The 57,671-nt window shown below is 55.8% G+C and carries 51 protein-coding genes (1 of these 51 only partly in view); 22 read left to right on the top strand and 29 right to left on the bottom strand.

The features are described 5' to 3' along the window. The 3 genes from Y5S_RS13560 to serA all read right to left on the bottom strand — a co-directional run. Positions 1-366, bottom strand: partial view of a YcfL family protein gene (locus tag Y5S_RS13560; RefSeq protein WP_035233684.1) — the 5' portion only. Its footprint begins 33 nt before the window's first position; 366 of the gene's 399 nt are visible here — the first part of the coding sequence; it begins with the start codon at positions 364-366; the stop codon falls past the left edge of the window. Next, complete coding sequence (locus tag Y5S_RS13555) at positions 363-1,850, bottom strand: COG3014 family protein (protein ID WP_035233682.1); 1,488 nt, start codon at positions 1,848-1,850, stop codon at positions 363-365. Before Y5S_RS13555 ends, Y5S_RS13560 begins: the two co-directional genes overlap by 4 nt. A gap of 188 nt (positions 1,851-2,038) precedes the next feature. Beyond that, positions 2,039-3,268: a phosphoglycerate dehydrogenase gene (gene serA / locus Y5S_RS13550; RefSeq protein ID WP_035233681.1), complete on the bottom strand. Its 1,230-nt coding sequence runs from the start codon at positions 3,266-3,268 to the stop codon at positions 2,039-2,041. A gap of 143 nt (positions 3,269-3,411) precedes the next feature. Between serA and Y5S_RS13545 the strand changes: the two genes are divergently transcribed. From Y5S_RS13545 to Y5S_RS13525, 5 genes are all read left to right on the top strand, one after another. Further along, positions 3,412-4,806, top strand: a complete 1,395-nt coding sequence (locus Y5S_RS13545) for an FAD-binding oxidoreductase (RefSeq protein WP_035233680.1) — start codon at positions 3,412-3,414, stop codon at positions 4,804-4,806. Beyond that, entirely contained in the window at positions 4,799-5,500 is a 702-nt protein-coding gene (locus tag Y5S_RS13540; RefSeq protein ID WP_052041612.1) for a fumarylacetoacetate hydrolase family protein, read from the top strand. The genes Y5S_RS13545 and Y5S_RS13540 overlap by 8 nt, the downstream gene beginning before the upstream one ends. A 103-nt stretch (positions 5,501-5,603) precedes the next feature. Continuing rightward, a complete protein-coding gene (locus Y5S_RS13535) occupies positions 5,604-6,206 on the top strand; it encodes a hypothetical protein (protein ID WP_035233679.1) in 603 nt (200 codons plus the stop codon). A gap of 124 nt (positions 6,207-6,330) precedes the next feature. Next, the gene (locus tag Y5S_RS13530; protein ID WP_156107777.1) at positions 6,331-6,933 is read left to right on the top strand and encodes a DUF3592 domain-containing protein; all 603 of its coding nucleotides are present in this window, start codon (positions 6,331-6,333) and stop codon (positions 6,931-6,933) included. A 44-nt stretch (positions 6,934-6,977) separates the two neighbouring features. After that, on the top strand, positions 6,978-7,904 hold the full coding sequence (locus Y5S_RS13525) for a hypothetical protein (protein WP_035233676.1): 927 nt from the start codon (positions 6,978-6,980) through the stop codon (positions 7,902-7,904). 2 nt (positions 7,905-7,906) lie between these two features. Here the strand turns inward: Y5S_RS13525 and Y5S_RS13520 are convergent, their stop codons facing one another. The 9 genes from Y5S_RS13520 to arfB form a co-directional block, all read right to left on the bottom strand. Further along, entirely contained in the window at positions 7,907-9,214 is a 1,308-nt protein-coding gene (locus Y5S_RS13520) for an ankyrin repeat domain-containing protein (protein ID WP_035233675.1), read from the bottom strand. Positions 9,215-9,352: 138 nt separating this feature from the next. Then, on the bottom strand, positions 9,353-10,726 hold the full coding sequence (locus Y5S_RS13515) for a hypothetical protein (protein ID WP_035233674.1): 1,374 nt from the start codon (positions 10,724-10,726) through the stop codon (positions 9,353-9,355). After that, positions 10,650-11,264: an START domain-containing protein gene (locus Y5S_RS13510; protein WP_035233671.1), complete on the bottom strand. Its 615-nt coding sequence runs from the start codon at positions 11,262-11,264 to the stop codon at positions 10,650-10,652. Before Y5S_RS13510 ends, Y5S_RS13515 begins: the two co-directional genes overlap by 77 nt. Then, positions 11,248-11,931: a lysophospholipid acyltransferase family protein gene (locus Y5S_RS13505; RefSeq protein ID WP_035233669.1), complete on the bottom strand. Its 684-nt coding sequence runs from the start codon at positions 11,929-11,931 to the stop codon at positions 11,248-11,250. Before Y5S_RS13505 ends, Y5S_RS13510 begins: the two co-directional genes overlap by 17 nt. A 108-nt stretch (positions 11,932-12,039) precedes the next feature. Further along, a complete protein-coding gene (locus tag Y5S_RS13500; protein WP_052041611.1) occupies positions 12,040-13,416 on the bottom strand; it encodes a PepSY-associated TM helix domain-containing protein in 1,377 nt (458 codons plus the stop codon). Between the two features lie 23 nt (positions 13,417-13,439). Next, positions 13,440-15,539 carry a TonB-dependent receptor family protein gene (locus tag Y5S_RS13495; RefSeq protein ID WP_052041610.1) on the bottom strand — a complete coding sequence of 700 codons (2,100 nt, stop codon included), beginning with the start codon at positions 15,537-15,539 and terminating at the stop codon, positions 13,440-13,442. A 159-nt stretch (positions 15,540-15,698) separates the two neighbouring features. Continuing rightward, the gene (locus Y5S_RS13490; RefSeq protein ID WP_035233668.1) at positions 15,699-16,163 is read right to left on the bottom strand and encodes a bacteriohemerythrin; all 465 of its coding nucleotides are present in this window, start codon (positions 16,161-16,163) and stop codon (positions 15,699-15,701) included. A 144-nt stretch (positions 16,164-16,307) separates the two neighbouring features. Next, positions 16,308-17,270 carry an NAD(P)-dependent alcohol dehydrogenase gene (locus tag Y5S_RS13485; protein WP_035233666.1) on the bottom strand — a complete coding sequence of 321 codons (963 nt, stop codon included), beginning with the start codon at positions 17,268-17,270 and terminating at the stop codon, positions 16,308-16,310. 301 nt (positions 17,271-17,571) lie between these two features. Further along, the gene (arfB, locus tag Y5S_RS13480; protein ID WP_035233709.1) at positions 17,572-17,988 is read right to left on the bottom strand and encodes an alternative ribosome rescue aminoacyl-tRNA hydrolase ArfB; all 417 of its coding nucleotides are present in this window, start codon (positions 17,986-17,988) and stop codon (positions 17,572-17,574) included. Between the two features lie 44 nt (positions 17,989-18,032). On the opposite strand from arfB, the gene Y5S_RS13475 reads away from it, so the two are divergent. From Y5S_RS13475 to Y5S_RS13465, 3 genes are all read left to right on the top strand, one after another. Further along, on the top strand, positions 18,033-19,721 hold the full coding sequence (locus Y5S_RS13475) for an Hsp70 family protein (protein ID WP_035233664.1): 1,689 nt from the start codon (positions 18,033-18,035) through the stop codon (positions 19,719-19,721). 71 nt (positions 19,722-19,792) lie between these two features. Then, positions 19,793-20,938 carry an RDD family protein gene (locus Y5S_RS13470; RefSeq protein ID WP_156107775.1) on the top strand — a complete coding sequence of 382 codons (1,146 nt, stop codon included), beginning with the start codon at positions 19,793-19,795 and terminating at the stop codon, positions 20,936-20,938. Further along, positions 20,938-22,068, top strand: coding sequence for an RDD family protein (locus Y5S_RS13465; protein WP_035233661.1), 1,131 nt, complete (start codon positions 20,938-20,940; stop codon positions 22,066-22,068). Before Y5S_RS13470 ends, Y5S_RS13465 begins: the two co-directional genes overlap by 1 nt. A 53-nt stretch (positions 22,069-22,121) precedes the next feature. On the opposite strand, the gene Y5S_RS13460 is transcribed toward Y5S_RS13465, so the two are convergent. The 9 genes from Y5S_RS13460 to Y5S_RS13420 form a co-directional block, all read right to left on the bottom strand. Then, complete coding sequence (locus tag Y5S_RS13460; protein WP_035233660.1) at positions 22,122-23,471, bottom strand: SPFH domain-containing protein; 1,350 nt, start codon at positions 23,469-23,471, stop codon at positions 22,122-22,124. 132 nt (positions 23,472-23,603) lie between these two features. Next, positions 23,604-23,864: a hypothetical protein gene (locus Y5S_RS13455; protein WP_156107773.1), complete on the bottom strand. Its 261-nt coding sequence runs from the start codon at positions 23,862-23,864 to the stop codon at positions 23,604-23,606. Between the two features lie 8 nt (positions 23,865-23,872). Next, positions 23,873-25,129: a DUF445 domain-containing protein gene (locus Y5S_RS13450; protein WP_035233658.1), complete on the bottom strand. Its 1,257-nt coding sequence runs from the start codon at positions 25,127-25,129 to the stop codon at positions 23,873-23,875. A gap of 3 nt (positions 25,130-25,132) precedes the next feature. After that, positions 25,133-25,795, bottom strand: coding sequence for an Abi-alpha family protein (locus tag Y5S_RS13445; RefSeq protein WP_035233657.1), 663 nt, complete (start codon positions 25,793-25,795; stop codon positions 25,133-25,135). A 122-nt stretch (positions 25,796-25,917) separates the two neighbouring features. Further along, positions 25,918-27,789: an MFS transporter gene (locus Y5S_RS13440; protein ID WP_035233655.1), complete on the bottom strand. Its 1,872-nt coding sequence runs from the start codon at positions 27,787-27,789 to the stop codon at positions 25,918-25,920. A 188-nt stretch (positions 27,790-27,977) separates the two neighbouring features. Then, a complete protein-coding gene (locus Y5S_RS13435) occupies positions 27,978-28,577 on the bottom strand; it encodes a TetR/AcrR family transcriptional regulator (RefSeq protein ID WP_035233654.1) in 600 nt (199 codons plus the stop codon). Between the two features lie 198 nt (positions 28,578-28,775). After that, on the bottom strand, positions 28,776-29,480 hold the full coding sequence (locus Y5S_RS13430; RefSeq protein WP_035233653.1) for a PspA/IM30 family protein: 705 nt from the start codon (positions 29,478-29,480) through the stop codon (positions 28,776-28,778). Between the two features lie 81 nt (positions 29,481-29,561). Next, positions 29,562-29,834, bottom strand: a complete 273-nt coding sequence (locus tag Y5S_RS13425; protein WP_035233652.1) for a YiaA/YiaB family inner membrane protein — start codon at positions 29,832-29,834, stop codon at positions 29,562-29,564. Positions 29,835-29,926: 92 nt separating this feature from the next. Further along, entirely contained in the window at positions 29,927-30,556 is a 630-nt protein-coding gene (locus tag Y5S_RS13420) for an acyltransferase (RefSeq protein ID WP_035233651.1), read from the bottom strand. Between the two features lie 232 nt (positions 30,557-30,788). Between Y5S_RS13420 and Y5S_RS13415 the strand changes: the two genes are divergently transcribed. Next, on the top strand, positions 30,789-31,514 hold the full coding sequence (locus Y5S_RS13415; protein WP_035233650.1) for a DUF4197 domain-containing protein: 726 nt from the start codon (positions 30,789-30,791) through the stop codon (positions 31,512-31,514). A gap of 85 nt (positions 31,515-31,599) precedes the next feature. Here the strand turns inward: Y5S_RS13415 and Y5S_RS13410 are convergent, their stop codons facing one another. The 3 genes from Y5S_RS13410 to Y5S_RS13400 all read right to left on the bottom strand — a co-directional run bounded on the left by Y5S_RS13410 (position 31,600) and on the right by Y5S_RS13400 (position 33,911). Beyond that, the gene (locus tag Y5S_RS13410) at positions 31,600-32,331 is read right to left on the bottom strand and encodes a glutamine amidotransferase (protein ID WP_035233649.1); all 732 of its coding nucleotides are present in this window, start codon (positions 32,329-32,331) and stop codon (positions 31,600-31,602) included. A gap of 343 nt (positions 32,332-32,674) precedes the next feature. Beyond that, positions 32,675-33,238 carry a DNA-3-methyladenine glycosylase I gene (locus tag Y5S_RS13405; protein ID WP_035233648.1) on the bottom strand — a complete coding sequence of 188 codons (564 nt, stop codon included), beginning with the start codon at positions 33,236-33,238 and terminating at the stop codon, positions 32,675-32,677. Continuing rightward, positions 33,210-33,911: a helix-turn-helix transcriptional regulator gene (locus tag Y5S_RS13400; protein WP_197055150.1), complete on the bottom strand. Its 702-nt coding sequence runs from the start codon at positions 33,909-33,911 to the stop codon at positions 33,210-33,212. Before Y5S_RS13400 ends, Y5S_RS13405 begins: the two co-directional genes overlap by 29 nt. A 218-nt stretch (positions 33,912-34,129) precedes the next feature. Here Y5S_RS13400 and glyQ point away from each other — a divergent pair, with 218 nt between their 5' ends. The 5 genes from glyQ to Y5S_RS13375 all read left to right on the top strand — a co-directional run bounded on the left by glyQ (position 34,130) and on the right by Y5S_RS13375 (position 39,394). Beyond that, complete coding sequence (gene glyQ, locus Y5S_RS13395) at positions 34,130-35,119, top strand: glycine--tRNA ligase subunit alpha (protein ID WP_035233645.1); 990 nt, start codon at positions 34,130-34,132, stop codon at positions 35,117-35,119. Next, positions 35,119-37,191, top strand: coding sequence for a glycine--tRNA ligase subunit beta (gene glyS, locus Y5S_RS13390; RefSeq protein ID WP_035233643.1), 2,073 nt, complete (start codon positions 35,119-35,121; stop codon positions 37,189-37,191). Before glyQ ends, glyS begins: the two co-directional genes overlap by 1 nt. 254 nt (positions 37,192-37,445) lie before the next feature. After that, positions 37,446-37,988 (top strand): D-glycero-beta-D-manno-heptose 1,7-bisphosphate 7-phosphatase, encoded by a 543-nt coding sequence (gene gmhB, locus Y5S_RS13385; RefSeq protein ID WP_035233641.1) that lies wholly within the window; start codon positions 37,446-37,448, stop codon positions 37,986-37,988. A 2-nt stretch (positions 37,989-37,990) separates the two neighbouring features. Continuing rightward, a complete protein-coding gene (locus tag Y5S_RS13380) occupies positions 37,991-38,728 on the top strand; it encodes a lysophospholipid acyltransferase family protein (RefSeq protein WP_035233639.1) in 738 nt (245 codons plus the stop codon). Between the two features lie 306 nt (positions 38,729-39,034). Beyond that, on the top strand, positions 39,035-39,394 hold the full coding sequence (locus Y5S_RS13375) for an H-NS histone family protein (RefSeq protein ID WP_035233637.1): 360 nt from the start codon (positions 39,035-39,037) through the stop codon (positions 39,392-39,394). A gap of 185 nt (positions 39,395-39,579) precedes the next feature. On the opposite strand, the gene gyrB is transcribed toward Y5S_RS13375, so the two are convergent. From gyrB to dnaA, 4 genes are all read right to left on the bottom strand, one after another. Further along, positions 39,580-41,997 (bottom strand): DNA topoisomerase (ATP-hydrolyzing) subunit B, encoded by a 2,418-nt coding sequence (gene gyrB, locus Y5S_RS13370; RefSeq protein ID WP_035233636.1) that lies wholly within the window; start codon positions 41,995-41,997, stop codon positions 39,580-39,582. Positions 41,998-42,006: 9 nt separating this feature from the next. Further along, on the bottom strand, positions 42,007-43,122 hold the full coding sequence (gene recF, locus Y5S_RS13365) for a DNA replication/repair protein RecF (protein WP_035233634.1): 1,116 nt from the start codon (positions 43,120-43,122) through the stop codon (positions 42,007-42,009). Between the two features lie 519 nt (positions 43,123-43,641). Continuing rightward, positions 43,642-44,742 carry a DNA polymerase III subunit beta gene (dnaN, locus tag Y5S_RS13360; protein ID WP_035233633.1) on the bottom strand — a complete coding sequence of 367 codons (1,101 nt, stop codon included), beginning with the start codon at positions 44,740-44,742 and terminating at the stop codon, positions 43,642-43,644. A 48-nt stretch (positions 44,743-44,790) separates the two neighbouring features. Next, the gene (gene dnaA, locus Y5S_RS13355) at positions 44,791-46,206 is read right to left on the bottom strand and encodes a chromosomal replication initiator protein DnaA (RefSeq protein ID WP_035233631.1); all 1,416 of its coding nucleotides are present in this window, start codon (positions 46,204-46,206) and stop codon (positions 44,791-44,793) included. A 702-nt stretch (positions 46,207-46,908) separates the two neighbouring features. Here dnaA and rpmH point away from each other — a divergent pair. The 8 genes from rpmH (at position 46,909) to Y5S_RS13315 (ending at position 56,895) form a co-directional block, all read left to right on the top strand. Next, on the top strand, positions 46,909-47,043 hold the full coding sequence (rpmH, locus tag Y5S_RS13350) for a 50S ribosomal protein L34 (protein WP_011590025.1): 135 nt from the start codon (positions 46,909-46,911) through the stop codon (positions 47,041-47,043). A 37-nt stretch (positions 47,044-47,080) separates the two neighbouring features. Continuing rightward, positions 47,081-47,446 carry a ribonuclease P protein component gene (gene rnpA, locus Y5S_RS13345; protein WP_035233627.1) on the top strand — a complete coding sequence of 122 codons (366 nt, stop codon included), beginning with the start codon at positions 47,081-47,083 and terminating at the stop codon, positions 47,444-47,446. Positions 47,447-47,486: 40 nt separating this feature from the next. Next, a complete protein-coding gene (gene yidC / locus Y5S_RS13340) occupies positions 47,487-49,208 on the top strand; it encodes a membrane protein insertase YidC (RefSeq protein ID WP_035233625.1) in 1,722 nt (573 codons plus the stop codon). Between the two features lie 103 nt (positions 49,209-49,311). After that, positions 49,312-50,682 carry a tRNA uridine-5-carboxymethylaminomethyl(34) synthesis GTPase MnmE gene (gene mnmE / locus Y5S_RS13335; RefSeq protein ID WP_035233623.1) on the top strand — a complete coding sequence of 457 codons (1,371 nt, stop codon included), beginning with the start codon at positions 49,312-49,314 and terminating at the stop codon, positions 50,680-50,682. Positions 50,683-50,942: 260 nt separating this feature from the next. Then, positions 50,943-52,802 carry a hypothetical protein gene (locus Y5S_RS13330; RefSeq protein ID WP_035233621.1) on the top strand — a complete coding sequence of 620 codons (1,860 nt, stop codon included), beginning with the start codon at positions 50,943-50,945 and terminating at the stop codon, positions 52,800-52,802. 11 nt (positions 52,803-52,813) lie between these two features. Continuing rightward, positions 52,814-54,115 carry a hypothetical protein gene (locus Y5S_RS13325; protein WP_035233619.1) on the top strand — a complete coding sequence of 434 codons (1,302 nt, stop codon included), beginning with the start codon at positions 52,814-52,816 and terminating at the stop codon, positions 54,113-54,115. Positions 54,116-54,125: 10 nt separating this feature from the next. Continuing rightward, the gene (locus Y5S_RS13320; protein WP_156107771.1) at positions 54,126-54,827 is read left to right on the top strand and encodes a hypothetical protein; all 702 of its coding nucleotides are present in this window, start codon (positions 54,126-54,128) and stop codon (positions 54,825-54,827) included. Next, positions 54,817-56,895, top strand: coding sequence for a DUF6160 family protein (locus tag Y5S_RS13315; protein ID WP_156107769.1), 2,079 nt, complete (start codon positions 54,817-54,819; stop codon positions 56,893-56,895). The genes Y5S_RS13320 and Y5S_RS13315 overlap by 11 nt, the downstream gene beginning before the upstream one ends. A 24-nt stretch (positions 56,896-56,919) precedes the next feature. On the opposite strand, the gene Y5S_RS13310 is transcribed toward Y5S_RS13315, so the two are convergent. Beyond that, complete coding sequence (locus tag Y5S_RS13310; protein WP_035233614.1) at positions 56,920-57,657, bottom strand: transporter; 738 nt, start codon at positions 57,655-57,657, stop codon at positions 56,920-56,922. Positions 57,658-57,671: the final 14 nt, after the last annotated feature.

Genomic DNA, 57,671 nt, shown 5'->3' with positions numbered 1-57,671 from the left:
ACTGGGGTTCGGGGCGATGGCTTTTACACTGTTCATGCTGCGACCGGCCATAACCACCTGCCGCCACGGCTGGGCTTCCGGCTCCAGTTCAAAGCCATCCGCATCGAAAAACTTGATCTTGTACTGGAAGTCGAGACGGAACTTCCAGCCATTTTCCAGAGTTGCCTGCACATACAGCAGATCACCCACTTTCTTCTGTCGCAGGTCGGCGATGGAAAGCCGGGAGGCCAGCAGGCTGTTGTTCGAGTGCACCTGGGTGACCATTTCACCGTTTTCATCCACGGCCATCTGGCCCATATTGCTGGCCGAGCAAGCGGCCAGCAGCAGTGCTACCAGCAACGCCATCATCGGGCGGAAAATACTCATAAGGGTCCCTCCTGAACGGGTAACACGCGAGTAATCAAACGGCCGGGAACGGCCGCCACATGAATCACGGTGAGGCCCCGGTTCACTACCGGTACCGTCAACGTAGCATCGCCCTGTGGGGTGCTCAACAACAGGGTGTGCTCCCCCTGGGGCAGGGTAAAACGGGTTGCCTGGGCGTAGGCGGGCAGAGTCAGCCAGCTACGACGGTCTGCCTGTTCGCTGACCAGATTATAGATCTGGGTGGCAAAGGCACCGAACGCGCCGTAGTTATCGTTGGCTTCTTTCTGCAGATTATATTTGGCGGTGGCACGCAGGGTCTGCCGAACCAGCATACCCGGCATACGTTCCTTGAGATCCTTGGCAGCCAGTGCACCCACATCGGCCATCACTTCGGTTTCTGCCAACGGCTGCATGGCGGTATCCAGCACCCGCAGGCTATCCGGTCTGGGTTTGTCTTCCAGCGCATAGGTGGGAAAGGCCACCGAAAAAATGCCGTGAACCGTAGGGATCGGCAGGCTGAACTCCGCGCGGGCCTGCACAAAGCTCTGCTCATAGATAACCGCCACCATGCCGCCATCCACTGGCTTGCCCTTCATGGCATTCGAGACCCGCTCCACATCTTCTTTCAACAAGGTGGAATCGGGATGAATCTCCAGTGCTTTCTTGTAGTCCACCAGCGCATCGTTGTATTCCCGGTGTGCTTCCCAAAACAGGGCGGACAAATAGAAGGTCCAGGCATTCTGAAAACTGGACTTTACGCCTCCCGCTACCGCATCCAGCCCTTCAAAGTAGCCATCGAACTGGCTGACATCCACATTGTTTTCTTCTGCGTCTTCTGCTGCCTTGGCAATTTCCTTTTCACGCTTGTTAGCTGCCACACGTTGTTCCAGTGCCGCGGCGCGCAACTCCACCGCCGTGCCGGTGGTATCACCTGCCGCCCAATAATTCAGCGCCTGATAGGCACGGGTAAAGATCCGCTCATAGTCGGGGGCAATATAAGGGCGAGCATTGTCATTGGTGAGCATGGCGGTGCCGGTAGCCGCAAGGGAAGACACTTGAATGCGGGCGCTGTTGTCCTCGGCATCATAGGCAGCCACCGCACCGGCAAAGGCATTACGGCTGGCCTCCCGTTGCCCCTGCAACTGACTCACCCGGCCCAGCTCCTGCAAATACAGGACCCCATCAGCCCCGCCGGTAGCCGCTTCCAGCTTGCTGATTACCGGGCTGACCCGACTGGGAGCAGGGGCCAAGCCAGCAGGCTTGGGAGACGCATCAGCTTGCTCAACCGTTTCATCATTGTGCGCGGAGGATTGGCCGCCTTGAGATTCTGTCGGCACGGAGGGTGCAGTTGCCGGCACATGGGACAGTTCGGCTTTCCACTTCGCCGCCTGGCTAGGGTAGGACACAAACAGCGAGCTGCTGGCGCAGCCCGACAGCATGGCCATACAAGCCAGCGCAAGACATCCCTTTCTTATCCAGTCCATAAGACGTTGCGTGATCCCTGTTCCCATCAAGAGCCAAAGGCTTAAAAGTCAGACCGCCTGCTTTCCCGCCGGTTCAACACTGTCTTTAGGCGTCAGGCTTCCGGTATACAAACAAAAAAGCCGGAACGGACAAGGTAGTCCGGCTCCGGCTTTTTGTCGAGCGCGAAGGCGCTCACTGCACCCCGTGTCTAGAACAACACGCGGGTACGGATGGTGCCATCGATGGTGCGCAGTTTCTCCAGCGCAAGCTGGCTGTATTCCTTGTTCACATCGATCACCACATAACCAATCTCTTCATTGGTTTGCAGGTACTGGCCAGCGATGTTGATGCCATTTTCAGAGAAAATGGTGTTGATCTGGGTCATCACGCCGGGCACGTTCTTGTGAATGTGCAACAGACGATGGTTATCCGGGTGCGCGGGCAGGGCCACTTCCGGGAAGTTCACCGCACCGAGGGTGGCGCCGTTATCGGAGTAACGCGCCAGCTTCTCGGACACCTCGGTGCCGATGTTCACCTGGGCTTCCTGGGTAGAACCGCCAATGTGCGGAGTCAGGATCACGTTGTCGAACTTGCGCAGCGGGCTGACGAATTCGTCGTCGTTGCCTTTCGGCTCTTCCGGGAATACGTCAATCGCAGCACCCAGCAGATGACCATCTTCCAGTGCAGCGGCCAGCGCGTCGATGTCGACTACCTTGCCGCGGGCATAGTTGATCAGGTAACCCTTCGGCTTGATGGCGCGGATCTGCTCTTCCTTGATCATCCAGCGGGTTTCGGCGGTATCCGGCACGTGCAGGCTGACCACGTCAGACATGCCCAGCAGTTCATTCAGATCAGATACCTGTTCGGCGTTACCCAGCGGCAACTTCGGCACCACGTCGTAGAACTTCACCTTCATGCCCATGGCTTCCGCCAACACGGACACCTGGGCGCCAATGTTGCCGTAACCCACCAGACCCAGGGTCTTGCCGCGGATCTCGTAGCTGTCCTTGGCGGACTTCAGCCAGCCACCGTTATGGGCGGAAGCGTTCTTCTCGGGAATGCCACGCATCAGGTTGATGGTATGGGCAATCACCAACTCGGCCACGGAACGGGTGTTGGAGTAGGGGGCATTGAACACGGGAATCCCACGCGTCAGGGCCGCCTTCAGGTCTACCTGGTTGGTACCGATACAGAAACAACCCACGCCGATCAGCTTGTCCGCCGCTGCAAACACCTCTTCGGTGAGCTGGGTGCGGGAACGGATACCAATGAAATGGGCATCCTTGATCTTGTCGGTCAGGTCACTGCCGGTCAGTGCGGTGGGCAGCAGCTCCACGTTGGAATAACCGTGTGCCTTCAGGTTCTCCACGGCGTTTTCGTGGATGCCCTCGAGCAGGAGAACGCGGATCTTGTCCTTCTCAAGAGAAGTATCGGCCATGATTGAAGTCTCGGTAGCCTGTGAAATGGGCGCGTATGTTAACATAGCGCGCTCAAATTGAGAGCAGTCCCGCTGTCGGATTGCTCAAGTTGGCGTGAGAACGCCTCAAGATCGCGCGATTTACCCCGTTCAGGAGACCCTTGATGACCGCTTTTGCCCACGCTGCAATGGAGCAACTGACTGATTTGCTTGGCAAACGCCTGCTTACCGACCAGGAAAGCGCCGAGCGCTACGGGGTCGACTGGACCAAGGTATGGGCACCGTCCCCTTGTGCCGTGGCCCTGCCAGAAACCATTGATGAAGTGCAGCAGATCGTGGAAATCGCCAACGAACACGGTCTGCACCTGGTGCCGTCCGGGGGCCGGACCGGCCTGTCCGCCGGTGCCGTGGCGGCCAACAACGAACTGGTGGTGGCCTTTGATCGCATGAACAAGGTGCTGGATTTCAACGAATTCGACCGTGCTGTTACCGTGCAGCCAGGCGTGGTCACCCAGCAGCTGCAGGAATTCGCTGAAGAAAAAGGCCTGTTCTACCCGGTGGATTTCGCCTCCGCCGGCTCCAGCCAGATCGGTGGCAACATCGGCACCAACGCCGGCGGCATCAAGGTGATCCGCTACGGAATGACCCGCGACTGGATCACCGGCTTGAAAGTGGTCACCGGCAAAGGCGAACTGCTGGAGCTGAACAAGGGCCTGATCAAGAACGCCACCGGCTACGATTTCCGTCACCTTTTTATCGGCTCCGAAGGCACCCTGGGCTTTGTGGTGGAAGCCACCGTCAAACTCACCCGCCAGCCCAAGGACCTCACCTGCCTGGTACTCGGCGCCCCTGGCTTCCGCGAAGTCATGAAAATCCTGCACGCCTTCCAGCAGGACATCGACCTGACCGCCTTCGAGTTCTTCTCCGACAAGGCCATGGCCCACGTACTGGCCCACGGCGTGCCGAAGCCCTTCGATACCGAGTGCCCATTTTACTGCCTGCTGGAATTCGAGCAGCTCTCCGAGCAGGTGGGCGAGCAGGCCATGGCCATCTTCGAAAAATGCGTGGAAGAAGGCTGGGTGCTGGACGGCGTCATGAGCCAGTCCCTGCAGCAGCTCGATCAGCTGTGGCAGTTGCGTGAGCGCATCTCCGAATCCATCGCGCCCCACACTCCTTACAAAAACGACATCTCCGTGAGCATCGCCAAGGTGCCGGACTTTGTGGAAGACGTGGACACCGTGGTGCAGGACGCCTACCCGGATTTCGAAATCGTCTGGTTCGGCCACATCGGCGACGGCAACATGCACCTCAACATCCTCAAGCCCGCCGACCTGGCCAAGGAAGACTTCTTTGCCAAGTGCAACAACGTCTCCAAGTGGGTGTTCGAAATCGTGGAGAAGTACAACGGCTCCATCTCTGCTGAACACGGCGTGGGCATGACCAAGAAACCGTACCTGGAATACTCACGCAGCCCGGAAGAAATCGCCTGCATGAAAGCGGTCAAGCAGGTATTCGACCCCAACAATGTGATGAACCCGGGGAAACTGTTCGATGTTTGATGACGCCATCACCCTCAACAGCGGCGAAGACGATTACGTTCACCGCTGGATCGACGGCTCACCCATCGACATCCCGGTGGGCAAGGTGGTGTGCGTGGGGCGCAACTACGCCGATCACGCCCGCGAGCTGGGTAACGAGGTACCGGACTCCCCGATCCTGTTCATGAAACCGGCCACTGCGCTGGCCAGCCTGCACGAACCGGTGGTGATCCCGAAAGAGCAGGGGCCGGTGCATCATGAAGTGGAAATGGTGGTCCTGATCGGCAAGCGAATCCGCAAGGAAACCGATCTGGAAAACATCCGCTTCAGCATCGCCGCCTACGGCGTGGGCCTGGACCTGACCCTGCGGGAACTGCAAAACCAGCTGAAAGAAAAAGGCCACCCGTGGGAGCGCGCCAAGGCTTTCGATGGCGCCGCCCCGGTGTCCGGCTTCATCGATGCCCGCGGTATCTCCGTGCGCCAGAACCTGGACGTGACCCTGGAGATCAACGACGAAGTGAAACAGCATGGGCACACCGGCCTGATGCTGTTCCCCACCTTCGAACTGCTGGCCGAAATCAGCCAGACCTTCACCCTGGAACCCGGCGACGTGGTCTTCACCGGCACCCCCGCCGGCGTTGGTCCACTGAACAGCGGCGACAAGTTCACCGCGCGGCTGGGCAACATTATTCAGGTGTTTGGCTCCATCGCCTGACGGAATCACCATTAAAACAGTGCTGTGCAGAATGACGCTAACTCAGCATTTAAATTTTTCTTATAAAGATAAGCTAAAAAGAGATCATGAGCAGGGGTAGAAAATGAGGGGATTATTTATTGTCATTGTGCTGATACTGGCAGGCTGCGCGAGCAAACTTCCACCCAGCAAGGATTACAAAAAATATGATTCCCCGATCTACCCCTCGATATCCGTAACAGTCAACGATGGTTATGTGGATAGCAGCACTAGCTGTTATCAGTACGGATGTTACGACTATGTAGACGAGACGTCAGCGTTTCTCGTAAAAGAGCTGAGAGACGCAGATATGTTTAAAAGCGTCCAAGTCAATAACACCTACGAGCCTTATAAGATATACGCCAATATTCAGCGGGAAACCCGAGGATCAGAAGCAGCACACTTAAGTAAAGGGATGATAATGGCAGGGAGCCTACTTATTATCCCGGTTGTCTTTACTTACACCTACCATGCGGACTTTTCCGTATACCATGAGTCCGAGCTCCTTGAAGATTTTCATTACAGCTTGGATGCGGACGAAGTGCCAAACCTGCTCAAATCTCCTCAAGATGATAAGAAGAAAGTCATTGCCTCTATCGTGAGCCACTTTCTGGATGATCTCGAACGAACAGAAGTTTTATTATCTCAATTAGAAAACCCTGATAGCACACCTGTTAACACTGATTAACTGTTGTTGCGAATATTGTTCTGCCACGTGAAAAATGGGGCCAGATCTCTCACTTCCCAACACCTGCCTTGCATTCTGCTCATTCCATGGCATGAGAATGGCTTTTAAGCAGGCGGAGTAACGTTTGACCGCCTCCAGTTTACAAATCCGGGGGCGGGGCTTGCACCGTGCACCCTCATCTTCGTATAACTGGATTTTTGTTTACTATTCCAGACTGATAATGCCGCACACCTACCACAACTTCGACCACCAGATCGTTATCATCGCCCTGGCCTTTATTGCCATTCCGGCGATGACAGCCTGGCACCTGATCGGCCTGCCGATTCAGCAGTGGAAGCTCACCCGGCACTGGGTGGAAGTGCCCGCCATGATTGAGACGGTGAAGCTGCAGGAGCATCACAGTAGCGGCAGCATCACTTACGACAGTACGGCACGATATCGTTATCAACTCCAAGGACAGGAATATGTTGGCGATCGGGTGTCGCTGTATGGCCCCGAGGATGGCACCAGTTATCACCGGGTGATTGTACGTGAACTCGAAGGGTATCGTGACAGCCAGCAGCCGTTCCGCTGTTTTGTAAATCCGAGCGCGCCAAAAGAGGCACTGCTGTATCGCGATATTCGCTGGGGTATGTATTTAATGATGGCACTGATCGCGTTACTGTTTTCGGGCATAGGGGTCTGGATGCTGGGGAACCAGTGTCGCGCGCTTTTGCGCGCACGATAGCATCCGCAAGTTCATCGTTATCACAAGGAATGGTGAGAAACCGCATGCATTATGGAAAGGAAATTTTTCTGGTCTGCTTGATGTCGCTGTTGAGCGCGGGCTGCGACAAGACACCATCACAGGCCAGCAGCACGGCTACGACCCCGGCTGCTGAGCTCGCCAGCAATGCCCCACCGACAGCAGGGAGCTGCGTTGGCAGGCAGCAAGATCTTGCTCGCGGCAAGCACACCTACGATGTGGAAACCTGCCTTCGCGATAAAGCGCTCAGGGATAGGCCCGCTGCCGTCACTGATGCGCAGACCATGCACGACTGGACCATCCAGGACAACGCCTACTCGCAGCTGGCCCCTTTGGTCACTGCCCTGACTCGCTTCCCTGAAAAAGGCAGTCTGGAAAACTATTTACGGGAACTGGCGTTGTTACCCAACGAGCCAGGTGAATACAGCTCGCTGGATCGCGCACTGACCGCGTCGGAATACCTGGGAGAGCTTGGCAATGTGTACTGGTTTGATGCAGAGACCGGAGTGTTTCCCAACGAGCATGACTACCTGCTGAAACAGGTAGCCTTGTTGAGTGATCTGCGAGAGGTCTCCTTCACTGAAGTCGCTCCACAGGATTACAGCAGTAATGATGAACCTTATCTGCTCAAGGCACAGCTCGGCGAGACTTCCTGGCAACAACGCGCGGAGAACTATGGCGACTGGTATGACCTGTCAGCGGTATTGGCATTGTTAAACAGGATCGCTCTGGATCAAGAATCCCGCTATCGTTTCGTTACCCTGCCCACCGGAGACCAGACCGCCATCATCTGGGTAGTAGAGGATGATCTCCTGACTCAACTGACAGACGAAAAACTGGTGCGAATCAGTCCTGAAGAGGCCTCCATGCAAACGGGTAAGGCGTTCGAGAAAAAGGCGCTTAAGGGCTTGCAGGAAAGAACCCATGAAAGCGGGAGTATTCAGTCCAAGTAACGCTATCCGCGGATGCCGTGCTTGAGAAGATATTGCTGCAAGGGCACAAACCCTTTGCTGCTAGCGGTTTTGATGGCGTAGTTGTTCCAGGTGTCCAGTTCGGCTCCTGCCTCATGCAGTAATCGGACAATGTGGGCGTAGCCTTTGTCGGCGGCATATTGCAGTGCGGAGTTCAATGTCTTGATGTCTGCATCACTCGCTTTCAGGCGGGCTATCAGCGCATCGACATACCCGTTTTCACAGAGCTGGCGTATCGTGAGGGCGTCGGCATTCTGTTGCTGCTGCTTCACTTTTTGATAGAACGGTGAAATATCAAAACTGACGCGGGGAAGTGCGCCGTACACCGCCATGAACTCGCGAATAAAATCATGAAAATAACGACCGGCCCCGGACTGTTTTTTTAGCAAGGTGGTTGCTGCCCGAATATGCCCGGTTGTCAGCGCCTGACTAATGTAAGGCATCATGTTGCCTTGAAGCGTTATGGCTGGATCAGCAAGGGTGGCGATTACGTCTTCCAGGCTATGACTTTCCCTGAAATAGCGAAATTGTTCATCCGACAGTGTCAGTTTGTCTCGCGTATCAAGAACGCCACGCCAATTACCTCCACTGATCAGTTGATAGCAGGCCACGGCTTGCTTGAGGGCGGGATGTGCGGGTTTGTACTGTTCATCAAACAGCAGATAACAGCAGGACTTGATGGGCTCGTTACGCTTACGGCTCTGATAATCCATCCCTGCCCGATAGAGATGGGCATTGAAGATCACCTCAAGTGCCGCCGAACTCAACAGGCCTGACTCCACATAGTTTCTCAGCAGCGGGATAGGGAGGTTGTCCATCACATCGGAAAGTTGCTGCGGCCTCAGCCTGAACCTATTCAGCCACGCGACATCCAACTGCTCGCCCAGAAACATCGCCAATAATTCAATGAAGGTCCCCGGAGAGCCGATCAGGGCACTGTGCAATTGCTGGGGAAAATCCGTTTCGGCCAGCCTTTGCAGGTCAGCAGGATCGGACAGATTCCAGCTGTCCCGCACCTCTGCATCGTTCAACAGCACATATTCCAGGGTACTGAAACTGGAGGCGCCGTCGTGGTGACCTTCTTCGTGGACCTGCTTGATCTGCTCATCGTCATAGGCCAGCAGATGCAAATAGCGGTGACTGGGCTTGAGAAATTCTGCTACATGCCAGGCGTGAGTCGCCAGAATTCCCCGTTGGCTGGCCATCTCACCGAAGAGATCATCTTTGTGGGACGGTGTTTCACAACACAGCTCCTGATGCTCTGAAAGGTGATAGCCCGAGTATTTCCCCATGATCGACCCACTATTCTGATTCGGTTATTGATGACTGATAAAGCCTTAAGATGGCCCCACCGGCAGTTTACAACACCCACCTGGCCTCTATTGTTTGCGCTACCAAACCTGACCGGCACAGCGGTAAGTAGGTAGGGCCTACTCAAACAGAATGTCTGTCAGTGTTGGCTCATCAAAATGACGTCGGCCTTTGAACGCGATCGCATGTTCGCCGGGTTGACGCATGGCCCCCGCAGAGGGCACGCCCATGGGCCACAGATACCACCGCTCCCCTCGCTTTGACTCGGGTACAAGACCGTTGCCATTGAACAAGCTGCCCACCTGACCATCCCGCCTTGGGAGGGCTCGCAGGCTGTCTGCATCAACGAATCCATAGCTGTCGGTCGGCAATTGTTCCTCTGCTGAACCAATGCGCACCACATAGTGCGTATCCGGTGCCAGCATCAGGCTGATCCGTTGTTCATACGCATCCGCCACAGGGTGGGGGTAGAACACCGGTTTATCCCCTTCGATGGCCGCTTGCTTCAGTGTCGGCTCCACTGGATAGACTTTGTGGTAGCAGCCACAGGGGTGAATGCTGTCGTAATACAACACTCTGCCATCCGGCTTAAGAGTGACTCGCCAGATCAAGCCATCGAGCTCACCCCCGTAGCCATCCAGCCAACTGCTTTTGGGTCGTTCACTGAACCAGAACTGATAGTTGAGTTGTAGCAGGTTTTGTTCGCGGTAACGGGTCCAGCTGATCCAGGTGTAGCTCACATGCTCGCGGGTATAGACGGCTGGGTCACCGTTCTCATTGAGCTCAATCCTCCCCGGCTGGTTCCAGGGTTGCTCATCTGCCACCATCAGCACCGGTGCGTAGTTGAGCAGCAGGGCCTGACGCTGCATGGCGTTTGGCAGAGGGATTTGCAGGGGATTTTCCGACAAGGAGGAGGGAGCCACCGGAAAACCTACCGCCGTTGGCGGCACATATTGCCGTTGTGGTTTAGGTGCCGGTTGGCTGAAGCGAGCACTCATTTCCTGGTGGTAGTTGTTGATGGAGCCTGTGGCCAGCCAGGCCGTGAGAGGATAAATCCCCACCGCACGCAACCAGGTCGCATAGCTGTCCGGCACAGAGGCCTCAGGCAACTGAGTAAAATCCGTGCGCGCAGCCAGTATTGGCAGGCAGCGCTGGAGCAGGGCCATGGCAGCCGCCGGCGTCACATTACCCTCGGGTGGCAGTCGCTGGATCATCAGGGACTGATCCTGCCAGGCCTTCTCCGTGGCCAGCCTGATCCACTGCTGCTGCTGTGCCGGCGTCTCAGCCTGCTGTTGCAGATAGGCCAACCAGCGGTTGATGCCCAGATGGGGATGTTCCGGCAAGGTCTGGGCCTGGGCATCCTCAATACCCGCCTGTTTCAGTGTCTGCTGAAGGGCGAAGTAACCTTCCTCGCAGTCAGTGTTCGCCTGCGCCGCCGGTACCCACAGGAGCATCAGCAGCAGTACAGTCCTTGCGGTGTGGATCGCGTACATAACTCTCCAGTGCGGTCAGTGCCGCTTCCATCTGCCCTGGTGCCAACCGGTCAGCCAGCCATTGCGGGATACCGCCACCCGGATCCACCTGCTGCTGGTAGACCACCTGGGTGGTACTGCCATCATCATGCAGCGTCCAGCTACCTTCCGTATAGGGTACGCGCACATGGCCTGGTTGTTCAGGCCAGGCCTCGGGTTGGCCAGACATGGTCAGCACCAGCGGCTCGCCGGGGTGACGCTCGAACAGGGTGACCGCATCCCTGCCGCTTAACGGCCATGGGGCTTTGCGCGCCATATAGACCAGCGTTTGCGTTGCAGTGGGGCGATCAAGAATGGAGAGGGTTTCGATACCGGGCATCCACTGACGCACATGGCAGGGTGCTTCCAGTATCGGCAGCAACTGACTGCGGGGGATAGGGAGTGCCGTTTGCAACTCGAACCGGTCCGGACCAGGCAGGGAAGTTCGGACCACGCTCTCTGCGGCAACCAGAGATGGCAGCCACAACAACATCAAAACGGAGCTAGTGATCCAGCGCATCGGCAAACACCTGTCGCAATTGCTCGGAGGTCAGGTTCGCCGGCTGCGGTGGTAAAACCGTGACCCTGACGGTGCCCGGTTTCATCAACAAGCCATGGGCCGGCAGGATCTCTCCACTATTGTGGAGTACCACAGGAATCAGTGGCGCACCGGATTGCTGCGCCAACCATAACGCACCGGGTTTGAACGGCAGCAACTGACCATTGCTGCTGCGCTTGCCCTCTGGCGCGAGCACCACCGCATCACCCGCCGCCAGCGCCGGTAACAGCGGCGCCAGCACTTGCGGGCCAATGCCCTGTTCGCGTTTGACGAATACCGTACCGAAGGCTTTCATCAAGGGGCCCAACAGAGGATGGAACTGTAATTCGTATTTGCCGATGGCGACCATGTCATGGCGCACCAGGCGGGCGCCAATAATCGGGTCGGTGCCGCTCTGGTGATTGATCACGAAGATGGCCGGGCGTTGTTCCAGCAGGGCAACCTCACCCTCCACCTGCAGTCGAATACTCGCCAGCCACAGGCCCAGCCAGGTGACCACGCGGATGCCACTGTTGATGGCGCGACGTCGACCCAAAGGCAAACAAACCAGAAACCACAGCATGCCGACCAGCGGTGGCAAGACAAACGCCAGCGTACTGCGGATAACCGTGACCAGTTGTGAAATCATTCGGGAGAATCCTGTGCCCTGTCTGCCAGCTTCAAGACACGGTATCAGAATCTGTGTGTGGCGGCCGTGACGGGACACTTCCCGCCACGGCAAGGTGAAAAGAAACCGTTAGTTGACTTCCTGCTGTTTCGTTGTTGTCCGTTGCGGCCAGAAGGCATCCAGCAGAATGATGCCCACCAGCACCGCGGCGGATAGCGGAAACGCACAGCCAACGACCACCATCAACACCGCCACCGCGCGCCCGGAAGACCGCTCACCTTTCGGCGGCGCCCGCCGGGACTGACGCTTCCACCAGACAATGGCGCCGGTGATCACCAACGCCATGACCAGCGTCACCAGCAGCAGGTTAAGCCACCAGTTCCACCATCCCAGATCACCCTGATGGAACGGAATGGACGCCGCCATGGCCTTGCCCATGGCCGGGTAATCGGCAAATCGAATGTCCTTGAGGGGTTCACCGTTGGCCGGATTCAGGTGCAGGATACGTTCGTCCAGCGGGTTACTGATGTCGCCGGCAATGGTGGTGGCAGACACCGTCCAGACGCCGCGCTCTCCCTGTGGGAAGTGCACGCGGAATTGTTGGAAACCGTGCTCAGCGGCCTGCTTGACCACTGCACCCAGGTCCAACTGGACGGGGCCCGGCGATCCTTGCGGCAGCGACGTCTGCTCTACAGCCCAAGGCACCCGATGCAGGCCATGCTCGTTCATGCTGGCGTGATCCATGCCCGGTGCTGGCTGAGTTTCCGGAAGCTCAAAGCGGGTGCCGGGCAGCGACCCCCAGGGCTGCACCAGCTTGCCGCCCCAGATGCTGGTCCAGGCCATGCCGGAGATCAGGAAGAACAGCAGCGGCACGGCAATCAACCAACCAAGGCTCAGGTGCCAGCGCCGCCACGCGGCACGGTTGGCCAGCGCGTGGGCAGGCATGAGTGCACGCCAGCCATTTTTCGGCCAGGCCAGATACAGGCCGGTGACGATCATCAGCACCGCCAGCCCGGCGGCCATTTCGATCAGCAGCTCACCAGTGCGCCCCAGATACAGGGAGCCATGCCACTGCTTCACCATGGCGTAAACACTGTCAGCAGGATCATTGCTGCCCAGCAATTCTCCGGTATAGGGGTTCAGGTACGCCACGGTACTCGGCGCACCATGACCACCGTGGCCGCCGCCGTGACCACTCTGCAGCGAGAACCGCGCGGCCTGGCCTGGGCGTTGCGGTGGCAGATACAGTTTCACCGTGGCATGGGGAAAGGCCTCACGCACCCGCTCCAGCAGCACCGATGCGGGCAGGGGATTGACCCCGGCTTCCACCACCAACAGCTCCTTGTTCAGGGCGTTATCCAGTGGCTTGCTCAGCAGCATCAGGGCACCACTGCCCGCCAAAATGAACAGGAACGGAATTACCAGCATCCCGATCAGGAAATGCCAGCGCCACACAGCCGCATGGAAGCGGCCAGGGCGAGATGAAGAATGCGCGGTGGCGGTCATGGTAGTCCGTTCCTGATGGATGGCTAGAAGTCGAAGCGAACACCGGCGTAGAATGCGCGCGGCTCGCCGGCCTGCAGAATCGCTGCACCCGCTGCGGTGGCCGGCGCGCTCAGGTCATTACGTGCGCTCACGTTGGCCACATAGGCTTCGTCCGTCAGGTTGCGACCTTCCAGATACACTTCCCAACGATCACGATCCAGACCGGTGCGCAGGCCCACCAGTTCGTAACCCTCCACCTCATAGCTGTTGGCAAAGTCTGCGTAGCGATCATCAACAATGTCGAAGGTGGGGCCGGCATAGAAGCCGTTGGCGTGGCGGTACATCACCTCACCCTTGATAAAGAATTTGGGGGCCACCGGCAGCTGGTTGTCGCCATAGAGCGGATCATTGTCGAAGCTGAAATCGTTCCAGGTCAGGCTGACCAGCGGGGCGATACGGTGATCGCTGTTGCCAAGTGCAATGCTGGCACCGAACAGGGCTTCCACACCGGCATGGATGGTGTCATCCACATTGGTAGCCAGGCTGGTGCCCGTGGCATTGGGATCATCAAGAGAGAGAATTTCGTCTTCGATCTGCGCATAGTAAACGGTGAATTCCCAGTTCCATTCACTGGCGACGCCCAGAGCTGCAGCACCACGGGTGCCCACTTCTGCAACCTGCCCCTGCATGGCATCGAGAGTGTTGTTGTTGGCCGCCACATCGTCTTCCAGCTCATAGAGAGTCGGCGCTTCAAACAGTTTGCTGACGCTGGCGAACAGTTCGCTGCGATCCGCCACCTGATAGATCACCCCGACGCGCGGGTTGATGGACTCATAGTCGTCTTCCGGATTGCGCTCAACGCCACTGGGGACGAGCACGTTGCGCACTTCCCGGTTACCTGTCACTGCCTGAGCACCGTACACCAGAGTCCAGCGGTCGCTCAGATGCCAGCGATCCATGGCGAACACTTCCAGGTTGTTGGCCTGGTTATCGGTACGGATAGTCTGTGCTCCACGGATACCGGCGAGATGATTGTAATTTCCCCCCTTAACCCGGGTCTCGCCATAGTTGAGGCCCAACAGCAGATCGTGATTGCCGATCAGGGTGTTATAACGCACGGTGCTGCCGAAGGTGGTCTGATCATTATCAATCAACAAGCTGAAACCACCGGGGGCGACACCGCCCACAATCGGGTGGTAGAGAGACTGGTCTTCAAAGGAAAAGCCCACCACCAGACTGCTGGTATCGCTGAGGTCCCATTGGGTGCGATTGGCCACCCGCCACTTCTCCACATTCTTGAGGAAGTTGCCGCGCTCGTTGTTGCTGCCCGCCTGGTAGGGATCCTCATCAAACTGGTCCTGAGTCAGAGCGCCGGCCAGTTCCTGATCGTTGTCCACATAGGTGAGGTAAAGGCGGTTTTCAACGCTGTCGGTAATCTGCCAGCCGGTGTTGGCATAGACACTGCTGCGCTGCTGTTCCTGATGGCCACGGAAACCGTCATAGCTGCGCTGCTCCACCGTCACCAGCGCATCCAGATTGCCCGCCACGGTGCCACCGGTGACACTGTTCTGCACGGTGCCGTGGCTGCCCACACTCAGATAAGCCTGATTATCGGTAGTGCGCGCCGTGGGGCTGATAAAGTCGATGGCGCCGCCCAGGGTGCTGGCCCCATAGGTCATGGCGTTGGCGCCACGGGCAATCACCGCATAGCGGGCAGCAAGAGGGTCAATAAAGCTGTTGTGGTTGTTGCCATCGGCGGCGGTTACCGGCAAGCCGTCGATCATCAGTTTGACGCCATTGCCATCATAATTGACGGAGTCCAGATTGGAGCCACGGCTGGACAGAAAGGTCCCGTCTCCGGTGCCCCCATCGGCGGTCCACATGCCCGGCACGTAGCGCAGCATGTCACCCAAGGTCACGACGCTGCGCTCTTGCAACTCTTCCGCTTCCACCACCGTCACGCCACCCGGCGTGAGCGACTGCTCGCGCTGCAGGTCGGTTCGTGTGGTTTCCGTCGCAGTCGCCTGCTGGCCACTGACCTGAACCGGAGCCAGCTCATACGGCTCACTTTCTGCGCTGACCGCCACCAGCGGCAGCAGGGAGATTACGTAAAGAGGTAGTGATATTTGAACAAGACGCGACACGAAGAGCCCCACACAACGAATTCAGCAAGAATGAAATCAGGCAGCGGGGCATTCTATTTGACCTCAGCCGCGACAACCTGCGGCAAATTGCCGCAGTGACGCGCTTCGCCAAGTCTATCTGGCTATATGCTTATTCTAAGTTCAAGGGAGCGGTGGCTGTCATGACACCCTGAAATGCTTGCGAACATTGTCGTTCACCCATCCCCCCAACCGTTCACGGCCAATACTGTTGATGAAGTCTCTTACTTCATCTGCGTAAGCCCGATCCTCTTCGAGAATATGATGCAACAACCATTTTTCCAGCAGCTGCAGCAGGGCTTCTGCCACATCCTCTCCGTTCTCTGAACTGCGCAGCAGGGCCTCGATACGCATGGTGAACTTGCGATGAACATTGTGGTGCTCATCGGTTTCCTTGTAACCGGCACGCTCCATTAGCGCTTCTTCAAAACTGAAATGCGATTCGGTGTAGTCCACCAGGTCGTAAAGGATGCGGGCGACACCCTGATAGGCATCAGGCAATCCCACCAACTGATCCAGTGCATTGATGTAATCGACAATGCGCTTGTGCTGTTGGTCGATGACCAGTATGCCCAGCTCATATTGCGGGCCCCAAGCGATACGCATGATCCACCTCCGGGATTAATCCATGCTTCACGCTATCAACGGTTCAGAACAGCCATATAGATATAGATCAAGGTTTATCCGTTTATTCACCTTGATCGATGTCAGGGTAAAGGGGCGGGTGGATTCAGGCAGATCCGCGTCATATCAATGCGCTGACTGTGTCACCTCGATCACCACCTTGCCTCGACAACGGCCACTGCGGTTGCGTTCGTAGGCCGCCTCACTTTCAGCCAGCGGGAACACGCTATCAATGATTGGCTTCAGCACACCTTGCTCCACCATCTCCGCCAAAGTGTCCAGGTCCTGGCGATAGGATTCCACCACCACCGTGTCTGCTTTCTTGCCCAGCAACCGATAGAACGGGGTGGCCACCATGGAAGCACCCTGACCACCAGTGGAAATGAAGTGGCCGCTTTTGCCAAGCAGCGTCCGGCAGGTGAGGGGGGTTTCATAAGAGGTGACGTCAAACACGATGTCGAACTCACCCGCCGTTTTGCGGTAATCCCCCTGGGTATAATCAATCAGCGCATCGGCACCCAGCTCACGGACGAAGTCCAGATTGCGGGTGCTGCACACCCCGGTCACATGCAGTTTCATTTGTTTGGCAATCTGTACTGCCAGGGTACCCACACCGCCGGACGCACCAATGATCAGTACTGACTTTCCTGGCCGGGCACCGCCTTTGCGTAATCCCTGCAGTGCGGTGAGCGCCGCCAGGGGCAGGGAAGCCGCTTCATTGAAACTGAGGTTGGCGGGCTTTTTGGCCACCCGGTGCTGACTGATACGGGCCTGCTCCGCCAGAGAGGCAGTGCGCAGGCGCATGTCCATACCATACACCGCATCGCCAATCTCGAAGTGGCGAACATTACTGCCTTTGGCAATCACTACACCGGCCAGATCATCGCCGAAAATCGGCGGCAGACGATGGGTACCCACTGGGGTCGCCGCCATGGCCAGATGATAGTTGAGCTTCCAGTCCTTGGGATTCACTGAGGCTGCATGCACTTCCACCAGCACGTCATCCACACCCAGCCGTGCCGGGGCATCGGTTTCAGTGACAACCAGCTTGGTGTTGGGGCCCCAACCTGTGGTGGTAATCGCTTTCATGCAGTCTCTCCCTGTTTAACTTGCCCCAAGCTTAGCAAAGGGGAGAGTGAAGAAGGCGGTCCGAAAATGCCAAGCAGGTGGAGGGATTGTGTCAATGGAGTTGCAAGCGACAACACGACTCACTATGAGTGCCGACTTCAAGAGCCTGAGCCGCGCCTCGAGCTATTAACGCCGCGACCGGGCAAAAGCCGCCAGAAAACGTATCCACCACAGAGTTCACGGAGCACACAGAGTAAAGCCCTTTCTTCTCGGTGATCTCTGTGAACTCTGTGGTGAAAATGCTCTTGATCCTGGGGCTGCTTTACCCCGGATCCACCTTGCCGCGCAGGGACTTGATCTGGCCGCGTTTGGTTTTCTTGTCCATGCGGCGTTTCTTGCTACCCAGGGTAGGACGGGTGGCCTTGCGTTTTTTCTGCTCCACGGTGACGGACTGGATCAGCTGGGCCAGACGGGCGAGGGCATTTTCCTTGTTTTTTTCCTGGGTGCGGAATTGCTGTGCCTTGATGACCACCACACCATCGCTGTTGATGCGCTGGTCGCTGAGCGCCAGTAGCCGTTCCTTGTAGAGGTCGGGCAAAGAAGACGCACGAATATCGAAACGGAGATGAATGGCGGAAGAGACCTTGTTCACATTCTGTCCACCGCTGCCCTGGGCGCGAATCGCCTGAAGGTCGATCTCATTCTCGGGAATCTGTAAATTGTGGCTTATTTGCAACATAACTTTGGCAGCCTCCTTGGCCGCCAGCATAACAGGGAAGGGATATGACCATCATCGGAATCGATCTTGGCACGACCAATAGTGCCTGCGGGGTATGGACAGAAGAGGGGGTCAAGCTGATTCCCAACCGGCTCGGCGACGTCCTCACACCCTCTGTGGTCAGTCTCGACAAGAACGGCGAAGTGATTGTGGGGCGGGCAGCCCGGCAGCGATTGATTAATCACAGTGACCGCACCGTGGCCGCTTTCAAACGCCTGATGGGCACCGACCACAAGGTCAAACTTGCCAACCGCGCCTTTACTGCCACCGAGCTGTCCTCCCTGGTGCTACGTTCACTCAAGGAAGATGCCGAAACCTTTCTCGGCGAGCCAGTCACCGATGCGGTGATCAGTGTGCCGGCCTATTTCAACGACAACCAGCGCCATGCCACCAAACTGGCCGCAGAACTGGCTGGCCTGAAAGTGGAACGGCTGATCAACGAACCCACGGCGGCGGCCATTGCCTATGGCTTGCACCAGAAACAGGAGGGCATGTTCCTGATTCTGGATCTGGGCGGCGGCACTTTCGATGTGTCCCTGCTGGAGTTCTTCGACGGCATCATGGAAGTACACGCCAGTGCCGGCGACAACTTCCTCGGTGGCGAGGATTTTGTTGATGCCATGGTGGATGATGTACTGCGGCAAAACGGCCTCAAGCGTGATCAGCTCAAGCCCTTGCTGTTGCAGAACCTGTATCTGCAGATGGAAGGCGCCAAGCGCAAACTGGGCGGCGAAAATCAGCTGCTGAATCTGGATCTGGGTACCCAACAGGTAGACTTTACGGTTACTGCTGACTGGTTTGCCCGGATCAGTACCCCCCTTTTGCTGCGGGCCAAGCACCCGATAGAAAGGGCGATCCGCGATGCCGGACTGCACCCGAACAAGATTGATGACGTAGTACTGGTAGGTGGATCTACCCGGCTCGGTATTTTCCGTTCCACCATCGGAAAAATGTTCAGCCGGCTGCCTTCCTGCCATTTGGATCCGGATACCGTCGTCGCCATGGGCGCAGCGATTCAGGCAGGTCTCATGATGCGTAACGAAGCCCTGGACGACGTGGTGCTTACCGATGTGTGCCCCTATACCCTGGGCACTGGCGTCCTCAATCATGATAACCCCCGGCAGGGTGATTACTTCCTGCCGATTATTGAGCGCAACTGTGTGGTTCCCGTCAGTATCGTCAAGCAGGTTTATACGGCCCACGACAATCAGGCCGAAGTCACCGTCAAGGTCTATCAGGGCGAGCACCGGCTGGTTGAGAAGAATGTTTATCTGGGCGAGTTAACCGTGCCGGTGCCCGCTGCACCAAAAGGGCATGAAGCCATTGATATCCGCTACAGTTACGACATGAATGGACTGCTGGAAGTGGATGTAACGGTTATTTCCAACCAGAAAACCTTCAATCACCTTATTGAGCATACGCCAGGGGCATTGAGCGATGCTGACAAGAAAAAAGCGCTGGAAAAACTGGGAGCACTGAAATTTCATCCCCGTGATGGCGAAGAAAACCGCGCGTTGCTGGCCCGGGGTGAAAGACTTTATGAGAGTAGTCTTGGAGAACGCCGCGAATACATTGCGCATATTATCCAGCAGTTTGAAAAAGTGCTGGAAGGGCAGCACCCTGCTGAAATTGCCAAGGCTCGCAAACAGGTAGCCGACGCGCTAGCCCAGCTGGAAAGTGAGGACTGGTTCTGATGAGTCCCTGGGCTATTCTGCAAATTGATGCCAGCGCAGATTCAAGCACAATCAAGCGGGCCTATGCCCGCTTGCTGAAGCTCAATCGTCCAGACGATGATCCAGAAGGATTTCAGCGACTGCATCAAGCCTATAAAACCGCGCTCTCACAAGCTAGCAGACATTCAGCCCTCTCCACCGCTGACGTATCCGCCGCCGTCCCAGACAATACCGATTCCACCGCCAAACCATCACCGGAGCATCTGGTGAGCTGGCACTATGCTTTTACGGAAGAGAGTCCTTCACTGCAGGCCCCTTCATCCCAACAGCACGAGGACACACAAAGGCAGGCTGCGCTACAAGACCTGATCGAGCAGTGTAGAACACTGATCCATGAACAGAATGGCTTGTTCAATGTACAGGCATGGCATTTTCTTTCCCGCGAGCCCCTGTTGCTGGATCCCGATCTGCATGAACAACTCAGTCACCAGATCTTTACCCTTTTGGTAGAAAGCCAGGACGATAGCCTCCTGGGAGACTCCGGGTTGATCGATGTAGAAGCCGACGTTGTCCGCTACCTTAACTCACTTTTATTCTGGGATACGCAAAAATGGCAGCTCTGCCATGGCAAACCAGAGCAGGCCTGCGAGACTATCTTCAGTATCATTGAAAGCGGACCTGCCACGTCTCCATCCCGAGCCGTCCGCGGCGGCAAATCCATCATTCCTGAAAAAATCAAAAAGAAAGCAAAGAAACTGCATTACTACTATTTCAGTACACCCCGGATGCGCGGGTTCGCCGCACTACTCGATCTTTTCAGCATACTCCTGCTGGTCGATGCCATTTATCGAATCCCCTTGCTATCGAACTATTTCAGCCAACCCTTCTGGACCGACGCGAAAATTTATATTGTGCTATTCGGTTATATTGTTCTCGCTTCCCTGTTCGAGAAAAGCCGTTTACAGGCCACTCCATGGAAACTGGTCCTCGGTTTGAAAGTGATGGATCACCGTTTCGATCCTCTCAGCTGGAAAAAAGCCGGATTGCGTGCCGTTTGCATGAGCTCCATACCCCTTGTTTTTATTTTTTCTGAGCTGATGATGGGCTATGCGCCACTGATTGTGTTCGGACTTCTGTTTGCAAACGGTTTTCTCGACGGGAATTTTATTCAGGACAGGCTCACCAAAACCCATGTGGTTAATTGGCGCTTGAGTAATGAACGCCAGGAACAACGCTGATGCCCTGGAAAGAGCTGGAGATCCCTGCAACCAACGATGTTCGTGCCATCAAGCGGGCCTATGCACAAAAATTGAAACGTCACCGTCCGGATGATGATCCAGAAGGCTTTCAACAGCTGCACAGGGCTTATAAGCAAGCTTTGCAGCTGGCAGAAATGGCGGATGAGAGAACAACGTTTTCAGACCAGAGCGACATTCCATTCTCTGAAGCTGAATACGAAAACCCCGAAGAGGAAATGGATTGGAGTGACAGGCCAGAACATGATTCTGGCATTCAGCCAATGTCGGTGGAGGAAGCCGACAGCGATACTGATCTCCATCCACTCCTGGACTCACTTGTTGAAGAATGCAAACACTGCCTCAGCCGCACGCAGGGACTTAGTGATCCGGGCGCCTGGTCATTCCTGTCAACAACACCAGAACTACTGGATAGCGACTTCAATCATCAACTCGGCCAGGCCGTTTTTAACGCCATTGACGATAAAGAACGTTGTAGCGGGGTGAAGCCTCACCCTGCTGTGCTGCGCTATCTCAATCACTTGTTCAACTGGACTGGAAAACGACAGCTCTATTATCTGCAGTTTGGAGAGTCCGGTTGCGACTGGATTTTCCAGTCCCTGGATAGTGAAACAAACTCAAATGATCTCCTGCGAGGTGTGCGGGGAGGGGATCCTGTCGAGCCGACGATCCAAAGCACTTCATCATCTCCCCAGCTTGATTACGCCAGCTACGCTATGCGCTCCCTTGCCTTCCTCACCGACCTGTTTTTCCTGATCACCGCGATAGCCTTGTTGATTGTCGGCCCCTATAACCTGTTGTATCCGGATGATCCTATATCGGATTTCTGGCTACTGGTCTCCACCCCTCCAGCCTATTTGTTACTGGTATTAATCATGGAGTGCTCGCCGCTACAGGCGACACCAGGCAAGTATCTGCTGGGCATGACAGTGGTGAATCGTTTTGGCATGCGGCTGCCGCTTTGGCATAACCTGCTTCGAGTATTGGCATTCACCGCGTCAGGGCTGTTGTGGAAGGTAATCTTTGTGCTGAATGCTTTTTTGAAGGGCCGCTTGCTGCATGATCGAATCAGCAACAGCTTTGTGGTCAGAAAGCGCTCGATGAATTCATGAGTGCGTTTGCAGGAGAGAGGGCAGGGGACTGACATCAGCCCCTGCCCGACAAATTACTTCTTCACATCACGGTCGTAGCTAAGTCGCTTGGCCGCATCCAGGGTGAGCATCTGCATGAAGGCACGGGTTTCGCCATCAGAGCCGGTGGGCGTCCCGCCGTCACCACCGCCAAATACATACTGGGGCACCTTGCGGTTGGCAAAGGCCTGGGCCCAGATCTTCTGAATTTCGATCTCGGCGTCCAGCTTCTGCGCCAGGGCGTTATCTGCCTGCAATACCGCTTTCTTCTGGTAGGCTTCCGCATCTGCCAGGGTACGGCGGGTTTCCGCTTCAATCCGCGCCTTCTCCAGCTGAATCTGTGCGGTTTCTTTTTCGATCTCGGATTGTTCTTTCTGTTTCTCTGCCTGGGTGATCGCCAGCTGCTTTTCGGTTTCCGCTTCAGTGGTGCGCTGGATCTGATCTACCTTGGCTTTGGCCTGACGCTCTGCCACCTCACGCTCACCGCGGGCAATGGCCAGCAAGCGCTGCTCTTCTTCCTGCACCCGCTGCTCACGGGCAATGGCTCGGTCAGCAGACGCTTTCTGCTTGAGTTGCATACGCTCTACAAAACGCTGGTTGGGATCCATCTGGGTCACACGGGCTTCAACCACGGTGACACCATAATCGATAAAGCGCTGTGACTTACGCAACGGGATGCCGGCTTCATCGACCATCTTTCTGACAACAAACACCACCTTGCTGTCATCTCCGTAGTCCTGCTGTTCTGCGCCCATGGCCACGTTGGCCGATCCCTTGATCTCGCCCACCCGCTTTTCACTGACCTCTTCACGGCGAACGATATAGATGCCGTTGATCATCTGGTTTTCAAACTCGGTATTGAATTCCGTCCGGCCACCAGAGTAGTACTCTTCTGCGCTCATCAGCGAGGCATTGGCCTGCAGGGTTTCCTTGAAGGCGGGTATCAGCGCTGTGCGCAGCAGGTTTTCCGGAGTGCGATATTCATGGGCAAGATGCAGGAAGCTTTCCTTGTCCGTAGGAATGGTGAAACGCACCGTAGCCTGGGCGTTGGCGTCTACCTGATCCAGGAACATGATGTTTTGGGGCGGCAAGGCAGCGGACGTTTCCGAGCTTTCCACTTCCACGTAATCCAGTGTCTCACTGCCGCCCCGCACCGCCTGAACGGTCAGCGCACGTTTCCAGGAGTTCCAGCGACCGAACAGATAGAACTGATAGCCCACATCGGACACTACCTCTTCATTCCCCATCAGGGTACGCACATGATAGACGTAGCCCGGCTCGGCATAAAAAATGGATTTTTGCGCAATGATGATCAGTGTCAGGGCACCGACGACCAGTCCAGCGACCCCTTTCAACGGCAGGATTTTCTTTGCTTTTTCCAGCATTCCCTGTTCCCCAATAAAAAATAGAAAGCCCGCATTCTAATGTTTGGGGGAACGATGGGTAATAGCTAATTTCCTACACTGCGGTTCCGGGTACGGATCTGCTGCCGGAAGTCTGACACTGGGGACGTCACCTCAGTCATCACAGTCGCGACGCCCCTGTTCTTCATAGAAGCGCTGGTCTTCGGCCCAGAACTCACGCAGCTGGTCATTCATGGCAGTATGACGGTTGTAGGAGGCCATGTTCGCGCTGGCCTGATAACGATTTTCGCACTCATCCTCATCGTCATCCCAGCGTGACTGGTCATCGTAGCTCAAGGAGGAAGAGGGCTGGCCAACGGTAACCTGACAGCCCGCCAACAAGCCGAACAGGAAAACCGGTAATAGTCTGGTCATGGGATACTTCATCCCACCGGCACCGCAAAGTGCAGCATCACATGCACCTGCAACTCACCCACCAGGAAGCCAAGCACGGCCCCCACGGTAATCAGAATCCATTCGTCCTGCTGGAATGCGGGCCTTAACAGCCCCTCGAATTCATCTTCTGTCAGCTCCTGCATCTTGTTGACCAGCAGGTTCTTCAGATCCATGGCCTCTTCTGCATAGGCTTCCATGTGGCTCAGCGTTTCCGGCAGGTGCAGCATGACCTTGTCAGCCACGGAACGCTTCATCTCCTGGTACTTGGTGCTGCCCACCGCAAATACCACCAGCGGCTTCGCCAAGCCGGCTTGTTCATCCATGGTTCGCTGAACCTGCTTTTGCACCAGCCCAAACAGGCGATCAGAGAGCGGGCCCTTGAGAATGGCTTCAATGACGGCAGCGGGCGTGACAATTTCACTGGCCACCAGTTCGCCATAACGCGCCGCAACCTGTTTACGCCGTTTCAGGAACAGGCCCTGCCATTCGAACAGGCCCAGATAGCGGGTCGGGCGCTTCGGGTTGAAAATCATTTTCAACGCCAGCCAATCCGTGAACCAACCGGTGAACAGGCCAAACAGGGGGATCACCCAGACGTTATGGGTCAGCGCCCAGACTACCGCCTGCACAATACCGATAGCGAAGCCGAACCAGATGCCGGAGTTACGGATAAACTTGAACTCCACATGGCCCGCTTCCAGAAATACCCGGTTGAGCAGTTCCTTGTCGCGCACCAGGGCATTGATGACCAGATCCTTGAGATCGAAAACCCGGGTAATGTTGGTCTTGATATCCTCCATGATCAATTCGACCATGTGTGGCGCTTCGTTCTGGATGCGCTGGATAATCATGGTCTTGACCCGCTCCGGGGCAGATTCCCACAAGCCCGGCTGGTATTCCGCAGCCACCTCACGGGTAATGTCATCCACCGCACGAATCAGAGGCCCACGAATTTCTTCCGCTACCCGATGTGGGTCCAGCCGATTAAACACATCTTCCGGTTTGAGCAGACGCTCCATCATCAGATCGCAGGCGATACTTGCCATGGTGGCCGACTTGCTCGGCACAATGCCCTGCCAGCCGAAGAAAGGACGAATGCCGACAAACTTCAGTGGCTTGAACATCATCTTGATGGCCACCACCTTGGTGCCATAACCAATGGCGGCTGCCACGAAAGGCATGGACAGATAGAGCAGCCAGTTAGCCTGCATATCCGCCAGAATCAGATCCAGATCCGTAATCACTGTCTACTCCTCTTCCCCGTCAGCCACGGCCATCAGTTGTTCCCACAGCTGATTCCCCAGCGGGCTGAATCGCAGCGTTTCACGCTGCGGCTTGATCTTGGGCCAGTGCTGTTTCAACTGGACCATCGCCTTGCGAAACGAACTGTCGCCTTCCAGCAATTCATAATCCGTTCGTTTGGCTTCTTCAAATCCCGTGGCCAATACCCAGCCTTGCTGGAACAGGCGATGCAGATAGTAGGCAGTCATGTCCGTGCACTGCACCCCGGCGGCACGACCAATGTTGGAATAACGGTACAGCACCTGACCGCGCGAAAAGCGACCGCCGCTGTACAAGGACAACATCGGGAAAGCACTGCCATCCGACAGGGCAGCGAGAATACGGGCTTCATCCGCCGAGACACCGGCTAGTATCTGGCGTACCAGCATGGTCTGCGCCTGTGCCTGACTCTGATCCAGAGAAACGTCCAGTAGTTGGCCCAGGCTTTCCGGCGGCCCTGCCAGTTCCCCTGGGGTATCCAGTGCTTCGAGCCGCTCTTTCAGACTTTGCAGTACATCGTGCTCGACCTGATGCAGGCGCTCATCAGCACGTTGTACTGGCGGCAACTGCAAGAGCAGCTGCTGCAGCTTTGCCCGCAAGCCGGCAGGCGACAGAGTAGATTCCGACACACCTTATTCCTGTTGTTATTGTCGTGGGGCGAGTAAACGCCTCTTTCATTATTATCGAGTGTGCGGTGTTTTCGCCAATCTGCAAGTTACCTTGCGTATGTTTTCCGCAACCGCAGCCCCGCTCAGGGGCGCTCACGCAGGGCCAGCACCCGTTCACGCAAATCTGCCGCCTGCACCTCTCCGGGAAGAACGGCATCCCCCACATTCAGCTTGATCCGCGACCAGAAGCGCCGCGGCAACCGGGTCAGCGCCTTGCCACCCTTGTGACTGAAAAAGCTTCCCCACAGCCCGGACAGCGCCATGGGCACCACCGGTACCGGAGTATCGGCAATGATCTTTTCAATCCCGGCCTTGAACTCATCCACTTCACCATCTCCGGTGAGCTTGCCTTCCGGGAAGATACAGACCACTTCACCCTCGGCCAATTCTTCGCGAATCCGTTCAAAAGCCCGCTCATAAATCTCCGGATTGCGGCTCTTCGAGTCGATGGGAATGGTCTTTCCGGTACGGAAGATGTAGTTCAGCACCGGCATGTCGTAAATGGGTTTGAACATTACGAAGCGCACCGGTCGACGAATGGCACCCGCCAACAACAGTGCGTCCACATAGCTGACATGATTGCACACCAGTACGCAGGCGCCTTCCTCCGGGATCTTGTCCATCCCTTCATGTTTCACACGATACATGGTGTGGGTCAGCATCCACACCAGCAGCCGAATCAGGAACTCCGGCACCACCGTATAGATATAGCTTGCCACCAGAATATTCGCCAGCGCCAATGCCAGGAAGAACTGGGGTACGGTCAATTCCAGCAGACCGATCAACACGATGCCTGCCGCTGCGGACAATACCATCAGCAAGGCGTTGAGGATGTTATTGGCCGCAATGATGCGGGACAGGTGCTTGGGATTCGAGCGGTGCTGAATGAAGGCGAACAGGGGCACAATATAAAAACCACCGAACACACCTATGCCGAGCAGATCGATCAGGACCCGATAACCGCCTGCCTGCTGCAGGAAACCGGCAATATCCACCTGCTCCGTGCCCTGCAGGCCGGCGTAGGAGAAGAACAGATCAATACCGAACAGACTCAGCCCAATCGAGCCCAGTGGCACCAGGCCCAGTTCGACCCGCTTGCCAGAGAGCTTTTCACACAGGAAGGACCCCAGGCCAATGCCAATGGAAAACGTACCCAGCAGCAAGGCATAAAGCCCGTCTGTGCCAAGCAAATAATCATCCACATAGACTTTCAACTGAGTGGTATAGGCCGCGCCCAGAAACCAGAACCAGGAAATTCCCAGCACGCACATCCACACGGATTTCACTTCCCGTGCGTAGCCCACGATATGCCAGGTCTCCTTGAACAGATTCCAGTTCAGCTTCAATCCGCTATCTGCTGCCGGAGCAGACGGAATGGCACCGGCAGACAGATACCCGAGCAAGGCCAGCCCCACCACAGTGGTCGCCACCACGCCATCCCCCACACCTTCCATCTTCAACAGCACCCCGGAAATCGAGCCCAGCAAAATGGCCAGGAAAGTACCCATCTCCACCAAAGCGTTACCAGAGACCAGTTCCTTATCGTCCAGATGCTGGGGAATGATGGAATACTTTATCGGACCAAAGAAGGTGGATTGCAGCCCCATGCAGAACAGCACGCCAAGCAGGAAATATACCGCATCGAAATAGAACCCGACTGCGGCGACACTCATGATGCAGATTTCCGCAAATTTGATCTTCCGCACCAGAGTGGCCTTGTCATATTTGTCTGCCACTTGGCCGGCGAGGGCAGAAAACAGGAAGAAGGGGACAATAAACAACGCCAGCGCCACGTTATTAAGGGTGTTCACACTAAGGCCTGTCACCACCCCGGAAGCGATCAACAGGATGAGCGCCTGGCGGAAGACATTATCGTTAAAGGCACCCAGGAATTGGGTAAAGAAGAACGGCCCGAAACGACGGGACGCGACTAGTGAGAACAAGCCTTTTTTCATTTTCTCGCCTTTTTCTTCCTTGGTTTGAGAGGAAAGCTACGAGCTTCTAGCTGCGAGCTACGACGCGGATCAATGTTGTTGTCTTACTGGCAATTAATCTCCGCGCACCATTTTCAGCGCGAAACTCTTGCCCTTCAGAAAACTCAGGATCTATCCCGTGTTGAAGCTCGCAGCTAGTAGCTCGTAGCTTATTTTTCCCCCGCCCAGCTATTCAGATAGTGCTGCAACAACGAATCCAGCATCGCCTGTTCATCCACATCCCCGGCTACCACCAACTTGTCATCCGCTGCCAACACCGCAATGCCATGCACACTTCCCCAGAGCGTCCGTGCAGCAAGATGGATCTGCTCTGCAGTCTGTCGTTCCGCCAAGCTGGCCATGCAGGCTTCTACCTGGCTGAAAAGCGCGGCGGTCTTTTGCAAATACCACTCAGGAACCTGCGCTTGATTCTGCATCTGGTGAAGAAAGACCATCTTCCATAAAGCCGTCTGATCACGGGCCATGGACACATATACCCTGGCCATCCGGTCCAGCCGTTGCCGTGGGGAAACATCTTCTCGCTCCGTCATTGCCGACAGAAGCTGCTCCAGGGTATCGGCATTCGCCTGCAGGATCAGATCATCCAGATTGGCGAACACATGGTAAAGCATGCCGGCAGTGTAACCGATACGCTCTGCCACTTTGCGGACGCTGAGTTTCTCAAGCCCATTCTCACTGACCAGATCCCGTACCGCCTGAATGGCTAACGTTTGCAGTTCTTCTCGACTGTGTTGATTACGACGTGCCACCGAATTTCCCTGTTCTTTAATCTTGTCGTAGGGCGGAAATGCCTCAGGGCATCTCCGCCAAGGTCCGAAGCGAGTTGCGAGTAACGAGTTTCGAAAAGCGAAAAGCTCCGTTCAGCAAGCTGAATCTCCCCCAACCGTTTTCCTGCGAGGTTCTGCCTTTCGAAACTCGTTACTCGCCATTCGGAACTGTTTGGATGCCTACGCTTTTGCTTCGCGCAACCCCGCCAGAATCTCTTCTGCACGGCGGCTCTGGCTGTCACCAATGCCGGCCTCCGCCATGCGCTGGTCCAGACTGTCGCCACCGGCGAATCCCATCTCTGCCCCCATTTGCACCTCACTTTGCCACAACAGGCGACATTCTTCCTGCCGTTGCTGAATATGCTGCAGGGTCTGCTGACTGTCACTCAAGCGCTGAGCCAGGCCGCGATGCTCATTCTCCCGCTGCCGGGATTCGCCAAACAGGGCTTCCTGTGTTCGTGCCAGTGACTGCTCCTGACGCAGGCTTTTCAGTTTGTCCGCCGCCTGCTTGATGAAACTCTGGAACTCGGTTTTCTGCTGTTCCAGTGTCACCCCTTGACGATCGAGCCGGGTCTGCTGTTGTTCCAGCTCCGCCAACCGTTTACCAATATCCAGTGCCAGCGTCTCATCGTCTGCGGCCATTGCCTGCCGGGCACCATTCTCATAATGGCGAACACTGGCCAACAGATCCGCACTGCGACGCTGGTTAATCTTTTCCTCCGCCATCAGCCGTGCCAACTGGCGACGGGCATCGCGTAGCGCCTGTTCGGTTTCATAAAGCTGCTGATCCAGCAACAACATGTCGTTGGCGTTAACGATCTGTTCCATACTGACGCGAGCCTGCCCGCGCATCAGGGTTTTCAGTTTGTTCCAGGCTGTAGCCATGATTCTCTCCTTTGAGTGTTCGATGCCGGTGATCGAACCTGTTTTGCCTCGTCGGGCTCCAAGCGCCCGGCGTCAGGCCTGCTAATCCGTATATTCCTTCAGCAACCGTTCGGTCTTGGCGTCACTGATACGATTGATCAGTCGCCGGGCCTCATGATCGTCACGCAGGGTCTTGGCGAGGGTAATGGTGGAGCCGACCACAAACAGGCTGCCCATCACCAGGTATCCCTTGATCCACAAATCGGTGGGCAACCAAACGATACCGACGATCATGAGTCCTAGACTGATCGCAAAGGAGGCCTTCACATAAAACAGCCATCCGCTGGAGTGGCGCTGAATCGTGCTCTCATCCATGGGGGATCCCTCATTTATTTAACAGTGTTTAATTGAATGACGACATTGAACCACCTTAACTAAACATCGTTCAATAGAGAGAATGTTACGGCTTATGTCACCGGCTGTTCAGGAGCGCCGGGGCGACGCCCTACAGGGCGGGCGGGGTTCCCCGCCACAATGGTCCAGGCTGGCACATCACGGGTAACCACAGCCCCCATGCCCACTACCGCATGATCACCAATACGCACCCCGTCCACGATCCCGACACGGGCACCAATCCAGACATCGCTGCCAATATGAATCCCCCGGGACGTCACCGGCTGCTCACGCACCAGGCGATCCGCCGCCATCCCGTGATTGAAGGCATAAAGCGTGCAGTAGGCAGCAATGCGGGTGTCATCGCCGATATGGATACCCGCAGCTCCACCCTCCAGGCTGACATGGTGATTGATACTGACCCGTCGGCCGAGACTCACCGGACCATGAATCACACAATCTGCCGCGATCTGGCTGCCATCGCCCACGATAATGTCGCGACCCGGCTCTGCCAACAGCACCGCCTGCGGGGCCACAAAACAACCCTCGCCGAAATGCACCGTCTCCAGCTGCATCAACCGTTGCTGTATCGCGATCTGCCAGGGCTCCGCCCAAGCGCGATGTTTCGGCTTCAATCGGCCATACAACCAGGGCATATAGGCCAGCCGTTGTTTGTGCTGTTCGCGGTAGTCGTCGTCGGTCATAAAGCAGTTGCAAGCTACAAGTTTCAAGTTACAAGGCGCGTTACAAGTTATTGAGCCCTGAAAGGCCGTGCCCGCGCAACACGCATGCGTTGAAGCGCGGGCCATTACCGGCCAGATCTCATCACCCTCATCCGCGTTGAAACTTGCAACTTGAAACTTGCTCCTCAAAGAAGTGTTTAGCAGCCCGCCCGCTATGCAGTAGCATGAGCATCAAAACCAAGGAGATCCCGCTGTGAAGAAACTTTTGCCCCTCGTCCCTCTTTCACTTGGCCTGGCCCTGGCCGGTTGTCAGAACATGGAAGCCATCATGCCGTGGGTGAGCATGGGTAACGACATGGCCAAGAGCGCCGGCTATAACACCGACGAAAAACTGGCGGCGGGTATCAAGGAAGCACTGGTGAAAGGAACCGATGCGGCAGCGGCACAGTTGTCCCAGGAAGGAGCCATGAACCTCCAGCTCCCCCAGGCCGCTCAACCCATCGCCAACACTCTGCGCCAGTTCGGCATGGGCAGTTATGTGGATAAGGTAGAGACCGCCATGAACCGGGGTGCCGAAAAAGCGGTCGCCGCCGGCGCACCGGTTTTCAAGAATGCCATCAACGCCATGAGCGTGGACGATGCCCTCGGCATCATTCAGGGCGGGGATACCGCTGCCACCAGCTACTTCCGCGGTGAAACCGAAAGCAGCCTGCGTCAGCGCTTCCAGCCGATCGTGCAAGACAGCCTGAAACAGACCGGATTTTACGACCAATACCAGACTTTGCTTGGGGTATACGATAAGTTACCACTCACTGACAAACCCAATCTAAATCTGGAAAGCTATGTCATCGACAACAGCATGGACCAGCTCTACACGCGCATCGGTGAGCAGGAAACCCTGATCCGCAACAACCCCATGCAGCAGGGGAGTGCCCTGATCGGCGCAGTATTCGGCTCAAACACCCAGCCGGTGGAATAACGGATAGTTTCGGGTTGCGAGTAACGAGTTTCGAAAGGCAAAGGTCAGGTTTTCGCAACCCGTAACTCGCTTCTCGCAACTGCTTTTACGCCACCTGCGGCAGGATCAATCGTGCAAACCCCGCCAGAATACTGCTAGCGTCATCGCACTCGCGCACATCCTGTAGATAGGTATCCACCTGCTCCTGACTCAGGCTGTCTCCGCTCAACGCCTGCAGATAGGCACGCATCACATCGGCGCTGAATTCGGGGTGGAACTGCACCCCCCAGACACACTCCCCATAGCGGAAAGCCTGGCAGGCATCATGTACATTGCTGGCAAGCACCGTGGCGCCTGGGGGCGGAGTAAGCACTGACTGTCTGTGCACCACTTGTGCCCACGGGTGATTCTCGATGGCACTTAACAGGGCATCCTGATGGCCAGCCTGAGTGAGACGTAACGGCACCGTTCCTACCTCAATACCCACCGGGTTATCCGCCACTTCGCCGCCCAGGGTCTGCGCCAGCAGTTGATGGCCAAAACAAAGGCCAAGCACGGGCAGGGTGGGCAGCTGGTGAATCGCGCGATACAACCAATGACTCAACGTGGTCATCCAGTCCGCCTGATCTGTCACCATGGCATGGGAACCGGTAATCACCAGCCCGGCCAACGCTGATGCCTCAGGTAAATGATCACCTTGTGAAACATCCACCACCCAAACCGGTGCCGCCGTCGCCAGACCACTGGCGATCCACTGTTCGAAATCACCATAGTGATTGCTGATTTGCGGGTAGGTAGACCCGGTCTTGATGATGGCAATGGGCTTGCTGTTATTCATGACGTTGCACCCTTTAGACATCCTGTCTTTTGTTTTCCACTCTCCACTGTGAAAACAGAGCAAGGGGTGTACCAACTTTTGGGAGGGCAAGTTTCAAGTTACCAGTTGCAACGCGGATAAATGGATTCTCATCTGAAATGCACCGCCCGCGTCCACAGGTTTCAACCCTGGACGCATCGGTTGGTGGCAGCATAACCATCCCGAACAGCGAGTAACGCTTCCAAGTCACGAAAACCTTCAGGTAGAGCCACCCGTTGTTTTGCCTTTCGTCACTCGCTCCTCGAAACTCGAAACTGATTGAATAGCCCCGCCAGTGACGCTCCTACAAATCAGACATGGCTTGTCAGGACAACTCGGCGTGCCTTGGACAGCTTAGCAGGTGGTCGTTAACCATCCCGGTGGCCTGCATGAAGGCATAGACGATGGTGGGGCCGACAAATTTGAAGCCACGTTTTTTCAGTGCCTTGCTCATGGCTTCAGCCTGAGGAGTAGCAGCAGGCACCTGTTTAAGGCTGGCAAAGTGATTGATCTGCGGACTTCCATCAACGAAATCCCATAAAAAATCGCTAAACGTGCGGCCTTCTTCCTTTAAATCCAGATATGCGCGCGCATTGCCTATGGTGGCACGGACTTTAAGGCGATTGCGGATGATACCCGGGTCAGCCAGTAACTCGGCCACCTTGCCCTCGTCGTAACGGACGATCTTTTCCGCATCGAAGCGATCGAATACCTCACGGTAACGATCCCGTTTACGCAGTACCGTAATCCAGCTCAACCCCGCTTGGGCCCCCTCCAGATTGAGGCACTCAAACAAGCTGCGATCATCATAGTCCGGCACACCCCATTCATGATCATGGTAGTGCTGATATAGCGGATCATCACCGCACCAGGGACAACGGTCTTTCATCTTTTTGCTCTCTTTCACAACGATGCTTTTCCCAGGCTTCATAGTCCGCCAGGGTCTGTCCCGGAACGACCGGATAATCCAGCTCCAGTGTTTGCAGTATCACAATGCGGTCCACACGGAAGTGGCGGAAGGCTGCCCGTAGTTCGCACCAGCCCACCAATGTCCAGCAATGACCCCAGAAATACAGACCCAGGGGCCAGAGAATCCTTTTACTGGGCTGCTCCTGAGCATCCCGATAATGCAGCTGGATTTTGCGGCGTTCAGCAATCGCCCGCTGCAAAGGATCCAGCAGGGCTCCCAGCATTCGACGCTCCGGAAGCACCGGCGCACTTACCGAAGGAGTCATATCGCGCAGCTGCGCCGGCACCGCCATGGCCAGTTTTTCCTGTACCGCGCGTAGCGCTTCGGCCTGGCGTTTACCCGCCCAGCCCTGAGCCATGGCCAGGCTGCTCAACAACACCTGCCATTCTTCCGGGCTGAACATCAACGGCGGTAGCTGATACCCCTCCAGCAGGGCATAGCCTTTCCCCGCCTGGGAATAAACCGGCACACCACTGGCACTGAGGTGATCAATATCCCGGTAGATGGTGCGCTCGGACACCTGAAACCGCTCCGCCAGACTGGCCGCTGTGGTCCACTGATTGGCACCGAGAGCCTGTACAATCTGAAACAACCGCTCTGCTGGTCGCATTGTCTTCCCTGTTATCCCCACAGAAGGTATGCCGGAGACATTAATTAAGTCCAACGGCTGCGTCATTCTAATCCTGCTCTCCTGACACCCTGGTGTCAGTAGCCATTCCCTGCCGTTCAGCGGTATCACCAGCGGGTGCGGCCCGGTATACTTGGCGGCTGATTTTTCGCGGTAAACGAACTCGAACAACAGGATTCACCATGGCGGAACAACCGCAGACGGACATCATGACTTTCCAGGGCCTGATTCTGGCCCTGCAGCAGTACTGGGCAGAGCAGGGTTGCGTGGTTGTGCAGCCGCTGGACATGGAAGTGGGCGCGGGCACTTTTCACCCCTCCACCTTCCTGCGCGCCATCGGCCCGGAGAACTGGAACAGCGCCTATGTTCAGCCTTCCCGGCGTCCTACTGATGGCCGCTACGGGGAAAACCCCAATCGGCTGCAGCACTATTACCAGTTCCAGGTGGTCCTGAAACCGTCTCCGGACAACATCCAGGAGCTGTATCTCGGCTCCCTGCGCATGCTCGGCTTTGATCCGCTGGTCCATGATATCCGCTTTGTGGAAGACAACTGGGAATCACCCACTCTGGGCGCCTGGGGGCTGGGCTGGGAAGTGTGGCTCAACGGCATGGAAGTGACCCAGTTCACCTACTTCCAGCAGGTCGGCGGCATCGACTGCTACCCGGTTACCGGTGAGATCACCTATGGCCTCGAGCGCCTGGCCATGTACATCCAGGGGGTGGACTCCGTCTACGACCTAATCTGGTCCGACGGCCCCTTCGGCAAGGTGACTTACGGCGATGTGTTCCTGCAAAACGAAGTGGAGATGTCCACCTTCAACTTCGAACACGCCAACGTGGACGAGCTGTTCAAGCAGTTCGACCTGTTCGAGTCCGAGTCCACCAAGCTGATCGAGGCCGGCCTGCCGCTGCCGGCCTATGAATATGTATTGAAGGCCTCCCATACCTTCAACCTGCTGGATGCCCGCAAGGCCATCTCCGTGACCGAACGCCAGCGCTTTATCCTGCGTGTACGCACCCTGGCCCGTGCCGTGGCCCAGGCTTACTTCGATGCACGCCGCAAGTTGGGCTTCCCCATGGCTGACGACGCCATTCGTGAGGAAGTGGAAGCGGAACTGCAAAAGCAGGATGAGAAAGCCGCCAAACAGGCGAACAAGAAGGGGAAGAAATAATGTCCCGGGATTTGCTGATTGAACTGGGCACGGAAGAGCTGCCCCCGAAAGCGCTGCCCAACCTGAGCGCCGCGCTCACCGAAGAATTTGTCCGCCAGCTGGATGAAGCCGGCCTGAATCATGGTGACGTGGAAAGCTTTGCCGCCCCCCGCCGTTTGGCTGTGCTGGTGCGAGGCCTGGATGACAAGCAGGCCGACCGCGATATCGAGCGTCAGGGCCCGGCTGTGCAAGCCGCCTTCGACAAGGACGGCAACCCCACCAAGGCAGCCCAGGGCTTTGCCGCCTCGCTGGGCCTGACCGTAGACCAGCTGGGTCGTCAGGACACCGGCAAGGGCGAGCGTCTGGTCGCCAACATTACCGAACAGGGCAAGCCCACCGTGGAGCTGGTGCCGGAGTTTTTCTCCCTGGCCATCCAGAAGCTACCGATTCCCAAGCGCATGCGCTGGGGCAAACGCAAGGTACAGTTTGTGCGTCCGGCGCACTGGCTGGTAGCGCTGTTCGGTGACGAAGTGGTGCCGTTCGAGTTGCTGGACCTGCAATCCGGTCGCACCAGCTATGGCCACCGTTTCCACGCACCGGGGGCCATTGAGCTGGCCAACGCCGGCGAGTACCAGACTCGGATGGAAAGCGACGGTCACGTGATCGCCGACTTCAATCGCCGCAAGGCCATGATCGAAGAACAGGCCATTGCCGCGGGCAAGCAGGCCGGCGGCACCGCGCAGATTGATCCTGACCTGCTCAACGAAGTCACTGCCCTGGTAGAGTGGCCGGAAGCCCTCACCGGCAGCTTCGACAACGACTTCCTGCGTGTTCCCCAGGAAGCGCTGATCAGCGCCATGGAAGAACACCAGAAGTACTTCTCGGTGCTGGATGGCAACGGCAAGCTGATGCCCAGGTTCATCACCATCAGCAACATCCAGTCCAAGGATGCACAACAGGTGATCGCCGGTAACGAGAAGGTGATTCGCCCACGTCTGGCAGATGCGGCCTTCTTCTACGACAACGATTGCAAGAAGACCCTGGCCCAGCACGGCGAAGGTCTGGCCAATGTCGTATTCCAGCAGCAACTGGGTACCGTGGCGGACAAGTGCCAGCGTATTGGCCGACTTGCCAGCATTATTGCTAACCACATCGGTGGTAACAGCGATCAGGCCAAGCTGGCGGGCGAGTTGAGCAAAGCCGATCTGAACAGCGAGATGGTGTACGAGTTCGACACCATGCAGGGCATCATGGGTTACTACTTGGCCCAGCGCGAAGGCCAACCGGAAGACGTGGCCAAGGCACTGTACGAACAGTACCTGCCGCGCTATGCCGGTGACACCCTGCCGCAAAGCAAGATCGGTATGGCCGTGTCCCTGGCCGACAAGATCGATACGCTGGTGGGCATTTTCGGTATCGGCCAGAAGCCCAGTGGAGCCAAGGACCCTTACGCACTGCGTCGTGCCACCCTAGGTGTGCTGCGCATCATCATAGAGAATGAGCTTAATCTTGATATCTATGAACTTCTCTATGAGGCTGCTGAGTCTTTAAGTGGAAAAATAGACTCCAATTATGTTCAGGATGCTTACGACTTTATCAAGGGCCGCTACCGCGCCATGTACCAGGAGCAGGGCATTGCCACGCCGGTGATCCTGTCGGTGCTGGCCATCGACGACGCCTGCCGCAAGCCACTGGATTTCGATCGCCGCGTGAAAGCGGTAGCCGAGTTCCAGCAGCGCGAAGAGGCCGCCGCCCTGGCTGCCGCCAACAAGCGGGTCTCCAACATCCTGGCCAAGCTGGAAGGCGATGCGCCGGAAGAGATTGATGGTGCTCTGCTGGAAGATGAGGCCGAACAGACCCTCACCAATCTGGTGGTAGCCAGTTACGAGCAGTCTGAACCACTGCTGGAGAAGGGCGATTATCAGGGCGTACTGGAAATGCTGGCCGAACTCCGTGAGCCGGTAGACGCCTTCTTCGACACGGTCATGGTGATGGCCGAAGACGAAGCCGTGCGCAATAATCGCCTGGCCATTCTGGCGTTCTTGCGAGACCTGTTCCTGAACGTGGCAGATATCAGTCTGTTGCAGGAATAAACGACGCTGCACGCAACACGCTAAACCAGGGCCGCAGTAACTGCGGCCTTTGTTTATAAATCTACACCGCCGTAGGAGCATCGCTGGCAGCGCGATCACAAAGTTGCGAGTTACGAGAAGCGAGTTTCGAAAGGCGATACCGGCAGACCTTACTGCTTCAAGGTTTTCGCAACTCGAAACTCGAAACTCGTTCCTGGCTAGGGGCCGAGCGCAGCGAATAACCGACACTCCTACGGCAAACTACAAGGAACACCATGAACAAACTGGTTATCCTCGACCGCGACGGTGTCATTAACCAAGACTCCGATGCCTACATCAAAACCGTGGACGAGTGGATTCCCATCCCCGGCAGCATCGAGGCCATTGCTCGCCTGAGCAAGGCGGGGTATACCGTGGTGGTGGCCACCAATCAGTCCGGGATTGGTCGCGGTTATTATGATGAGGCCACTCTCACTGCCATGCATGATCGACTGCGTGCGCTGGTGGCAGGGCAGGGTGGCGAGCTGGGCAAAATCTACCATTGCCCTCACGCGCCAGAGGATGGCTGTGACTGCCGCAAGCCGCTGCCCGGTCTGATCGACCAGATTGTTACCGAGTATGGCGATGTGTCCGGTGCGCCCCTGATTGGTGATAGCCTTAGGGACTTGGAAGCGGGCTTGGCCCGTCACTGCCAACCGGTGCTGGTACTCACCGGGAAAGGCCAGAAAACCTTTGATAAAGGCTTACCTGCATCTCTGGGTGAGGTCGCGGTATTTGATTCTCTGGCTGATTTTGTTGATCACACCTTGAAGGATTAACTATGCAGCACGACACACCGTCGCTGTCGATCAAGGTTCGCAGCGCGCTGTTTTTCGTGCTGTATAACCTGGCCGGTATTCTCTACAGTTTTCTTTGCGTTCTGATCGGTCCTTTTTTACCGCTCAAGCCTCGCCACCGTTTCATTAACGGCTGGACCCGCTGTGCCATGTGGCTGGACCGTCACCTCAACCGGGTAGAGGTCAAACTGGAAGGCGCAGAGCATCTACCCAATACCCCTTGTCTGGTGCTTCCCAATCACCAAAGCAGTTGGGAAACCTTTTATCTGCAAACCGTGATTTGTCCGCAGACAACGGTAGTCAAAAAAGAACTGCTATGGGTGCCGTTCTTTGGTTGGGGGCTGGCGCTGCTCAACCCGATCCGCATTGACCGCAGCAAGGGCAATGCGGCCCTCAAGTCTCTGCTCAAGCAGGGCAAGGAGCGGCTCAATCAGGGCCTTCCCGTTGTGATTTTCCCCGAGGGTACCCGTCAGCAGCCGGGCACTATCGGCAAATTCAATCACGGCGGTACCATGCTCGCCTGTCAGGCCGGCGTCCCCGTGATCGCCATCAGCCATAACAGTGGCGATTGCTGGCCCAAAGGAAGCTGGGTTCGCTACCCCGGCACTATCACCATCCGTATCAGCCCACCTATCACCACTGAAGGCAAAAAAGCCCAGCAGGTGACAACGGAAGTGCAGGAATGGATTCGGGATCATTATCCTGGTGAGCTTTCGGAATAAAAAATCAGCGGCGAGCTACGAGTTTCTAGCTGCAAGAAAAATCAAAAGCCTCCTCAGCAGGAGCTCCCTTCCAAGGAACGAACCGGGCGCAGCGAATCACATGCGCTCCTACCTCTGCTTCGTCGAAATCATATAACCCGGGAACTATTCGGGGTTTTCCTTTCAAATCAAGCGTAGCTTGTAGCTTGTAGCTTGTAGCTCGTAGCTCGTAGCTCGTAGCGATTTTAAGCCCCCCTTATTGCCAACCCTCCTTAAAATAACTACAGTCATCCGCGCATTTTACTGACTACTCACAAGGGTATGATAATGACCATCAATCTTGATGAACTTTCCATCGACGAACTGGAAAAACTGATCAAGCAAGCGGAAGCTGCTCTGGACAAAAAGCGTAAGGCTGAGCTGAAAAATGCCCAGGCAGTGCTGGAAAAGATGGCCAAGGAACTGGGCGTTGATCCTTCCGAACTTCTCAAAGGTGCCAGCGAGAAAAAGAAAACCACTCGCAAAAAAGGCGCAGCCAAGAAGAAAACCGGTGTCCGTAAACCTGCCGCTGTGAAGTACCGTGATCCCGCCAACAGCAGCAACACCTGGACCGGCCGCGGCAAGCGTCCCCTGTGGCTTCAGGATGCACTGTCAAAAGGTGCCAAGCTGGAAGATTTTGCGGTTTAAGTTACGCATGATCCCAGAGGCCTGACGCGAGAAGCGAAAGGCAAAAAAAAGCGAACCCTTTGGTTCGCTTTTTTTATGCTTCAACCGCAGTAGCGAGTTGTGAGAAGCGAGTTTCGAAAGGCGATACCCAGACGGGAACAATGCCGGTTTTCGAAACTCGTGACTCGTACCTCGCTTCCCGGCGCTTACACGTCCAGGTTGGATACCTGCAGCGCGTTGGACTCGATGAACTGACGGCGAGGGTCCACGTCGTCGCCCATCAGGCAGGTGAAGATCTGGTCTGCCGCGATGGCGTCCTCGATGGTCACCTGCAACATGCGACGGCTTTCCGGATCCATCGTGGTTTCCCACAGCTGTTCCGCATTCATCTCACCCAACCCTTTATAGCGCTGGATCGCCGTGCCGCGACGGGCCTGCACCATCAACCACTCCAGTGCATCGGCGAAGTGGCGGATAGGACGCTGGGTCTCTCCACGCTGGATGTAGGCATCATCTTCCAGCAAGCCTTCCAGAGTTTCCCCCAGTGCCTTGATCTTCTGGTAGTCAGGTGACTGCAGGAAATCCACGGTGACCCGATATTCGCGGGGCACACCGTGAGCGAGTACTTGCACACGTGGCAGATAGATGCCTCGCTCTTCATCCTTGGCCGCAGTAATCGTGAACGTCTGGGTGGCATCGGTAATGGCATCCACACGCTTGCCAAGGATCTCACACCAGCTTTCCATGCCTGCCTGATCCTTCAGGCTGTCTTCATTCAAAGACGCCATGTAGATCATCTGCTCCAGTACTTCCTCCGGGAAGACACGGGACTGACGATCAACAATTTTCATAACATTGCGATATTCTGCAATCAGGTTAGCCAGCGGTTCACCACTGATTGGCGGTGCATCGTTACCCGGGAAGAGGGCGGTCTTTTCCAGCGCCAGAGTCGTCAGATACTCCTCCATGGCCGGATCATCCTTGATATAGGTTTCCTGTTTGCCTTTCTTCACCTTGTACAGCGGCGGCTGGGCGATATAAATGTAGCCACGCTCGATCAGCTCAGGCATCTGACGGAAGAAGAAGGTGAGCAGCAGGGTACGAATGTGGGAACCATCCACGTCCGCATCCGTCATGATAATGATGCGGTGGTAGCGCAGCTTTTCTACGTTGTATTCATCACGGCCGATACCGCAACCCAGCGCCGTAATCAGCGTGCCCACTTCCTGGGAGGAGAGCATCTTGTCGAAGCGTGCTTTCTCCACGTTGAGAATTTTACCCTTCAACGGCAGAATCGCCTGGTTCTTGCGGTCACGGCCCTGTTTTGCCGAGCCCCCCGCAGAGTCACCCTCCACAATGTAGAGTTCTGACTGGGCAGGATCTTTCTGCTGACAATCCGCCAGTTTGCCGGGCAGACCAGCGATGTCCAGCGCGCCTTTACGACGGGTCATTTCCCGCGCTTTACGCGCCGCATCACGGGCACGGGCAGCATCAATGATTTTCTGGGTAATCGCCTTGGCTTCGCCCGGGTTTTCCAGCAAATAATCCTGGAAAAGCTCGCCCATGGTCTGCTCTACCGCGCCTTTCACTTCCGAGGACACCAGCTTGTCCTTGGTCTGGCTGGAGAACTTGGGATCCGGCACCTTCACGGAGATCACCGCCGTGAGCCCCTCACGAGCGTCATCACCGGATGGGTTAGCCTTTTCCTTCTTGAGCAGGCCTTCCTTGTCCATGTAGTTGTTCAGGGTCCGGGTGAGGGCACCGCGGAAACCGGCAAGGTGAGTCCCCCCATCGCGCTGGGGGATATTGTTGGTAAAGCAGAAGATGTTTTCCTGGTAGGAATCATTCCACTGCATGGCCACTTCTACCGCGATACCGTCTTCCTCGCGCTCGTACTGGAAGTGGAATACCTGGTTCAGCGGGGTTTTGTTCACGTTCAGGTAGCTGACAAAGGCACTTAGACCACCTTCATATTCGAAGATTTCCTCTTCGCCGCTACGCTCGTCCTTCAGGTGAATACGCACACCCGAGTTCAGGAAGCTCAGCTCCCGCAGACGCTTGGCGAGAATATCGTAGTGGAACTTGATATTGCTGAAGGTCTCGGCGGAAGGGCGGAAGTGCACGCTAGTGCCGCTGGTTTCAGTGCTGCCTACCACTTCCAGGGGCTTGTCCGGCACGCCATGGCGATAAATCTGCTCATGCACCTGGCCGTTACGGCGAATGGTCAGCTTCAGCTCTTCGGAAAGGGCGTTTACCACCGACACACCCACACCGTGAAGACCACCGGAAACCTTATAGGTGTTGTCATCGAACTTGCCGCCAGCATGGAGTACGGTGAGGATAACTTCTGCCGCAGACACGCCTTCTTCCTCATGGATATCCGTCGGAATACCCCGACCATTATCCTGAATGGAGACAGACTCGTCCGGGTGAATCACCACCTTGATCTCGGAACAGAAGCCAGCCAGAGCCTCATCGATAGAGTTATCCACCACCTCAAACACCATGTGGTGGAGGCCGGTGCCGTCATCCGTGTCACCAATATACATGCCGGGGCGTTTGCGAACGGCATCCAACCCTTTCAGCACCTTAATGCTGGATGAATCGTAATTTTTCTCCGCCATGCTCTTTCCTTATTCACTCCCGGTAGGGGACAGCGGCCTAAGTCGACCATGTTCCACGTGGAACATTTTGCTTTCCACCGTCTTTAGTGCGTTATTGTCATTCACCACTGCAGCCCAGGACGGTTCATCCAGGGCCGTTATCAATGTCTGGTGTCCTGTGCCGGCAAGATAGCCCAGCAAACGGTTGCGATGCTCTTCGTCCAGCTCTGCGGCCAGATCATCCACCAACAGGGTACACACCTTGCCGGCTTCACTGATCAGAGGCAGTTGCGCCAGCATCAATCCATAGGCTATTAATTTAGCCTGGCCACGAGACACTCGATCCCGCGCCACCACATCACCAATGGCAATGCGAATATCGCTACGATGAAACCCCGCTTGACTGAAGCCACGACGGATATCGTCTTGCCGCAAACGCAGCAAAGCATCCTGGGTAGTCTCACCTTTCTGCAGGCCTGTCTGCAGCTGAATACGGACGTTTAACTCCGGGGACAGCACGGCCATCACCCGTTTCAATCCGTCCTGCAAGGCAGACAGATAGGCCCTGCGTAACCCTTCGATTCTATCAGAACTCTCGGCCAGTTGCTGATCCCAAAAGCCCAATTCTCGCGGGTTTATTGCACCTGATCGCAACAGGGCATTCCGTTGTTTCAGCGCTGCCGAGGCATGCCTCCACAGTGGCATAAATTGATGTTCCACGTGGAACATCCCCCAGTCCATAAACCGTCTCCGCAGGGCTGAAGCACCAAACACAAGCTCAACGGAGGTTGGATGTAACGCAAGAACAGGAAGGAGGGAAGCCACTTCGCTCAAGGCTTTGGGGGTCTGACCATCCAGCTTGATGGCATCAATACCTCCGGGAGTGCGACGAACCCCCAGGCGATGCAGCTGCTCATCAGAGAGAACCTCGGCATAAAGAGTCGCCGCATCAGCACCGTCACGAACCAGGCGAGACAAGCGACCACCCCGAAAGGAGCGCCCCCCACTACCAATAAAGTAGACAGCCTCCAGCAGACTGGTCTTGCCACTACCATTGTCACCCAGGATCACATTCAGAGAAGGGGAGAACTCAAGGTCGGCTTGGCGATAGTTGCGAAAATCTCCCAACTGGAGACGACTCAGCATAAATCCGGGATCCTATCGACAACAAAGCGAGCAAGTGAAATTCATCCACAGATTGTATCGCAGCTGGAAAAGCACTGCCTGCCTTTCACCGCGCTGGTTTCACCCACAACAAAACACACCTTACCCACAAAACTATCCACAGGTGCTTTAAAAAGCATAAAGGCTGGTTTAACCACAGAGGGCGCAGGGTTCACTGAGGAAAACAGAACGCAGCATCCAGCAGACGATACAGTGCTGCGCGCACAGTCGAGTCATACAGGTATAACCTGCAGCAGGAGCGTCGCTTGAGACGCGAATGCGAGTCTTGGCGAGAAAAAACATCCCTCGCGGGCTCAGGCTCGCGTCTCAAGCGACGCTCCTACTGCGGCTTTGGAAAATGCCGCACCCGCCGGGGAACTTTTCGACCTTTCTTAATCCAACCGCGCGGAGCTCGTAGCTCGTAGCTCGTAGCTCGTAGCTTTATGTGCAGGCACAAAAAAGCCCGACATATAGCCGGGCTTTTTGCTGGAACATGGGTGATCAGAGGCGCATGGGCATGACCACATAAAGGGCCGCCTTGCTTTCTGGATCAAACACCAGAGCACTGCTATTGCTGTCGCCCATTTCCAGCTCCGCCTGGGTGCCGTTCATGGTGTTGAGCACATCCAGCAGATAGCTCACGTTGAAGCCAATCTCCAAAGGCTGACCGTTGAAATCCACGGATACTTCTTCTTCCGCTTCTTCCTGCTCCGGGTTGTTGGCCACAATACGCAGGCTACCCTCAGCCAACTGCACCCGCACGCCACGGTATTTCTCGTTGGAAAGGATGGCCACCCGAGCCAATGCCTGACGCAGGGTCTCGCGATCGGCAATCACATGACGAGTGCCTTCCTTGGGGATCACCCGGTCATATTCCGGGAACTTGCCGTCCACCAGCTTGGAGGTGAAGGTGATGGCACCCACCACAATGCGCACATGGTTACGGCCGATGGTCAGGCGGGCCGCTTCGCCTGCATCGCCAAGAATACGGGACAATTCCATCACACCCTTGCGTGGCAGAATCACCGAGGCTTCTTCTACTGGCGCTTCCAGCTCCGCATCACACAGTGCCAGACGGTGACCATCGGTCGCCACAGCACGCAGGCGCCCCGGCTTCAGCTCGAACAGCATACCGTTAAGGTAGTAACGCACATCCTGCTGCGCCATGGAGAAAGCCGTACGATCAATCAGGCTTCGCAGCACGTTAGGCTGGATATCGAGGGTAGAGCCCGTAGCATCTTCATCCTGGCTGGGAAATTCCGATGCGGGCAAAGTAGAGAGGGTGAAGCGGCTGCGGCCAGAACGAACCAACATACGCTCACCGTCTACCTCAAAGCGAATCTCGGCTTCCGCCGGCAGGCTCTTGGCGATATCGACCAGCTTGCGCGCAGGCACTGTAGTCTCACCCGGCTGCAGCTCACCTTCCAGCGCCAAACGCGCCACCAGCTCCAGCTCAAGGTCGGTGCCCGTCATGGAAAGCTGGCCGTCCCCGACTTCCAGCAGGACGTTGGACAGCACCGGCAGGGTCTGCCGTTTTTCGACCACTGCAGCGACCTGCTGCAAGGGCTTGAGGAGCTGTTCTCTATTGATTGAGAATTTCATCGCGCTTTCCCGTTCTGGTTATCAGGGCTTCCGTTGTTATCCCCCTGCTCAGGACGTCAGTGTCCGCAACAGGTTCTGATAGTCTTCTTCGATTTCCGGGTTGGATTCCCGCAGCTCCAACACCTTGCGGCAAGCATGCAACACCGTAGTGTGATCCCGGCCACCAAAATTTTCACCGATCTCCGGCAGGCTGTGACTGGTCAGCTCCTTGGAGAGCGCCATGGCCACCTGGCGAGGACGCGCCACTGAGCGCGTCCTTCGCGGCGAGAGCAGGTCATTAATCTTGATCTTGTAGTACTCGGCTACCACTCGCTGGATATTGTCGATACTGATCTGGCGCGCCTGCAAGGCAATCAGATCCTTGAGCGCTTCCTTGATCAAACCAATATCGATCTGTGCGCCGGTAAAGCGTACATGGGCAATCACCCGCCGCAGAGCCCCTTCCAGTTCCCGTACATTAGAACGGATACGCTGGGCGATAAAGAAGGCGGCATCATTGGGCAAATCCACCTTCGCCTCTTCGGCTTTCTTCTTGAGAATTGCCACCCGCGTTTCCAGTTCCGGCGGCTCCATGGGCTGGGAGAGCCCCCAGCCAAACCGGCTCTTCAGGCGCTCTTCCAGGCCATCTACTTCCTTGGGAAACTTGTCACAGGTAAGAATGATTTGCTGACCATTTTCGAGCAGAGCATTAAAGGTATGGAAGAACTCCTCCTGGGACTGCTCTTTACCTGCAAAAAACTGAATATCATCAATCAGCAACGCATCCACACTTCGGTAGAAGCGCTTGAACTCATTGATCGTCTTGTTGCGCAGCGCAGAGATCATGTCTGCCACAAAGCGCTCACTGTGCAGGTAAACCACCTTGGCATTGGGATTACGACGGATCAGCTCGTTGCCCACCGCATGCATCAAGTGCGTCTTCCCCAAGCCAACACCGCCATATAGCAGCAGCGGGTTGTAGCCGTGACTGGCTGGATTCTCGGCAACTTGCTGAGCGGCGGCGGCGGCCATACGGTTGGATTTCCCCTCGACAAAGGTGGCGAAGGTAAAGCCGGTATTCAGATTGCTGCGATGCTTGCGGGCTCCACCCACCTCGGCCTGGGGTGCGGCCGAACGGACCTCAGCGGGTTCCGGCGTTCGTATCGGGCCTGCAGGACTTGCCGCAGGAGTTGATACCGGCTGGGGTGCAGAAGCCGCTGGCACAGCTGCCGCTCTCGAAGACCCCACCTCAAGGCGCAAATGTGGCAAGGATCCCGCCTGCATTTCGCCTAACACCTCACCGATACGCTCCAGGTACTTGTCGCGCACCCAGTCCACCACAAAGCGATTAGGAGCAAACAGGGTCAGCTCTGCGCCATCTGCGGAGGCGGCCACCTGAAGCGGTCGAATCCACATGTTGTACTGCTGTGACGGCAACTCATCCTCAAGCCGCGTCAGACAGCGTTGCCAGAGCTCCTCAGACACAAAACCGCCTTGCTCAAAAAATGAATGATGTGGGCGTGAACCCGAATCGAGCCAGCCATTCTACCCTCTGGATCCTCCATCTATCCACAGGCTCACCGGCTTTTTTTTCTCTGTTTTTACTGTGGATAACTATACCCATAACCCTGTTGGGGAGTGCAGGGACAACCCGGTGGAAAACTGGGTGGACGACTTATACCCACATTTAATGACAGGCGATCCCCGACTCACCCCCAGGGGTTACACACAACGATACGCAAGTTACCAACAACGCAAGCCACTGAAAAAAATAAGGAAAAGCGAGTTACCCACAAAAAACGGCTCCCCTTATAACTACTAATACAATCAATAAATACTTAAATAATTTAATTCTATTAACAGTCTGGTTTCAGAAAGCCCAATGCGGGATTTGCATGCCGCCAACCCCTCGCAGGAACATTGCTCGAGCTGCAAACAGCAAAGACGCGAGCTACGAGCAGCGAGTTTCGAAAATCAAAACCATCGGATCCGCATCGCAGTGGCTTTTGCATTTCGCAACTCAACTCAAAACTCGCTACTCACTGTCGCTCGATCCCCCTCGGTGAGCACACCAGGCCAACCCAGCAATTACCTGAAAAGGTCATTCACTGCCCATTGACACAACAACACCTATTCCCTAGACTTGCCGGCCTTCTGAAATGCTGTTACTAGCACAGGTAAGCGAACATGAAACGTACATTCCAGCCCAGCGTACTCAAGCGCAAGCGTGCCCACGGTTTCCGTGCCCGCATGGCCACCAAGAACGGTCGCAAGATTCTGGCCGCTCGTCGTGCCAAGGGTCGTAAGCGGTTGGCTGCCTAAGCCAACCGTTTTACCCGTCCCTCCGGCAGAGGTAACTGTGCCCGACAGCCTGGCCTTTACCCGCCAACACCGACTTCTTACCGGTAGCCAATATCAAACCGTTTTTGACCACCCCAAGTGGAAGGTGGGCAATGCGGTCTTCTTGTTGTTGGCAACGCCCAGCGAGCAACCCCTTCCCCGACTGGGATTGGTGATTGGTCGCAAGCGCGCCAAGCGTGCTGTTGACCGTGCCTGCGTCAAGCGACGCGCCCGGGAACAGTTCCGGGTTCGCCAGGATCAACTGGTTGGTCTCGACATTATTCTTCTGGTCCGGGGCCGTATTGATCACCCGGATTCTGCTCAGGTTACCCTCCAGCTCGGCCAGCTATTTGACAAGCTGCTTGCCAAGTGTCGGCAAGCTTGAGAAACTGCGGCCCGTTTTTCACGCTACTGATTAGCCATTTATGGATATCCCGCGCGCGCTCGTGATCACCGGCATTGCCGTTGTCTCCTACCTGATGATTCAGGCTTGGCAGCAGGACTATGCCAACCCGGCCACACCGACACCGGTTGAACAGGTTGCCGACAGCAGTGACTCTCTTTCTGACCTGCCTCAGCCTCAACCAGAAGACAGTACGGTGCCTGATGCTGCTGCGTCAGCTGAGGCTCAGCCCCCGATAACGGAAGCGTCAGCTGCAGCTGCTTCCTCCCGCAAAGTGCAGGTGAATACTGATGTCCTGCGTGTGGAAATTGATCCTCGGGGGGGGGATATCGTTCGCCTGGCCCTTCCCGAGTACCCAAATCACGTAGAAACCCCGGATCAGCCCTTCGTGTTGATGAAGCAGGGTGCGGACATGACCTACGTGGCTCAGAGCGGGCTGGTGGGCAAGAATGGCACCGACACTTCATCTGGCCGGCCGCTGTGGTCTGCCTCCCAGGACAGCTATCAGCTGACTGACGGTGCCCAGGAATTGAATGTGGACCTGACCCTTAACCAGGAGAATGGTGCACAGATCATCAAGCGCTACACCTTCGAGAAGGGCAGCTATCTGGTGCGCGTCAGCCACATCATTCGCAATCAGGGTGATCAACCCTGGAGCGGCGCGCTTTATGGGCAGATCAAACGCGACGGTAGTGAAGACCCGGGAACGTCCACCCAGGGGCTGGTTCCCATGCCAACCTATCTGGGCGGTGCCTACTGGGATACCGAAAAGCCCTACAACAAATTCGATTTTGATGACATGCAGGAAAAACCCCTGAATCTGACGGTTCAGGGTGGCTGGATTGCCATGCTCCAGCATTACTTCGTGTCAGCCTGGGTGCCCGATGCCCAGCAGCGTAATCATTATTCCAGCGTCTATTTGCCCAAGCGTGATCAGTACCTGCTCCGCTTTGTCAGCCCTACCGTGACCGTGCCTGCTGGCGAAGAAAAGGCTCTCTATGCGGAGTTTTATGCCGGTCCGAAACAGCAGGATCATCTGGCTGCCATCAGTGGTGGTCTGGATATGACTGTGGACTATGGCTGGCTATGGTTTATCGCCCAGCCGATCTTTGCCTTGCTGGTCTTCCTGCAGAGCGGCCAGGTGTCCGTGTTCGGCATGGATATCGATATTGGTGGCGGCGTGGTGAACTGGGGTGTGGCGATCATCCTGTTGACCTTCATCATCAAGGCCATCTTCTTCAAGCTGAGTGCTACCAGCTACCGTTCCATGGCCAAGATGCGCAAGGTGGCTCCCGAGATGCAGCGCATCAAGGAGCAGCACAAGAACGACCGCCAGAAAGCGCAAATGGAAACCATGAAGCTGTTCCAGCGCGAGAAGATCAACCCGCTGGGTGGCTGTCTACCCATGCTGGTGCAGATGCCGGTATTCATTTCCCTGTACTACGTGCTGCTGGAATCCGTGGAGCTGCGCCAGGCGCCGTTCTTCCTGTGGATCAATGACCTGTCGGTGATGGACCCGTACTTCGTGCTGCCCATCCTGATGGGGGCCTCCATGTTCCTGCAGACGCGTCTCAACCCGACACCTGCCGATCCCATGCAGGCCCAGGTGATGAAGTGGATGCCGGTAGCCTTCTCTGTCTTCATGCTGTGGTTCCCGGCAGGTCTGGTACTGTACTGGCTGACCAACAACATTCTTTCCATTGCCCAGCAGTGGGTGATTACCCGCAATATCGAGAAAGGCTGAAGGAACGCAGAACGCCTCATGTCTGACGTTCGACGAAAAGCCGGTCCCTGACCGGCTTTTTGTTTGCTGGTATCCAACAACCTCTGATCCTTATAATTTCGCCATGTCGAATACAAGTCAGGACACTATTGTCGCCATCGCTACCGCCCCCGGTCGGGGTGGCGTAGGTGTGGTGCGTTTGTCCGGGCCTGCATCGCTGGTAATTGCCAAAACGCTCTGCGGCGATCGTGAGCTGACTCCACGTATGGCGCACTTCGCTCGTTTTCGCGATGGCGCTGGTGAGGTCATCGACGAAGGGCTGGCGATCTACTTTCCGGCACCGAACTCGTTCACCGGCGAAGAAGTGGTGGAACTGCAGGGCCATGGCGGCCCCGTCATCCTGGATCTGCTGGTCAAGGCCTGTATTGATGCCGGAGCACGTCAGGCACTTGCCGGCGAGTTTTCCCAGCGTGCCTTTCTCAATGACAAGATGGATCTGACTCAGGCAGAAGCCATTGCCGATCTGATTGATGCCGGCACCGAAGCCTCTGCCCGGGCGGCCCTGCATTCCCTGCAGGGAGCGTTTTCCAGTGAGGTAAATCAGCTGGTGGAAGAGCTGATCGGCCTGCGCATCTATGTGGAGGCCGCCATCGATTTCCCTGAAGAGGAAATCGATTTTCTATCCGATGGCAAAGTGGCTGGTGATCTGGATGCCGTTTATCAACAGGCGCTACGGGTACTGGATGAGGCTCGCCAGGGGCGCCTGGTACGCGAAGGCATGACTCTGGTGATTGCCGGCAAGCCCAACGCGGGCAAGTCATCCCTGATGAATGCCCTGGCCGGCTTTGATGCGGCCATCGTCACCGACATTGCCGGTACCACTCGGGATGTGCTGCGCGAAGCCATACAGCTGGATGGCATGCCCCTCAACCTGATTGATACTGCCGGCCTGAGGGAAAGTGGTGACGTGGTGGAACAGGAGGGGATTCGCCGCGCCTACGCGGAAATGAAAAAAGCTGACCGCCTGCTGGTCATGGTGGATTCCCGGGAAGACGCTATCGACCCACAAGATATCCACAGCTTACTACCGCAGAGTCAACAGCAGTTGGAAAACCTGGATTTGCCGGTCACGGTGATCCTCAACAAGGCAGACCTGTCCGGCCTGCCGCCCGGTGCCGCAGATGATGGTACCTATATATTGTCAGCCTCCACCGGGGAAGGGCTGTCAGACCTGCGTGCTCACCTGAAAGCGGTGGCCGGCTATCAGGGGGAAGGCCAAAGCCGTTTCTCCGCCCGCCGCCGTCATATCACCGCCCTCGAGCAGGCCCTTGAGGCGCTAGACAACGGCAAAGCCCAGCTCCACGGCCATGCCGCTGGTGAACTCCTCGCCGAAGACCTGCGCGCCGCCCAGAAAGCCCTGGAAGAAATCACCGGTGCCTTTACCGCTGATGACCTTCTGGGCCGCATCTTCTCCTCTTTTTGTATTGGCAAATAGCCGGTTCCTGGCCCTTTTATCCATCGCAACCCGATCGGATTGTCACAAAATTCTTATTCCTGACATTTTCGCTCATCCCTCATACGCGACCCGCGTCTTTATAAAACAACAACATAAAATTGAGTATACAAAATTCTTAAAGCTGATCATTGTTTGATCAGTCGTGCCGCGCGACCTTACAAAAATCTATAGGAACTGTCTGTGAACAATTGTTAGCAGATAGGGAATAAGAATAATCAAAATGTATAGGGAGACGCGGGATGGCTTCGTTACATCGCCGCATGGGTAACGTGCTCCGCACGGCACATCTTGCAGCTTTGGCTGCCATGACGCTATCGCCGCTCACGGGTATGGCGGCATTAGAGCGTATGGATGATGACGCCATGTCCGGTGTCAGTGGTGCCGGTATTGCGTTGGGTTTTGAAGATTTTCGCTGGCTGACCAAGCCCACCAGTTACTACGAGCAGATGGGTTCCAATCCGGTTGGGGATACCACCTTTCAGCGTGCCGATATGCGCTGGTATGGATTGAGTATTACCGCCATTGCGGATGGCACGGGGGCGAATCAAGGCTTTCACTGGGACCAGTCTGGAACCAGTTTTGGCACCGCTTGCAGCGGCACAGGTCTGGCCTGTCCCTTGGGTGGTCAGATTGTCAATTTCGCCCCTTTTGATAATCCCTACGTACTGCGCGCCTATTCCCCGTTTGGTTATCACTACGATGGAACTCCATTGAATGAAGATCCGAACGTGCCGGATAAAACCGTCTATGAATATGTCGCCCCGACGGTTCAGCCTTATTACAACTTTTCCTTTATGGGAGAGATTGAGGCGGGCAGAACCGGGCCAAATGAAAATCTGCAGAGTGGTACTGGCGAATTTCTGAAAAGCCAGACGCTCATTCAGGGGAACGCGGCGGGTTCTATCTTCCGTATGTTTCAGCATACCCAGCCAGGCAATGAGACCTTCGCAATCATGTACCACAGTCACTTGCGCGGTGACTTTCGTTTTTCTGCCGGACAGGATTCCAGGTCAGCAAGTGATGTTGTTGGTGTGCCAGTTATTTTTGATGAAGATGAAGGGCTTCATTTCAAGAATGTGGATGCCTTTATTGCCCTGGGACAACCCTTCTATCAGGCGCTAACCCTGGATGCGGTTCCTCAGCAGGACGGAAACTTCATTTTGGAAATTCCGTTCTTGCGCGACCCAGCATTGCCCACAACAGGCGCGCTGAACAATGCTATCAAACATTTCTATTCGTTTGCGGTGCCAGAGACTGTATCTGATCCCAGTGACCCTTTCGGTCAAACCTTGCCGGGGTTTATTACTGCCCGTCTTGCCATTCTTGAGAACACCCCTGGTGCAAACGTGGATGCCTACAAGGCTCATGTGAGTTCGACTTACAACATCCCGATTGCAGACATTGAATTGCCAGAAAGTTATGAAGTCACCCATGGCTATTCCCGCTGGGGAGACTGGACTCCTTGTCGTGGTATTGGTTGCCCCTCCGTTCATGGTATAGGGGCTGCAACGCCGGTTTCTCATCCGAATCGAAATTCCTATAACAGCACCAGTGACGGCATGTTCTTCAGAAAATGCAAAAACTGCCGGGATTTTGATGCTTTTGCTTATCTGTTAACTGCTGTCGATGTTCGCAATGGCAACAGTCAGTTTTCCTGTCCCGGAGGTGAAGGATGCACCGCTCAGGGATACACCCCAAGGGGAGTGACATCAAACAGGAATAATGGCCTGGGGGCGTTGTATGACGGTTCTCATAATGCCAACGGAAGATACTACGCCCGGTCTGATAGCTGTACCGCAACTGCTGGAGATCCCTATCGATGTGGTTATGGAGGTAGCTATTCGGTCAATGCAGGAGGCGCTCATGTTTATGTAAACGGAAAGCAGGATCCCTCAGAGATTTTTGGAGTAGCAAGTCGACCATATACAGAAAATCGAGAATATAGCTGTGGGCCTTTTGGTGTTTTTACATGCGATGAAGCTGTTCCCAAAGGAATTCCGGTGATTCGAACCGATGTGGTCAATATAGGTGATTCCCGCATCGAAGGCCTACAAATGAACTATATGAAATTTACCAGCTACGGCGCAGGTGCACCGTGAAAGATAGGGCTATGAAGAATAAAAAAATGATAAGGCCCACAAAAGTTCTTCTTCTTTTTTTTCTGTTTCAGTTTCCGCTGGAAAGTCTGGCTTTCAGAAATGATGGGATGGAAGAGCTAAATGAATCCGCCCTTCGGGATGTTGCCGGACAGGGGCTTTTTGTTGCCGATATGGTTCGTGGTGATGAACTTGCAAATCCCAATGAGTACTCCACCCCATTCAATTTTTACAGGGTGGGTATGGATGGAGAAATGCAGCTTAATCTGAACATGTCGAAGCTGCAGTTGGGATGTGGTGGGGTGAACGATTTGTTGTCTGGTCACGCGGGCTGCGATATCGATATCGATTACGTCAGCATGATGGGGCGTAACGGATATCAACCGGGAGATCCTCAGAGTCCGGTCATCCTTGATCGCCCTTATATGGAATTTGCCATCAAGAATGATGATAGTCCGACGCTAAGGGAGGTCGTTGGAATCAAGATTGGTGCCGCAACCGTAGATGGCTTTATGGCGACGGGACGCCGCTATTACCAAGGTGTCCTGAATGAGGAAAACAGCGGCTTCGGAAATACCTGTAACCCCGATGCATTTACCGGAGCAGGGGTGGTGGGCTGTCACTCGGGATTGAATTCAGTAAGTGGCTTCTTGGGCACCGATCTTTCACTGACTATGCGTGTTAAGGCGACTGTCGCTTCTTTGCTCTCACTGGATGCCTGGGGGTGTACCGGAAGAACCAGCACCACGGAAGATCTGTGTGGCACCAATCAGAACGACTCCATTTTTGTGGATCTGGCGGGTACTCGAATGCAGAGCCTTGGTCTGAGGGCAGCGGAACTAACGTTGAATGGCAGTGGCATCGTTGCCTTTCTGGAGTTTATTGGTCTGAACGATGTTTATGCCCAACTTAATGCGGATGCTAGAACGGTTCATGGGTTGGCGTTTGAAAATACCAGCGATTTCTTTCTTTCCTTTCAGCGTGAGCCAGTGGCTTATCCGCGTTATAGCAAAATGAGCCCAACAGCAGAATTTACTCAGCAAGGATTGATGGGGGTGGCGTTGGATGCATGCGCTACCACCAGTCAGGATACCCCACGTTGCCATAGCGGATACGCGGTGCCAGCCAATACCGGTTGGTGGATGAATGCTCCCAGCGCAAAGCTGGTGGATGTCTATAACGACAATATGCAGCTCGGGAATTTGTCGATTGGTGATGCCCTGGATCTTCTGGATGCACCGGGCTTCCCGATTGTGAATCCGGAACTGGATTTTCATCGTGCCCAGAACTGCTATGGCAGCAGCACCTTCTGCTAAGGGGAGGCCAATGAGAAGAATAATCAGGATTGGCGTCTATGGGATTGTGGTGATGCTGGCGTCAGTGGGCAGCGCTGACAGCATGCGTGCCATGAACGATTACGAGTTGGGGGAAATCACTGGGCAAACGGCGATTCAGCTTTCTCTGCGGCTGCACAACAACATTGAAGTCCGCGATGATAATCATGTTGCTTTGTCTCACTGTAATACTGCGCCGGGCACATATAACCCTTGCCGCCTGGGCATGGAGTTTGTGGATAAAGAAACCAACTGGCTGGTGATGAAGGAGTATTACGGCTATCTGAACCTGACCGATATTCGCCTTCAAGGAGTCGTGTTGCCCGGCTCTAATACTCTGTATCACGATGAAGATCGCTTCAAGCGAGAAGACGGTAGCTGCATGATCACCAACTGTGATCCCAGTGGTTTGGTAGCAATCCAGATGGATTACCCGTCGGGTAAGGGGGAGGGCGAATATCTGGACATGCGAACCTTCATGAATGTGGGGCGCATGACGGTGGAAACCAACGATCCCGCCGCCACCTACAGTGATGCCAGCAACCCATACACCCCGGACAATCTTTCCGATTTTGGCTTCATGCAGGAGCAGAACCAGGGCGTAGCCAATGCGTTCCGTATCAGCGATAGCACTGGCCCGAACGCCAATATGCAGGTCCGATTTGACGGGAGGACACTGATTTATGGCTTCTAGGGGGATCGGGCTGCTACTGCTCTTGCCGGTATGCGCTCAAGCATTAACGCCGCTGGATGATTCTTCCCTGTCTTCGATTAATGGGCAGGATGGCCTCACTGTGGATTTGGAAAGCGCAGTGGGGATCAGCGCAGAAAACCTTGCCTGGCAGACGGATCAGGGCATTCAAGATCAGGAAGCACTGACGCACTTTCGCGATGTGTCATGGCAAGGTGACGGAGGCCCACTGCAAAGTCGTTTTACGCTGGATGTGGGAAGTAATGGTGCTGTCCCCATGCTGGCCATGACCTATGCCTGGCAACCAGGGGTATACCGGATTGGGGGCTTCACACTGGAAACCCCCAGCAATCAGGATTACCAGAGCCATTCACTGGGAGAAATGGCGCTTTACTCTTCAGGCACTATCAGCCTGGTGAACGCTGGTATTTTTAATACCGATGCCAATGGCTACGCCCAGTTTGATTTTGACATGACAGGGGATTTAATCATCCGCCAGGGAGGTGCAGGCACCGCTGAGCTCAGCTTCGGAAATATGGCGTTCGCGAACCGCTTTACGTCGGGAGCTGCGACGGGCCACCAACCCGGGACGGGTATCGTTGGCGTTAACAGCGATGGCATTCTGATCCAGGCAGACCATACCTTCACCGATTTTCGTTTTGACCTGATGTACAAGGAAAACCCGGTTGATTTTGATCGTGATGGACGATCCCCGATGATTCATGCGGGTTGGACTGGTGGATTGACGGATGCACGGATGAAGATCATGTCGGGAGGGGTGTCCTATCATCAGGCCAGTGGTTGGGATTATCTAAGCAGTCGTTCGCAAGGATTGTTGTTCCGGGCCGCATGGGATTACGACACGGATTTCGGTCTTGTGCTCGGTCATGCAGATGGTGACCGGACCCGACTGACGTTGTCAGACTGGAAGCAGATGGGAGGCGAGAATCCGGCGGATCCCATGCTGGCCATGGATGTGATTTTGGATGTGCTGCAGAACAATGTGGGGCCGGCAGGCTTGTGCATGGGGTATGGCCTTGCGGCAGGGCAGCCCAGCCAGAGTCAGTGTACGGCCAATGGTGGGGAATTTATTGATACCCGGGTTCCGGTGGATGACTCCGCCTTTGCCTTGATGTTGCGAAACAGCCATCTGCATGGCTACAGCAGTAAAATGCGTGTGGAAAATCCAGCTACCAGCTGGAGCAAGGATTACAACTTCGGTCTGATTCTGACGCTGGGCAAGCTGGATGCGGACATGCTGATCTATCCGCGCGGGGCTTTCGACAGTCAGGATGGCCTGAAGATGGACATCAACCTGGTTGCCCAGTCACCGGGTTATTGGGCCGCTGCCAACAGTGCTGTTCCTGCAGAGCGTGTTGCCGCCGCCTCGGATTGGGCCACCAACTCTCATCTGTTGTTCGCCGATACCAGTAGCAACATCGGGGTCGGGATTCTGCATAATGATGTGCTCTGGCAAACGCGGGATATGTTTATCCGCATTGGTGAACAGGATCCGGTTTTCAGCGACATGCAAACCGGGATCATGCTGAGCAGTGATACCCTGGCCCGCTATTATCTGCGAGGGTTGTTCGGGGCGGGCAATCTCAATGAACTGAGTAGCGGCACCGCCAATGTGGCGCTCTGGCAGTTTAATCTTGCCGCCAGCCGTTACCGTTTCGTTATGTTCCCAAGTGCTCAGACGGTAGTGACGCCAACTGGAAATCAGACCCTGTCAACGATTGGCTTTGAAGGATTCTTTGATATTGATCCCAGCTCTTATCTGACCCTGGCCGAGGTATCGGCACCGGGTTCTTCGTTCAACCTGTATAACGTATCCGGGTCTCTGGGTTGGAAGGAGGGGAATGTGGTAATGAAATCCGGGGATCAGAATAGTGACGGCAGTGCCTCAATCAGCATTGAAAACCAGTTGTTAATTGGTGAAAGCGTTAACTTTGGTAATGGTGCTGGCGATCCCCTGATTGGCAACCTGGGCTTCGGTAACCAGAACTATGGCCGTATCGCCTTTCCTGGAGGAATCTGGCACAGCGAGATCGTCGCCAAGGTGCCATGATAACCTGATCGTTTGCTAGGCATATCAAAAAGCCACTGCGATTCCCAGGCCGGCCTCATTATCCACGCTGTCACTATCCAGGGCGCCGCGACCATAGGCATCCAGCTGAATCGAGGGCGTCATCATCCAGGTGATCCCACCGCCAGCGCGGTTGTTGTCGTCTCCATCGTCCTGGTTATGGGTAAACCCGGCATCGAGAAAGATGGCCCATTGATCACTCAAGCGGGCATGCCAGGAAGGCACGAGAGTAGTGGAAGTTTCCGACCCGTCATCCTCCATACGGACACTCAGCTGTAGCTGATGTCGGTCGTCCATCCACCAGCCGCCGCTCACTGCGATGAAACTACCGTCTTCACCATCGCTGAAACCGTCGCTGGCGGTATCCATCAACATGCCTGCCAGTAGCGCGGCACGGAAAACCTCTCCCCGGTACAGGGCAAACTTGGCCCCGATGGAACTGTCTCCCAGACCATCCTGATCATTGTCATTATTGGCGTAGTCGATTTTCTGGTAGCGGTAGCTGTTGATACCAACCTGAATTTCCATACGGCTGACGACCTGCAGGCGTAGCAAGGTGTTGAAATCCAGAGTGGTGATTTCCGGGCTGCTGCGCTGATCCAGAGTGGCATCGGGCAGGCCTTGTTCGAGAACAATACGGTGTTGCTGCAGAGTGTCCGGATTGAGGCCGAGCCCCGGGCGTTCAAACGGTGGCGCAGCTGATACCGCACCTGGTATGAGAAACAGGCTGAATAGCCAGCGCATGCGACTTCACTCCC

Source organism: Alcanivorax nanhaiticus (assembly GCF_000756665.1).
Taxonomy (GTDB): domain Bacteria; phylum Pseudomonadota; class Gammaproteobacteria; order Pseudomonadales; family Alcanivoracaceae; genus Alcanivorax; species Alcanivorax nanhaiticus.
Note: the sequence above shows the minus strand (reverse complement) of the source record. Positions and strands in the feature narration are given on the sequence as shown.

Excerpts from the sequence above, each read along its gene's own strand:
- glyS (WP_035233643.1), top strand. The coding sequence starts at position 35,119 with ATGTCCCGGGATTTGCTGATTGAACTGGGCACGGAAGAGCTGCCCCCG.
- Y5S_RS13325 (WP_035233619.1), top strand. The coding sequence starts at position 52,814 with ATGAAGAATAAAAAAATGATAAGGCCCACAAAAGTTCTTCTTCTTTTT.
- serA (WP_035233681.1), bottom strand. The coding sequence starts at position 3,268 with ATGGCCGATACTTCTCTTGAGAAGGACAAGATCCGCGTTCTCCTGCTC.
- Y5S_RS13380 (WP_035233639.1), top strand. The coding sequence starts at position 37,991 with ATGCAGCACGACACACCGTCGCTGTCGATCAAGGTTCGCAGCGCGCTG.
- Y5S_RS13460 (WP_035233660.1), bottom strand. The coding sequence starts at position 23,471 with ATGCTGGAAAAAGCAAAGAAAATCCTGCCGTTGAAAGGGGTCGCTGGA.
- Y5S_RS13475 (WP_035233664.1), top strand. The coding sequence starts at position 18,033 with ATGACCATCATCGGAATCGATCTTGGCACGACCAATAGTGCCTGCGGG.
- recF (WP_035233634.1), bottom strand. The coding sequence starts at position 43,122 with ATGCTGAGTCGTCTCCAGTTGGGAGATTTTCGCAACTATCGCCAAGCC.
- Y5S_RS13310 (WP_035233614.1), bottom strand. The coding sequence starts at position 57,657 with ATGCGCTGGCTATTCAGCCTGTTTCTCATACCAGGTGCGGTATCAGCT.
- Y5S_RS13455 (WP_156107773.1), bottom strand. The coding sequence starts at position 23,864 with ATGACCAGACTATTACCGGTTTTCCTGTTCGGCTTGTTGGCGGGCTGT.
- Y5S_RS13320 (WP_156107771.1), top strand. The coding sequence starts at position 54,126 with ATGAGAAGAATAATCAGGATTGGCGTCTATGGGATTGTGGTGATGCTG.
- Y5S_RS13535 (WP_035233679.1), top strand. The coding sequence starts at position 5,604 with ATGAGGGGATTATTTATTGTCATTGTGCTGATACTGGCAGGCTGCGCG.
- Y5S_RS13405 (WP_035233648.1), bottom strand. The coding sequence starts at position 33,238 with ATGAAAGACCGTTGTCCCTGGTGCGGTGATGATCCGCTATATCAGCAC.
- Y5S_RS13375 (WP_035233637.1), top strand. The coding sequence starts at position 39,035 with ATGACCATCAATCTTGATGAACTTTCCATCGACGAACTGGAAAAACTG.
- yidC (WP_035233625.1), top strand. The coding sequence starts at position 47,487 with ATGGATATCCCGCGCGCGCTCGTGATCACCGGCATTGCCGTTGTCTCC.
- Y5S_RS13515 (WP_035233674.1), bottom strand. The coding sequence starts at position 10,726 with ATGTACGCGATCCACACCGCAAGGACTGTACTGCTGCTGATGCTCCTG.
- mnmE (WP_035233623.1), top strand. The coding sequence starts at position 49,312 with ATGTCGAATACAAGTCAGGACACTATTGTCGCCATCGCTACCGCCCCC.
- Y5S_RS13485 (WP_035233666.1), bottom strand. The coding sequence starts at position 17,270 with ATGAAAGCGATTACCACCACAGGTTGGGGCCCCAACACCAAGCTGGTT.
- Y5S_RS13555 (WP_035233682.1), bottom strand. The coding sequence starts at position 1,850 with ATGGACTGGATAAGAAAGGGATGTCTTGCGCTGGCTTGTATGGCCATG.
- Y5S_RS13430 (WP_035233653.1), bottom strand. The coding sequence starts at position 29,480 with ATGGCTACAGCCTGGAACAAACTGAAAACCCTGATGCGCGGGCAGGCT.
- Y5S_RS13525 (WP_035233676.1), top strand. The coding sequence starts at position 6,978 with ATGCATTATGGAAAGGAAATTTTTCTGGTCTGCTTGATGTCGCTGTTG.
- Y5S_RS13440 (WP_035233655.1), bottom strand. The coding sequence starts at position 27,789 with ATGAAAAAAGGCTTGTTCTCACTAGTCGCGTCCCGTCGTTTCGGGCCG.
- Y5S_RS13540 (WP_052041612.1), top strand. The coding sequence starts at position 4,799 with ATGTTTGATGACGCCATCACCCTCAACAGCGGCGAAGACGATTACGTT.
- Y5S_RS13465 (WP_035233661.1), top strand. The coding sequence starts at position 20,938 with ATGCCCTGGAAAGAGCTGGAGATCCCTGCAACCAACGATGTTCGTGCC.
- Y5S_RS13330 (WP_035233621.1), top strand. The coding sequence starts at position 50,943 with ATGGCTTCGTTACATCGCCGCATGGGTAACGTGCTCCGCACGGCACAT.
- glyQ (WP_035233645.1), top strand. The coding sequence starts at position 34,130 with ATGGCGGAACAACCGCAGACGGACATCATGACTTTCCAGGGCCTGATT.
- Y5S_RS13420 (WP_035233651.1), bottom strand. The coding sequence starts at position 30,556 with ATGACCGACGACGACTACCGCGAACAGCACAAACAACGGCTGGCCTAT.
- gmhB (WP_035233641.1), top strand. The coding sequence starts at position 37,446 with ATGAACAAACTGGTTATCCTCGACCGCGACGGTGTCATTAACCAAGAC.
- dnaN (WP_035233633.1), bottom strand. The coding sequence starts at position 44,742 with ATGAAATTCTCAATCAATAGAGAACAGCTCCTCAAGCCCTTGCAGCAG.
- Y5S_RS13545 (WP_035233680.1), top strand. The coding sequence starts at position 3,412 with ATGACCGCTTTTGCCCACGCTGCAATGGAGCAACTGACTGATTTGCTT.
- Y5S_RS13315 (WP_156107769.1), top strand. The coding sequence starts at position 54,817 with ATGGCTTCTAGGGGGATCGGGCTGCTACTGCTCTTGCCGGTATGCGCT.
- Y5S_RS13500 (WP_052041611.1), bottom strand. The coding sequence starts at position 13,416 with ATGACCGCCACCGCGCATTCTTCATCTCGCCCTGGCCGCTTCCATGCG.
- Y5S_RS13520 (WP_035233675.1), bottom strand. The coding sequence starts at position 9,214 with ATGGGGAAATACTCGGGCTATCACCTTTCAGAGCATCAGGAGCTGTGT.
- Y5S_RS13510 (WP_035233671.1), bottom strand. The coding sequence starts at position 11,264 with ATGCGCTGGATCACTAGCTCCGTTTTGATGTTGTTGTGGCTGCCATCT.
- arfB (WP_035233709.1), bottom strand. The coding sequence starts at position 17,988 with ATGTTGCAAATAAGCCACAATTTACAGATTCCCGAGAATGAGATCGAC.
- Y5S_RS13425 (WP_035233652.1), bottom strand. The coding sequence starts at position 29,834 with ATGGATGAGAGCACGATTCAGCGCCACTCCAGCGGATGGCTGTTTTAT.
- rpmH (WP_011590025.1), top strand. The coding sequence starts at position 46,909 with ATGAAACGTACATTCCAGCCCAGCGTACTCAAGCGCAAGCGTGCCCAC.
- Y5S_RS13490 (WP_035233668.1), bottom strand. The coding sequence starts at position 16,163 with ATGCGTATCGCTTGGGGCCCGCAATATGAGCTGGGCATACTGGTCATC.
- Y5S_RS13505 (WP_035233669.1), bottom strand. The coding sequence starts at position 11,931 with ATGATTTCACAACTGGTCACGGTTATCCGCAGTACGCTGGCGTTTGTC.
- Y5S_RS13410 (WP_035233649.1), bottom strand. The coding sequence starts at position 32,331 with ATGAATAACAGCAAGCCCATTGCCATCATCAAGACCGGGTCTACCTAC.
- gyrB (WP_035233636.1), bottom strand. The coding sequence starts at position 41,997 with ATGGCGGAGAAAAATTACGATTCATCCAGCATTAAGGTGCTGAAAGGG.